Origin of the sequence: Sphingomonas baiyangensis, assembly GCF_005144715.1 — a bacterium.
Taxonomy (GTDB): domain Bacteria; phylum Pseudomonadota; class Alphaproteobacteria; order Sphingomonadales; family Sphingomonadaceae; genus Sphingomonas; species Sphingomonas baiyangensis.
The window spans coordinates 286433-341349 of sequence record NZ_SWKR01000002.1; the positions used below are offsets into that span (position 1 = coordinate 286433).

General features: G+C 68.4%; 57 protein-coding genes and 3 tRNA genes (2 of these 60 running past the window's edge). 30 read left to right on the forward strand and 30 right to left on the reverse strand.

Annotated features, from left to right (window positions below; translation table 11 throughout):
• The 4 genes in view from FBR43_RS04405 to FBR43_RS04420 are tightly spaced (each overlapping or abutting the next) and all read left to right on the forward strand, a layout consistent with a single transcriptional unit that may run on beyond the window.
• On the forward strand, window positions 1-140 hold the end of the coding sequence (locus FBR43_RS04405; RefSeq protein WP_136942025.1) for an AbrB/MazE/SpoVT family DNA-binding domain-containing protein. The gene continues 163 nt to the left of window position 1, outside the view; only the last 140 of its 303 coding nucleotides appear in the window; the start codon falls outside the window, past its left edge; the stop codon is at window positions 138-140.
• Complete coding sequence (locus FBR43_RS04410; protein ID WP_136942026.1) at window positions 137-547, forward strand: type II toxin-antitoxin system VapC family toxin; 411 nt, start codon at window positions 137-139, stop codon at window positions 545-547. The genes FBR43_RS04405 and FBR43_RS04410 overlap by 4 nt, the downstream gene beginning before the upstream one ends.
• A complete protein-coding gene (gene gatB / locus FBR43_RS04415) occupies window positions 544-2031 on the forward strand; it encodes an Asp-tRNA(Asn)/Glu-tRNA(Gln) amidotransferase subunit GatB (RefSeq protein ID WP_136942027.1) in 1488 nt (495 codons plus the stop codon). Before FBR43_RS04410 ends, gatB begins: the two co-directional genes overlap by 4 nt.
• Window positions 2031-2657 (forward strand): peptidylprolyl isomerase, encoded by a 627-nt coding sequence (locus FBR43_RS04420; protein WP_136942028.1) that lies wholly within the window; start codon window positions 2031-2033, stop codon window positions 2655-2657. The genes gatB and FBR43_RS04420 overlap by 1 nt, the downstream gene beginning before the upstream one ends.
• A gap of 21 nt (window positions 2658-2678) precedes the next feature.
• Here FBR43_RS04420 and FBR43_RS04425 read toward each other — a convergent pair whose 3' ends face one another.
• Window positions 2679-2894, reverse strand: coding sequence for a hypothetical protein (locus FBR43_RS04425; protein WP_136942029.1), 216 nt, complete (start codon window positions 2892-2894; stop codon window positions 2679-2681).
• A gap of 21 nt (window positions 2895-2915) precedes the next feature.
• The gene (locus FBR43_RS04430) at window positions 2916-3149 is read right to left on the reverse strand and encodes a hypothetical protein (RefSeq protein WP_136942030.1); all 234 of its coding nucleotides are present in this window, start codon (window positions 3147-3149) and stop codon (window positions 2916-2918) included.
• Between the two features lie 112 nt (window positions 3150-3261).
• Between FBR43_RS04430 and FBR43_RS04435 the strand changes: the two genes are divergently transcribed.
• From FBR43_RS04435 to FBR43_RS04465, 7 genes are all read left to right on the forward strand, one after another.
• Window positions 3262-3346 (forward strand) — tRNA-Leu (locus FBR43_RS04435).
• A gap of 71 nt (window positions 3347-3417) precedes the next feature.
• A complete protein-coding gene (tig, locus tag FBR43_RS04440; protein WP_136942031.1) occupies window positions 3418-5061 on the forward strand; it encodes a trigger factor in 1644 nt (547 codons plus the stop codon).
• A 99-nt stretch (window positions 5062-5160) separates the two neighbouring features.
• Window positions 5161-6120 (forward strand): glycosyltransferase family 2 protein, encoded by a 960-nt coding sequence (locus tag FBR43_RS04445; RefSeq protein WP_136942032.1) that lies wholly within the window; start codon window positions 5161-5163, stop codon window positions 6118-6120.
• A 63-nt stretch (window positions 6121-6183) separates the two neighbouring features.
• Window positions 6184-6813 (forward strand): ATP-dependent Clp protease proteolytic subunit, encoded by a 630-nt coding sequence (locus FBR43_RS04450; protein ID WP_136942033.1) that lies wholly within the window; start codon window positions 6184-6186, stop codon window positions 6811-6813.
• A 175-nt stretch (window positions 6814-6988) separates the two neighbouring features.
• Complete coding sequence (clpX, locus tag FBR43_RS04455) at window positions 6989-8257, forward strand: ATP-dependent Clp protease ATP-binding subunit ClpX (RefSeq protein WP_136942034.1); 1269 nt, start codon at window positions 6989-6991, stop codon at window positions 8255-8257.
• Between the two features lie 16 nt (window positions 8258-8273).
• Window positions 8274-8858: a GNAT family N-acetyltransferase gene (locus FBR43_RS04460; RefSeq protein ID WP_249276458.1), complete on the forward strand. Its 585-nt coding sequence runs from the start codon at window positions 8274-8276 to the stop codon at window positions 8856-8858.
• A gap of 12 nt (window positions 8859-8870) precedes the next feature.
• On the forward strand, window positions 8871-9458 hold the full coding sequence (locus FBR43_RS04465; protein ID WP_136942035.1) for an NADPH-dependent FMN reductase: 588 nt from the start codon (window positions 8871-8873) through the stop codon (window positions 9456-9458).
• Window positions 9459-9464: 6 nt separating this feature from the next.
• On the opposite strand, the gene FBR43_RS04470 is transcribed toward FBR43_RS04465, so the two are convergent.
• From FBR43_RS04470 to FBR43_RS04480, 3 genes are read right to left on the reverse strand one after another with little or no spacing between them, the layout of a single operon-like run.
• Entirely contained in the window at window positions 9465-9902 is a 438-nt protein-coding gene (locus FBR43_RS04470; RefSeq protein WP_136942036.1) for a cytidine deaminase, read from the reverse strand.
• Window positions 9899-10564, reverse strand: a complete 666-nt coding sequence (locus FBR43_RS04475; protein WP_249276459.1) for a GH25 family lysozyme — start codon at window positions 10562-10564, stop codon at window positions 9899-9901. Before FBR43_RS04475 ends, FBR43_RS04470 begins: the two co-directional genes overlap by 4 nt.
• A 17-nt stretch (window positions 10565-10581) precedes the next feature.
• On the reverse strand, window positions 10582-11064 hold the full coding sequence (locus FBR43_RS04480) for a UPF0262 family protein (RefSeq protein ID WP_136942038.1): 483 nt from the start codon (window positions 11062-11064) through the stop codon (window positions 10582-10584).
• 121 nt (window positions 11065-11185) lie between these two features.
• Here FBR43_RS04480 and FBR43_RS04485 point away from each other — a divergent pair, with 121 nt between their 5' ends.
• Window positions 11186-12697, forward strand: a complete 1512-nt coding sequence (locus FBR43_RS04485) for a replicative DNA helicase (RefSeq protein WP_136942039.1) — start codon at window positions 11186-11188, stop codon at window positions 12695-12697.
• Between the two features lie 43 nt (window positions 12698-12740).
• Here FBR43_RS04485 and FBR43_RS16055 read toward each other — a convergent pair whose 3' ends face one another.
• Window positions 12741-12911, reverse strand: a complete 171-nt coding sequence (locus tag FBR43_RS16055) for a hypothetical protein (RefSeq protein ID WP_169542490.1) — start codon at window positions 12909-12911, stop codon at window positions 12741-12743.
• Window positions 12912-12954: 43 nt separating this feature from the next.
• Between FBR43_RS16055 and cysD the strand changes: the two genes are divergently transcribed.
• The 4 genes from cysD to typA all read left to right on the forward strand — a co-directional run bounded on the left by cysD (window position 12955) and on the right by typA (window position 18414).
• Window positions 12955-13866, forward strand: coding sequence for a sulfate adenylyltransferase subunit CysD (gene cysD, locus FBR43_RS04490; protein WP_136942040.1), 912 nt, complete (start codon window positions 12955-12957; stop codon window positions 13864-13866).
• Window positions 13866-15785, forward strand: a complete 1920-nt coding sequence (gene cysN / locus FBR43_RS04495) for a sulfate adenylyltransferase subunit CysN (protein ID WP_136942041.1) — start codon at window positions 13866-13868, stop codon at window positions 15783-15785. Before cysD ends, cysN begins: the two co-directional genes overlap by 1 nt.
• Entirely contained in the window at window positions 15782-16510 is a 729-nt protein-coding gene (locus tag FBR43_RS04500; RefSeq protein ID WP_136942042.1) for a 3'(2'),5'-bisphosphate nucleotidase CysQ, read from the forward strand. The genes cysN and FBR43_RS04500 overlap by 4 nt, the downstream gene beginning before the upstream one ends.
• Before the next feature lie 86 nt (window positions 16511-16596).
• Window positions 16597-18414, forward strand: a complete 1818-nt coding sequence (typA, locus tag FBR43_RS04505) for a translational GTPase TypA (protein WP_136942043.1) — start codon at window positions 16597-16599, stop codon at window positions 18412-18414.
• Between the two features lie 5 nt (window positions 18415-18419).
• On the opposite strand, the gene FBR43_RS04510 is transcribed toward typA, so the two are convergent.
• Genes FBR43_RS04510 through FBR43_RS04530 form a run of 5 tightly spaced genes read right to left on the reverse strand, consistent with a single transcriptional unit; the run spans window position 18420 to window position 23951 of the window.
• Complete coding sequence (locus tag FBR43_RS04510) at window positions 18420-18806, reverse strand: hypothetical protein (RefSeq protein WP_136942044.1); 387 nt, start codon at window positions 18804-18806, stop codon at window positions 18420-18422.
• Window positions 18807-18825: 19 nt separating this feature from the next.
• Entirely contained in the window at window positions 18826-20670 is a 1845-nt protein-coding gene (locus tag FBR43_RS04515) for a DUF885 domain-containing protein (RefSeq protein ID WP_136942045.1), read from the reverse strand.
• A gap of 40 nt (window positions 20671-20710) precedes the next feature.
• Complete coding sequence (locus FBR43_RS04520; RefSeq protein ID WP_169542491.1) at window positions 20711-21622, reverse strand: M20/M25/M40 family metallo-hydrolase; 912 nt, start codon at window positions 21620-21622, stop codon at window positions 20711-20713.
• Window positions 21623-21630: 8 nt separating this feature from the next.
• Entirely contained in the window at window positions 21631-23175 is a 1545-nt protein-coding gene (locus FBR43_RS04525; protein WP_136942047.1) for an ABC transporter permease/substrate-binding protein, read from the reverse strand.
• On the reverse strand, window positions 23172-23951 hold the full coding sequence (locus FBR43_RS04530) for an ATP-binding cassette domain-containing protein (RefSeq protein WP_136942048.1): 780 nt from the start codon (window positions 23949-23951) through the stop codon (window positions 23172-23174). The genes FBR43_RS04525 and FBR43_RS04530 overlap by 4 nt, the downstream gene beginning before the upstream one ends.
• A 38-nt stretch (window positions 23952-23989) precedes the next feature.
• On the opposite strand from FBR43_RS04530, the gene FBR43_RS04535 reads away from it, so the two are divergent.
• A complete protein-coding gene (locus FBR43_RS04535; RefSeq protein WP_249276460.1) occupies window positions 23990-24790 on the forward strand; it encodes an SDR family oxidoreductase in 801 nt (266 codons plus the stop codon).
• 728 nt (window positions 24791-25518) lie between these two features.
• On the opposite strand, the gene FBR43_RS04540 is transcribed toward FBR43_RS04535, so the two are convergent.
• Together FBR43_RS04540 and FBR43_RS04545 are read right to left on the reverse strand one after the other, a co-directional pair.
• Window positions 25519-25872 (reverse strand): nuclear transport factor 2 family protein, encoded by a 354-nt coding sequence (locus tag FBR43_RS04540; RefSeq protein ID WP_136942049.1) that lies wholly within the window; start codon window positions 25870-25872, stop codon window positions 25519-25521.
• Window positions 25869-26165: a 4a-hydroxytetrahydrobiopterin dehydratase gene (locus tag FBR43_RS04545; RefSeq protein ID WP_136942050.1), complete on the reverse strand. Its 297-nt coding sequence runs from the start codon at window positions 26163-26165 to the stop codon at window positions 25869-25871. The genes FBR43_RS04540 and FBR43_RS04545 overlap by 4 nt, the downstream gene beginning before the upstream one ends.
• A gap of 24 nt (window positions 26166-26189) precedes the next feature.
• Between FBR43_RS04545 and FBR43_RS04550 the strand changes: the two genes are divergently transcribed.
• The 3 genes from FBR43_RS04550 to FBR43_RS04560 are packed head-to-tail and all read left to right on the forward strand — an operon-like array spanning window position 26190 to window position 27792.
• Window positions 26190-26600, forward strand: coding sequence for a metallopeptidase family protein (locus FBR43_RS04550; RefSeq protein WP_169542492.1), 411 nt, complete (start codon window positions 26190-26192; stop codon window positions 26598-26600).
• Complete coding sequence (gene ccmA, locus FBR43_RS04555) at window positions 26597-27160, forward strand: heme ABC exporter ATP-binding protein CcmA (protein WP_169542459.1); 564 nt, start codon at window positions 26597-26599, stop codon at window positions 27158-27160. The genes FBR43_RS04550 and ccmA overlap by 4 nt, the downstream gene beginning before the upstream one ends.
• Window positions 27157-27792: a heme exporter protein CcmB gene (locus FBR43_RS04560; RefSeq protein WP_136942053.1), complete on the forward strand. Its 636-nt coding sequence runs from the start codon at window positions 27157-27159 to the stop codon at window positions 27790-27792. Before ccmA ends, FBR43_RS04560 begins: the two co-directional genes overlap by 4 nt.
• Before the next feature lie 3 nt (window positions 27793-27795).
• On the opposite strand, the gene FBR43_RS04565 is transcribed toward FBR43_RS04560, so the two are convergent.
• From FBR43_RS04565 to FBR43_RS04585, 5 genes are all read right to left on the reverse strand, one after another.
• Window positions 27796-27868 (reverse strand) — tRNA-Thr (locus FBR43_RS04565).
• Between the two features lie 17 nt (window positions 27869-27885).
• Window positions 27886-28758, reverse strand: a complete 873-nt coding sequence (locus FBR43_RS04570; RefSeq protein ID WP_136944037.1) for a hypothetical protein — start codon at window positions 28756-28758, stop codon at window positions 27886-27888.
• Window positions 28755-30182, reverse strand: a complete 1428-nt coding sequence (locus FBR43_RS04575) for a serine hydrolase domain-containing protein (protein WP_249276461.1) — start codon at window positions 30180-30182, stop codon at window positions 28755-28757. Before FBR43_RS04575 ends, FBR43_RS04570 begins: the two co-directional genes overlap by 4 nt.
• On the reverse strand, window positions 30155-31459 hold the full coding sequence (locus FBR43_RS04580; protein WP_136942054.1) for a replication-associated recombination protein A: 1305 nt from the start codon (window positions 31457-31459) through the stop codon (window positions 30155-30157). The genes FBR43_RS04575 and FBR43_RS04580 overlap by 28 nt, the downstream gene beginning before the upstream one ends.
• 31 nt (window positions 31460-31490) lie before the next feature.
• Window positions 31491-32693 (reverse strand): glycosyltransferase family 39 protein, encoded by a 1203-nt coding sequence (locus tag FBR43_RS04585; RefSeq protein WP_136942055.1) that lies wholly within the window; start codon window positions 32691-32693, stop codon window positions 31491-31493.
• A 90-nt stretch (window positions 32694-32783) separates the two neighbouring features.
• Here FBR43_RS04585 and FBR43_RS04590 point away from each other — a divergent pair, with 90 nt between their 5' ends.
• The 5 genes from FBR43_RS04590 to FBR43_RS04610 all read left to right on the forward strand — a co-directional run bounded on the left by FBR43_RS04590 (window position 32784) and on the right by FBR43_RS04610 (window position 38894).
• Complete coding sequence (locus tag FBR43_RS04590; RefSeq protein ID WP_136942056.1) at window positions 32784-33992, forward strand: trans-sulfuration enzyme family protein; 1209 nt, start codon at window positions 32784-32786, stop codon at window positions 33990-33992.
• Window positions 33989-34387 carry a Co2+/Mg2+ efflux protein ApaG gene (gene apaG / locus FBR43_RS04595; RefSeq protein ID WP_136942057.1) on the forward strand — a complete coding sequence of 133 codons (399 nt, stop codon included), beginning with the start codon at window positions 33989-33991 and terminating at the stop codon, window positions 34385-34387. Before FBR43_RS04590 ends, apaG begins: the two co-directional genes overlap by 4 nt.
• A 10-nt stretch (window positions 34388-34397) precedes the next feature.
• Window positions 34398-35189, forward strand: a complete 792-nt coding sequence (locus tag FBR43_RS04600; RefSeq protein WP_136942058.1) for a LysR family transcriptional regulator — start codon at window positions 34398-34400, stop codon at window positions 35187-35189.
• Window positions 35190-35318: 129 nt separating this feature from the next.
• Window positions 35319-35666, forward strand: a complete 348-nt coding sequence (locus FBR43_RS04605) for a thiol-disulfide oxidoreductase DCC family protein (RefSeq protein ID WP_136942059.1) — start codon at window positions 35319-35321, stop codon at window positions 35664-35666.
• Between the two features lie 66 nt (window positions 35667-35732).
• Window positions 35733-38894, forward strand: coding sequence for a helicase-related protein (locus tag FBR43_RS04610; RefSeq protein ID WP_136942060.1), 3162 nt, complete (start codon window positions 35733-35735; stop codon window positions 38892-38894).
• A gap of 7 nt (window positions 38895-38901) precedes the next feature.
• Here FBR43_RS04610 and FBR43_RS04615 read toward each other — a convergent pair whose 3' ends face one another.
• Window positions 38902-40200 carry a DUF2254 family protein gene (locus FBR43_RS04615; protein WP_136942061.1) on the reverse strand — a complete coding sequence of 433 codons (1299 nt, stop codon included), beginning with the start codon at window positions 40198-40200 and terminating at the stop codon, window positions 38902-38904.
• 137 nt (window positions 40201-40337) lie between these two features.
• On the opposite strand from FBR43_RS04615, the gene FBR43_RS04620 reads away from it, so the two are divergent.
• The 3 genes from FBR43_RS04620 (at window position 40338) to FBR43_RS04630 (ending at window position 42298) form a co-directional block, all read left to right on the forward strand.
• Entirely contained in the window at window positions 40338-41216 is an 879-nt protein-coding gene (locus FBR43_RS04620; protein ID WP_249276462.1) for a bacteriorhodopsin, read from the forward strand.
• 72 nt (window positions 41217-41288) lie between these two features.
• The gene (locus tag FBR43_RS04625; protein WP_169542493.1) at window positions 41289-42032 is read left to right on the forward strand and encodes a Brp/Blh family beta-carotene 15,15'-dioxygenase; all 744 of its coding nucleotides are present in this window, start codon (window positions 41289-41291) and stop codon (window positions 42030-42032) included.
• Window positions 42033-42224: 192 nt separating this feature from the next.
• Window positions 42225-42298: transfer RNA gene (locus FBR43_RS04630), tRNA-Gly, on the forward strand.
• 192 nt (window positions 42299-42490) lie between these two features.
• Here FBR43_RS04630 and FBR43_RS04635 read toward each other — a convergent pair.
• Genes FBR43_RS04635 through gltX form a run of 3 tightly spaced genes read right to left on the reverse strand, consistent with a single transcriptional unit; the run spans window position 42491 to window position 45459 of the window.
• Complete coding sequence (locus FBR43_RS04635) at window positions 42491-42688, reverse strand: hypothetical protein (RefSeq protein WP_136942064.1); 198 nt, start codon at window positions 42686-42688, stop codon at window positions 42491-42493.
• Window positions 42689-42691: 3 nt separating this feature from the next.
• Window positions 42692-43975, reverse strand: coding sequence for a citrate synthase (locus FBR43_RS04640; protein ID WP_136942065.1), 1284 nt, complete (start codon window positions 43973-43975; stop codon window positions 42692-42694).
• A 26-nt stretch (window positions 43976-44001) separates the two neighbouring features.
• Window positions 44002-45459: a glutamate--tRNA ligase gene (gene gltX / locus FBR43_RS04645; RefSeq protein ID WP_394344008.1), complete on the reverse strand. Its 1458-nt coding sequence runs from the start codon at window positions 45457-45459 to the stop codon at window positions 44002-44004.
• Between the two features lie 58 nt (window positions 45460-45517).
• On the opposite strand from gltX, the gene FBR43_RS04650 reads away from it, so the two are divergent.
• Entirely contained in the window at window positions 45518-47653 is a 2136-nt protein-coding gene (locus tag FBR43_RS04650; RefSeq protein ID WP_136942067.1) for a ComEC/Rec2 family competence protein, read from the forward strand.
• Between the two features lie 263 nt (window positions 47654-47916).
• Here the strand turns inward: FBR43_RS04650 and lexA are convergent, their stop codons facing one another.
• The 6 genes from lexA to FBR43_RS04680 are packed head-to-tail and all read right to left on the reverse strand — an operon-like array spanning window position 47917 to window position 52650.
• A complete protein-coding gene (gene lexA / locus FBR43_RS04655) occupies window positions 47917-48588 on the reverse strand; it encodes a transcriptional repressor LexA (protein ID WP_136942068.1) in 672 nt (223 codons plus the stop codon).
• A gap of 55 nt (window positions 48589-48643) precedes the next feature.
• Window positions 48644-49801, reverse strand: coding sequence for a molybdopterin molybdotransferase MoeA (locus tag FBR43_RS04660; protein ID WP_136942069.1), 1158 nt, complete (start codon window positions 49799-49801; stop codon window positions 48644-48646).
• Complete coding sequence (moaC, locus tag FBR43_RS04665) at window positions 49798-50271, reverse strand: cyclic pyranopterin monophosphate synthase MoaC (protein WP_136942070.1); 474 nt, start codon at window positions 50269-50271, stop codon at window positions 49798-49800. The genes FBR43_RS04660 and moaC overlap by 4 nt, the downstream gene beginning before the upstream one ends.
• Entirely contained in the window at window positions 50271-51053 is a 783-nt protein-coding gene (gene trpC / locus FBR43_RS04670) for an indole-3-glycerol phosphate synthase TrpC (RefSeq protein WP_136942071.1), read from the reverse strand. The genes moaC and trpC overlap by 1 nt, the downstream gene beginning before the upstream one ends.
• Entirely contained in the window at window positions 51050-52045 is a 996-nt protein-coding gene (gene trpD / locus FBR43_RS04675) for an anthranilate phosphoribosyltransferase (RefSeq protein WP_136942072.1), read from the reverse strand. Before trpD ends, trpC begins: the two co-directional genes overlap by 4 nt.
• A complete protein-coding gene (locus FBR43_RS04680) occupies window positions 52042-52650 on the reverse strand; it encodes an anthranilate synthase component II (RefSeq protein ID WP_136942073.1) in 609 nt (202 codons plus the stop codon). Before FBR43_RS04680 ends, trpD begins: the two co-directional genes overlap by 4 nt.
• 125 nt (window positions 52651-52775) lie before the next feature.
• On the opposite strand from FBR43_RS04680, the gene FBR43_RS04685 reads away from it, so the two are divergent.
• A complete protein-coding gene (locus tag FBR43_RS04685; RefSeq protein WP_136942074.1) occupies window positions 52776-53177 on the forward strand; it encodes a hypothetical protein in 402 nt (133 codons plus the stop codon).
• 11 nt (window positions 53178-53188) lie between these two features.
• On the opposite strand, the gene FBR43_RS04690 is transcribed toward FBR43_RS04685, so the two are convergent.
• Window positions 53189-54676 (reverse strand): anthranilate synthase component I family protein, encoded by a 1488-nt coding sequence (locus tag FBR43_RS04690; protein ID WP_136942075.1) that lies wholly within the window; start codon window positions 54674-54676, stop codon window positions 53189-53191.
• On the reverse strand, window positions 54673-54917 hold the 3' end of the coding sequence (locus tag FBR43_RS04695) for a peptidylprolyl isomerase (protein ID WP_136942076.1). 1687 nt of this gene lie beyond the right edge of the window; the window shows 245 of its 1932 coding nt (coding positions 1688-1932); its start codon lies beyond the right edge, outside the window; the stop codon is at window positions 54673-54675. Before FBR43_RS04695 ends, FBR43_RS04690 begins: the two co-directional genes overlap by 4 nt.

Sequence of the window (54917 nt, forward strand, 5' to 3'; positions counted from 1 at the left end):
CGGCGTCGGCGGGCGAGGATCGCGTCGAGCGCGTGGCGCGGTTGATGGAGGCTCTTCGCGAAGCCCGTGGCCGATACACGACGGGGCGTTCGACCGACGAGATCATGCTCGACCTGCGCGGTGACGAACCGCTGCCGTGATCTTCCTCGACAGCAATGCCGCGATCGACCTGCTGGCAACCGACGATACGCGATGGAGCGTCTGGGCCAGTGCCGTCTTCGAAAGCAGCATCGATGTAGAGCCGCTCGTCTGCAACCTCATCGTCGTGGCGGAGGTTGCCGCGGGCACGAATGCCGGCTCGGATATCCTGACCGATCTCGCTCGGCTGGAAATCGAAGTCGTGGCGTTGACCGACGATGCTGCCCCGCGCGCGGCGACGGCGTTTCGCGAGTATCGCCGGCGCGGCGGTTCGCGCTCGACCTTGTTACCCGATTTCCTTATCGCCGCACATGCCGAGACGCTTGGCGCCAGACTGATGACGCGCGACCAGCGCCTCGCCTCCTATTTCCCCGACCTTACCCTCATCACCCCCGAGACGCATCCATGACCGACGCTGCTACCTATCGCATCCACGGCGCCACCGGCGACTGGGAGGTCGTGATCGGCCTCGAAGTCCATGCGCAGGTCACCTCGAAGGCCAAGCTGTTCTCGGGCGCGTCCACCGCGTTCGGAGCCGAGCCCAACACGCAGGTCAGCCTCGTCGATGCGGCGATGCCGGGGATGCTGCCCGTGCCCAACCGCGAATGCATCCGCCAGGCGGTGCGCACCGGCATGGCGATCGATGCGGCGATCAACAAATGGTCGCGCTTCGATCGCAAGAACTACTTCTACGCCGATCTTCCGCAGGGTTACCAGATCAGCCAGCTCTATCATCCACTGGTGGGCGAGGGGCGGCTCGAGATCGCGCTCGACGAGAAGGATCCCGATGCCGCGACCAAGACGATCGGCATCGAGCGCATCCATGTCGAGCAGGACGCCGGCAAGCTGATGCACGATCAGCATCCCACGCGCAGTTATGTCGATCTCAATCGCTCGGGCGTTGCGCTGATGGAAATCGTCAGCCGGCCAGACATGCGTTCGCCTGCCGAAGCAGGGGCTTATGTCCGCAAGCTCAGAACGATCCTGCGCTATGTCGGCTCGTGCGACGGCAATATGGAAGAAGGCTCGATGCGCGCCGACGTCAATGTCAGTGTGCGCAAGCCCGGCGATCCGCTCGGCACGCGCACCGAGACCAAGAACGTCAATTCGGTGCGCTTCGTGATGGCGGCGATCGAGTTCGAGGCGCGCCGCCAGGTCGATGTGCTTGAGCAGGGCGGCGCGATCGTGCAGGAGACGCGGCTGTTCGATCCCGACAAGGGCGTCACGCGATCGATGCGCTCGAAGGAGGACGCGCACGACTATCGCTATTTCCCCGATCCCGATCTGCTGCCGCTCGAGCTCAACGATGCGTTTCTCGACGAGTGCCGCGCCAGCCTGCCCGAGCTGCCCGATGCCAAGCGCCGGCGCTATGTAAGCGAGCTCGGCCTGTCGCCCTACAATGCCGCGGTGCTTACCGCCGAGGCCGAGACGGCGCGCTGGTTCGAGGCGCTGCTCGCCGCGACGGGTTCGCAGGTGACGGCAAAGGCGGCGGCCAACTGGCTAATTTCGGACCTGTTCGGCGCGCTCAATCGCATCGGCAAGGATATCGAGCACAGCCCGGTGAGCCCGGAACAGGCCGCCGAGCTGCTCGCGCTGGTTGCCGACGGCACCATATCGAACACGCTCGGCAAGCAGGTGTTCGAGATCATGCTCGAGACGGGGCAGGGCGCCGCCGCGATCGTCGAGGAGCGCGGGCTCAAGCAGACGAGCGATACCGGCGCGATCGAGGCCGAGATCGCCAAGGTGATGGCCGCCAATGCCGACAAGGTCGCCGAATATCGCGGCGGCAAGGACAAATTGTTCGGCTTCTTCGTCGGTCAGACGATGAAGGCGATGGGGGGCAAGGCCAATCCCGGCGTCGTCAACGATCTGCTCAAGAAGGCGCTCGGCTGATGCGCAGGGCCTTCCTGCGCGCCGCTGCTGCGCTCGCCGCAATTGTCGCGATGCCCGCGCTGGCGCAGGACGCGCCCCCGGCACCCGCAGCACCACCACTGCCGCGCGTGCTGATCGAGACGAGCGCGGGCAGCATGACGGTGGAGGCCGATACCGTGCGCGCCCCCGTCACCGCCGGCAATTTCCTCGCTTATGTCGACAAGAAGCTACTCGACGGCGTTGTCTTCTATCGCGTGGTCAAGGTGCAGCCCGAGTTCGGCTTCGTTCAGTTCGGCCCGCTCGATGACGTCAAGAAGATGCTCCCGCCGGTGAAGCACGAGCCCACGAGCCAGACGGGGCTGAGCCACACCGATGGCGTACTGTCGGTCGCGCGCTTCGAGCCGGGCAGCGCGCGTGGCGAGTTCACCATCATGGTAGGCGACAACAGCCGCGGCATGGATGCCGGTTTCGTGCCCGACGACAAGCTCGGCTATGCCGCTTTCGGCCGCGTGGTCGAGGGGCGCGACGTGCTGTTGCGCATCCTCGACACGCCGCCCGATCCCGCCAAGACCACGCAGGGCGCGTTCAAGGGCCAGATGCCTGCCGCGCCGGTGAAGATCATCCGCGCGCGCCGGCTGGCGAACTGACCCGCCGGCGCGGCGCGCGCGCTACTGCGCGTTGTCGTCCTGATTGCGCGTCACCCCGCCGGTGCCGCCCACGCCATCGGCTACGCCGGTCGGTTCGAGCGGCGTCTCGCCGTCGGCTTCGGTCACGTTTGTGATGTCGCGGTTGGTGCCGCTTACCGCCTGCTCGATGTCGCTGCGGCCGTCATGATTGTCGCCCGGCATGCTGTCGGGGTGCGGATCGCGTCCGGTATCGCTCATTTCCTCGATTCCTCGTCTCGTTCACATCACCGGCTGGCCCGGCGCCACGCCGGGATCGCCGCCGGGGTTGGGCGCGGGCACGTCGATGTCGGGGGCGGGTGGCGAGATTTCGGGCGGCGGCGCGTCGGGCTGGCCGGGGCCGTCGGGCTGCGCGGGCTGGCCGGGATGCGGCGGCGCCTCGTTGGGCGCCGGCGTCGGCTGGCCCGGCTCGGAGGGCTTGGGCTGTTCCTGCGGGATGGGCGGCTCGACGGGCATGGGCAAACTCCTGATCGTTGTGGGGTGAACGAACGGTACGCGGGCCGGTTGCGTGCCCTTGCCCAGCGGCGCATCGCTGCTATAGAGCCGCGCTGACCGGCGGTCCTTTCGGGCGGGCGTGGCGGAACTGGTAGACGCGCTGGATTTAGGTTCCAGTATCGCAAGATGTGGGGGTTCGAGTCCCTTCGCCCGCACCAGTCCCGCCCTTGCCCGAGGCGGGATTGCCGCCGCACCGATTCCTTTTTTCGAAGAAAGCGCGAGCCTTAGAATGCAGACAGTCGAGACGTTGAACGAGGGCCTGAAGCGCGCCTACACGCTCACCATCCCCGCTGCCGATATCGAGCGCCGGGTCGATGCCGAGGTCAAGCGCGTCGCCCCGCAGATCCGCATGCCCGGCTTCCGCCCCGGCAAGGTGCCCGCCAATCTCGTGCGCAAGATGCATGGCGAGGCGCTGGCGCAGGACGCGCTCAACACCTCGATCCAGGAAGGCATCCAGGCGCTGATCGCCGAGCAGAAGCTGCGTCCCGCGATGCAGCCCTCGGTCGCGCTCGATGATTATGCGCCGGGCAAGGACGCCGCCGTCAAGGTCGAGCTCGAAGTGCTGCCCGACGTGCCCGCCCCGTCGATCGACGGGCTTAAGCTCGAGCGGCTGATCGTCCCCGTCGCCGACGATCGCGTCGACGAGCAACTGCGCATGATCGCCGGCCAGCAGAAGAAGTTCGACGACGCGCCCGAAGGCCATACCGCCGCCACCGGCGACCTCGTCGTCATGGATTTCGTCGGCAAGGTCGATGGCGTCGCGTTCGATGGCGGCACCGGCGAGGACATGTCGGTCGAGATCGGCACCGGCCGCCTCATCCCCGGCTTCGAGGACCAGCTGGTCGGGGTGAAGGCGGGCGACGAGAAGCAGATCGAGGTGACCTTCCCCGAGGATTACGGCGTCGACACGCTGGCAGGCAAGCCGGCGACCTTCGACCTCACGATCAAGGCAGTGCGCGTCTCGGGCGATCAGGCGATCGACGATGATTTCGCCAAGTCGCTCGGCCTCGAAAGCCTCGAGCAGCTGCAGGGCATGATCCGCAGCCAGCTCGAGAACGAGACCGGCCAGATGACGCGCACGCACATGAAGCGCAAGCTGCTCGACCAGCTCGCCGAGGGCCACGACTTCCCCGTGCCGCCGTCGATGGTCGAGGCCGAGTTCAACCAGATCTGGGCGCAGCTCGAGCAGGAGGCCGCGCGCGAGGAAGATCCCGCCGCCGCGATGGCCGAGCTCGAGAACGAGCGCGACGACTATCGCAAGATCGCCGAGCGCCGCGTGCGCCTGGGGCTGCTGCTCTCCGAGATCGGCCAGGCCAACGGCATCGAGGTGACGCAGGCCGAGATGAGCCGCCTGGTGATGCAGGCCGCCCAGCAATATCGCGAGGCCGATCGCGAGCGCTTCATCCAGTATGTCCAGCAGGAGCCGATGGCCGCGGCCCAGCTGCGCGCGCCGCTCTACGAGGACAAGGTCGTCGATTTCCTGTTCGACAAGGCAGAGGTCGCCGAGCGCGAAGTGACGCGCGAGGAGCTCGAAGCCGCGATCGAGGCCGAGGATGGCAACGTGCCGCATGTCCATGGCCCCGATTGCGACCATGACCATGACCATGCGCCCAAAAAGGCAAAGGCGAAGAAGGTGACCGCCAAGGACGTCGAGCCTGCCGAGCCCAATGCCCCCGCCGAGGCCGAAGCGCCGAAGAAGAAGGCCGCCACCAAGAAGGCACTCGCCGCACCCGCCGAGGAAGCGCCCGCGGCCGAAGCCGAGCCGGTGAAGAAGAAGGCCGCGCCGAAGAAGAAGGCCGAAGCCGCCGACGACGCGGCCGAGCCTGCGCCGAAGAAGAAGGCACCGGCCAAGAAGAAGGCCGAGGCCGAGTAAGGGCTACTCGATCCCCGTTCGCCCTGAGCTTGTCGAAGGGCCGCTCTTTCCTGATAGGAAGGACGGGGCTTCGACTGGCTCAGCCCGAACGGGGGTAGCGTGAATCATCAGCCAAGCCGCGGCGGCGAACCACGCATCGCCGTTATCCTGCCCTGCTACAACGAGGAAGCCGCGATCGCGCAGACGGTTGCGGGCTTCCGTGCCGCGCTGCCCGATGCGGCGATCTACGTGTATGACAACAACAGCCGCGACGGCACCGTCGCGGTCGCCCGCGCCGCCGGCGCGATCGTCCGCAGCGAGCGCGTGCAGGGCAAGGGCGCGGTGGTGCGCCGCATGTTCGCCGATGTCGATGCCGACATCTATGTGATGGCCGATGGCGACGCGACCTACGATGCCGCCTCGGCGCCAGCGCTCGTCGCGCGCCTGATCGACGAACAGCTCGACATGGTCGTCGGCAGCCGCATCCACGAGGCAGCCGAAGCCTATCGGCGCGGCCACCAGTTCGGCAACAAGGCGCTCACGGGCATGCTCGCCCGGCTGTTCGGGCGCAGCTTTACCGATATCCTGTCGGGCTACCGCGTCTTCTCGCGCCGCTTCGTGAAAAGCTTCCCCGCGCTCTCGGCCGGGTTCGAGATCGAAACCGAGATCAGCGTCCACGCGCTCGAACTCAAGATGCCCGTCGCCGAGGTCGAAACGCCCTATTTCGCGCGCCCCGAAGGCTCGCAATCGAAGCTCAGCACCTATTCGGACGGCTGGCGCATCGCCACCACCATCGCCACGCTCTACCGTATCGAGCGGCCGATGCTGTTCTTCGGCATCATCGGCGCGCTGTTCGCCGCGGTGGCGGTGCTGCTCGCGGTGCCGCTCGGCGTCACCTATCTCGAAACGGGCGAAGTGCCGCGCTTCCCCACCGCGATCCTCGCGACGGGGCTGATGATCCTCGCCTTCCTCAACCTGTTCGCCGGCCTCATCCTCGACACCGTCGTGCGCGGCCGCCGCGAAGTCCGCCGCCTTGCCTATCTAGCCTATCCCGCGCCGGGGCATCCGACAGCGTCCTGACCCCCTTGCGCTGTCTCCATCGAGCGCCGATGTTGGCGGCTCACCTTCCAGAGCGGGATTTCCATGCACGACCCCTTGAGCGCCCTTGTTCCCATCGTCATCGAACAGTCGAGCCGTGGCGAGCGCAGCTTCGACATCTTCTCGCGCCTGCTGCGCGAGCGCATCGTCTTCGTGAACGGGCCGGTGGAAGACGGCATGGCCTCGGTCATCGTGGCGCAGCTGCTGTTCCTCGAATCGGAAAATCCGAAGAAGGACATCTGGATGTACATCAACTCGCCGGGCGGCGTCGTCACGGCGGGCATGGCGATCCATGACACCATGCAGTATATCCGCCCGCGCGTCGGCACCGTGTGCATCGGGCAGGCGGCGTCGATGGGCAGCTTCCTGCTGGCATCGGGCGAGCCGGGGCTGCGGGTCGCGCTCACCAACGCGCGCATCATGGTGCACCAGCCCTCGGGCGGCGCGCAGGGCATGGCGAGCGACATCGAGATCCAGGCGCGCGAAATCCTCCGTATCCGCAAGCGCATGAACGAGCTCTATTCGAAGTACACCGGCAAGCCGATCGAGGAGATCGAGCGCGCGATGGACCGCGACACCTTCCTCGAGGCCGAGGAGGCCAAGGCGTTCGGTATCGTCGATCAGGTGTATGACAAGCGCCCGGCGCTCGCCGAGGACAGCGAAAAGGCGAGCTGACGCCGTTGGGGGATGCTCACATTTTGTTGGCACATTTTGTTGATTGTCCCCCGGCAAGGGCAGTGTAGGATCGGTCGTCGCGCGCTCCGGCAGCGCGACGATCAGTGTGTACGGGCGCCTCGCCGGATCAGGGGCTGAAAGGTCGCTCCGCCTGTCTGGAGCGAATGGTGACTGAATGACGAAATTGAGCGGCGGCGATTCGAAGTCCACCCTCTACTGCTCGTTCTGCGGCAAGTCGCAGCACGAGGTACGCAAGCTCATCGCCGGCCCCACGGTGTTCATCTGCGACGAGTGCGTCGAGCTCTGCAACGACATCATCCGCGAGGAAGCCAAGTCGGCGCTCGTCTCGAAGAAGGATGGTGGCGTGCCCACGCCGCAGGAAATCTGCGACGTGCTCGACGACTACGTCATCGGCCAGAAGCGCGCCAAGCGCGTGCTCTCGGTCGCCGTGCACAATCACTACAAGCGGCTCAACCACGGCGCCAAGGGTGCCGATGTCGAGCTGTCGAAGTCGAACATCCTGCTCGTCGGCCCCACCGGCTGCGGCAAGACGCTGCTCGCGCAGACGCTCGCGCGCATTCTCGACGTGCCGTTCACCATGGCCGATGCGACGACGCTGACCGAAGCGGGCTATGTCGGCGAGGATGTTGAGAACATCATCCTCAAGCTGCTCCAGGCCTCGGACTATAATGTCGAGCGGGCGCAGCGCGGCATCGTCTATATCGACGAGATCGACAAGATCAGCCGCAAGGCCGAGAATCCCTCGATCACGCGCGACGTTTCGGGCGAGGGCGTGCAGCAGGCATTGCTGAAGCTGATGGAGGGCACCACCGCGTCGGTCCCGCCGCAGGGCGGGCGCAAGCATCCGCAGCAGGAGTTCCTCCAGGTCGATACGACCAACATCCTGTTCATTTGTGGCGGCGCGTTCTCGGGCCTCGAGAAGATCATCGGCGACCGTCTGCAGGGCAAGTCGATCGGCTTCGGCGCCTATGTCGCAGCCCCCGAGGAGCGCCGCACTGGCGAGACGCTGCGCCAGGTCGAGCCCGAGGATCTGCTCAAGTTCGGCCTCATCCCCGAGTTCGTCGGCCGTCTGCCGGTGATCGCCACGCTCGAGGATCTTGACGTGTCGGCGCTGGTGAAGATCCTCACCGAGCCCAAGAACGCGCTGGTCAAGCAGTATCAGAAGCTGTTCGACATGGAGGGCGTGAAGCTCGGCTTCAATGACGATGCGCTCGTGTCGGTGTCGAAGAAGGCGATCGACCGCAAGACCGGCGCGCGCGGCCTGCGCTCGATCCTCGAAGGCATCCTGCTCGATACGATGTTCGATCTGCCCAGCATGGACAGCGTCGACGAGGTCGTGGTCGACAAGGACGTGGTCGAAGGGCGCAAGGAGCCCGTGCGCGTCTATGCCAAGAAGGAAAAGGCCGGCGGCGGCGCGGCCTGAATGACGCGGGGCGGAAGTGGTTGACGCCATGATCCGCCCCGTTTCCGCTGCCGATCGCAACATGGCGATAGCCTCGCTCGCGGCAGCGTTCGCCGACGATCCGGCGATGTGCTTCCTGTTTCCCGATGCACGCCAGCGCCGCCGGCATCTGCCGCGGCTGTTCGCGATGCTCTATGATTCGGATGCCGATCGCGGGCTGCGCCTGATCTCCGATGATCGTCAGGCGGTCACGCTTTGGCGAGCGCCGGGCAGTGCCGACAATGATGCGCGCTTCGGGTGGCGTCAGCGGCTGGTCGCGCTGTGGCGCTTCGGTGAAGGGCTCGAGCGTGCACATCGGTTGGGCAAGGCGATCGAGGCGCACTTCCCGCCGCAGCCGTTCTGGTATCTGCACATTGCCGGCTGTGCGCCCGCAGCACAGGGCAGGGGGCTGGGCGTCGCCGCCGTTCGCGCCGGGTTGCAGCGCATCGAAGGCGCGCCTGCCTATCTGGAGACGGCCAACGAGGCCAATCTGGGCTTCTATCGCCATCTCGGCTTCGAAGTGCACAGTCGCTGGCAGGTGCCGGGCGACGGCCCCGTTTTCTGGTCGATGCAGCGCGGATAGGAGCAGGCGGCGATGGCGCGATATCTGGTGTTCTACGGCAGCTACCGGCGCGACCGGCAGGGCATCCGCCTCGCGCGCTATCTTGTCGAGCGCTTCGGCGAGCGCGGCGACCATGTCGAACTCGTCGATGCACAGGCGGTCGGGCTGCCGATGCTCGACCGGATGTTCAAGGAATATGCCGAAGATGACGCGCCGCGCGCAATGGCCGATCTGGCGGCGAAGATCGTCGCGGCAGATGGTTTCGTATTCGTAACAGGCGAGTATAACTGGGGCGTACAGCCGGGTCTCAAGAACCTGACCGATCACTTCCTCGAGGAGTGGTTCTGGCGACCGGCGGCGATCGCAAGCTATTCGGCAGGCCGTCTGGGCGGTGCGCGCGCCAATTCGCAGTGGCACGCCATCCTGTCGGAGATGGGCATGGCAGTCGTCTCGAGCACGCTCACCGTCGGCCAGATCGGTCAGGCGCTCGATGCCGATGCCCAGCCGACGGGCGAGGGCGGCGCCGCACTCGACAAGGCATTTCCTCGCTTTGCCAGTGACTTGTCGTGGTGGGCTGAGGCTGCGCGCGAACAGCGCCGCCGCCAGGCTCCGCCCTATTGAGCGGCGCTACAGCCCCAGATCGGCCGGCCCGAAGGCATGCGGCAACAAATCGCGAAGTGCGTGCACTTCGTAACCATCCCCCTCGGCCCCCGCGCAGTAGAGCGTGATGTCGCGCCCGCCCATCCCGGAGGCCTCGTTGAGCACCTGCCGGCACCGCCCGCACGGCCGCACGGGATCGCTGCCGCGCGCCGCGCCATCGACCTGCATCCCGCCGATCACCGCGATTTCGGACACGTCGCGCAGCCGTCCCTCGCTCGCCGCCTTGGCGATCGCCACCGTCTCGGCACACAGCGACAGGCCGTAGCTCGCATTCTCGAAATTGGCGCCGGTGACGACGCTGCCGTCGGTCAGCAGCACCGCTGCCCCCACCGAGAAGCGCGAATAGGGTGCATGGGCATGACGCGCAGCCTCGCGCGCGGCAGCGATGAGTTCGGGCGGGGTCATGGTGCAGCGACGCTCCAGCGGACGGGGGTGTCGAAACCGTCGACGCGCGCCATATCGTTCGCCTGCCACATGCGCCAGCCACGCGCGACATAGCCGGGCGTGAAGAAGCGCCGCTCGGCCCACACGGTGCGATCGATCGCCTCGCTCAGCCGATATTCCTCCTCGAACGCGGGTGCGATGCGGAGCAGCACACGCTTGCCGCTATGCCGCTCGACGCGCTCGATCAGCGCCGACACGTCCTCGACCAGCGCGGTGCGATCGGGCCGCGCGGCGCATGCCGGATCGAAGGCGAAGGTGATCGTCACGGGCAGCGCGTCGAGCGTGCGGGGCACCGTGGCGTTGAAATGATCGGCCTGCTCGATCGCTGGCGCGCACAGCGAATAGGCATGCATCGCGCCGCGACGGATGCCGAACTGCGCCAGAGCCTGCCAATGCGCGGCAAAGGCCGGATCGCGACCGGCCTCGCCGCTGGTCGCCAGTGCATAGACGAAATCGATGTTGTCGGCCTTCGCGGTCCCCCAGTCGACCGGCCCCGACTGCGCGTCGACATCGACGCCCTGCACCGGATACGCCTCGATCGCGGGGCGCCATTCGCCGGCATACCACCAGCCGCCGCCCGCCACGGCGGCGGCCAGACCGGCTCCCGCCAGCACGCGCAACATTGCCCCCATTCCCCCGATCAACCTTTGATATGCAGCACGCAGATAAGCGTGAAAAGCCTTCGCGCGGTGTCGAAATCGATCTCGATCTTGCCGTCGAGCCGCTCCTTGAGCAACTCGGCGGCGTCATTGTGCAGCGCGCGCCGGGCCATGTCGACCGTCTCGATCTGTTGCGGCGTCGCACTGCGGATCGCCTGGTAATAGCTGTCGCAGATCGCGAAATAGTCGCGGATCGGCCGGCGGAAGCGCCCCAGCGCCAGCACCAGCGTTTCCAGATGGCGCCCGTCCTCGCGCGCGATGGCAAGCGCGAGCCGCCCTTCCTCGACGCTCAGCGCAAGCCGATAGGGGCCGGCATAGCCGTCGTCATGCGCGCGAAGCGGGCGGAAATGATTGCCTTCGAGAAGATCGAAGATAGCGATGCGCCGTTCCTGCTCGATATCGGCGTTGCGCCACAGGATGGTGCGTTCGTCGAGCGTGACGTCGATGATGCGCGGATCGGCCATTGCAGGGCAGCGTTGCCGCGTTTTGCCCGCCGGATCAACGTTCGAGCGGTCCGCCGCGTTGTGCCCGTTATCCACAGCCAAGCGGCTTGCGCCTGCCGGTCGCTTCCCCGACAAGGCCGGCATGGCAACGCATCCGATGATTCCCCCCGCGCCCGGCGAAGGGCTGCGGCTCCCGCAGAATGTCGAAGCCGAGGCCGCGTTGCTCGGCGCGATGATGATCGACAACCGGCTGGCCGACGATCTGCTCGACCAGTTGAAGCCCGAATTGTTCTTCGAGCCCGTGCATGGCCGCATCTTCGCCGCCATCGCCAAGCTGCGCGGTGACGATCTGCTCGCCAACCCGCTGACGCTGCGCCCGATGTTCGACAACGACGCCGGCATGAAGGAACTGGGCGGGCCGGGCTATCTGGCGCAACTCACCGGATCTGGCGCGGGGCTGATCGGCGCGCGCCAGTTCGCCAAGCAGATTCACGATCTCGCGCTGCTGCGCACGCTGGTCGAAGTCGGCCGGGGCCTGGTCGACAAGGCGATGGACACGTCCGAGGCGATCAATCCCTCGGCGCAGATCGAGGCGGCGGAGGAAGCGCTGTTCGCGGTCGCCTCGGGCGGCCCGACGAACAAGACGGTCAAGACCTTCGCCAATGCCGCCACCGCCGCCGTCGACATGGCGGCGAAGGCGCTCAATTCGGGCGGCGGGCTTTCGGGCACGACGACGGGCTTCGAGAGCATCAACCAGCGCATCGGTGGCCTGCACCATTCGGACCTCGTGATCCTCGCCGGCCGTCCCGGCATGGGCAAGACCTCGCTCGCCACCAACATCGCGTTCAATTCGGCGCGGCGTTGGATGGATGACATGGCGATCGGCCTGACGCCCAAGGAAAGCGTCGGCGGCAAGGTCGCGTTCTTCAGCCTCGAAATGTCGGCCGACCAGCTCGCCACGCGCATCCTTGCCGAACAGTCGCGCATCAGTTCCGAAGCGCTGCGCATGGGCAAGATATCGAAGGCCGAGTTCCGCCAGCTTGCCGAGGCGGCTACCGACCTGCAGAACTTGCCCTTGTTCATCGACGATACTGCGGGCCTCTCGATCAGCGCGCTGCACACGCGCGTGCGTCGCCTCAAGCGGACGCTGGGCGACGATCTCAAGTTCGTCGTGATCGACTATCTCCAGTTGCTTCAGGGATCAGGCAGCCGCGCGAGTGACAATCGCGTGCAGGAAATCTCCGAGATCAGCCGTGGTCTCAAGACGCTTGCCAAGGACCTCGACGTGGCGGTGATGGCGCTGTCGCAGCTCAGCCGCGCGGTCGAGCAGCGTGAGGACAAGCGGCCGCAGCTGTCGGACCTGCGCGAATCGGGCTCGATCGAGCAGGACGCCGACATGGTGTGGTTCGTCTATCGCGAGGACTATTACGTCGCCGCCAAGGAGCCCAAGCGGCCGGTCGAGGGCGACGATTCGAAGGTTTTCGAAGACCACCAGAAGTGGCACATGGACATGGAGCGCGTGTTCGGCCTGGCCGAGCTCATCATCGCCAAGCAGCGCCATGGTGCCACAGGCAAGGTGACGCTGAAGTTCGAGCCCGAGATCACGCGCTTCAGCGACTATGCCGGCGCGCAATATGCCGGGCCGCTCGACTGAGTTGCTCGGCCGAGGCGGGCAGATCGTACGCCGGCAACATGCCCTATATTTTCTTGGCCACGGTTAAGGTGCCGCGGTCGAATAACGCCGATCTGGGCATCGGCTCCTCGGGAAACGCCAGCGTTTCTGCGGGCTGCGCGGGATTTGCACGGCGGCGCTGATTGGTCTGAAGGGCCAGTGGCGCGCTGATTCCCTGCGATGGCGGCAGCGCCATGATCGCCTATGTGCGGCGGGAATGATTTGCAGGACCGCAGCCGATGCCCGTTGCCGACAGCTTGACCCATCTCGATCGCCTAGAGGCCGAAAGCATCCACATTCTTCGCGAAGTGGTGGCCGAGTGCGAACGGCCGGTCATGCTCTATTCGGTGGGCAAGGATTCGGCGGTGATGCTGCATCTGGCGCGCAAGGCCTTCTACCCCGCGCCGCCGCCCTTTCCTCTGCTGCATGTCGATACGACATGGAAATTCCAGGCGATGTACGAATTGCGCGATCGCATGGCGCGCGAAAGCGGCATGGAGTTGCTCGTCCATCGCAATCCCGAAGCCGAGGCGCGCGGCATCAATCCCTTCGATCATGGCGCGCTGCATACCGACTTGTGGAAGACCGAGGGGCTGAAGCAGGCGCTCGACAGCTATGGCTTCGACGCGGCGTTCGGCGGCGCGCGGCGAGACGAGGAAAAGAGCCGCGCGAAGGAGCGCGTGTTCAGCTTCCGCTCGGCCAATCATCGTTGGGACCCAAAGAACCAGCGCCCCGAACTGTGGAACCTCTACAATGCCCGCAAGGCCAAGGGCGAGAGCATCCGTGTGTTCCCGATCTCGAACTGGACCGAGCTCGACATCTGGCAATATATCCAGCGCCACGACATTCCAATCGTCCCGCTCTACTTCGCCGCCCCCCGACCGACGGTGGAACGCGACGGCATGCTGCTGATGGTCGATGACGAGCGCTTCAGGCTCGAACCGGGCGAGACGCCCGTCGATCGCTCGATCCGTTTCCGCACGCTTGGCTGCTATCCGCTGACGGGCGCCGTCGAGAGCGAGGCGACGACATTGTCACAGGTCATCCAGGAAATGCTGCTGACGACCACGTCCGAGCGCCAGGGCCGCGCGATCGATCGCGATGCGGGGTCGGCGAGCATGGAGAAGAAGAAGCAGGAGGGGTATTTCTGATGGCCGACGACTTGCGCGCCCCCGACCCCACCTATCGCACCGATGCGCTGATCGCCGAGGATATCGACGCCTATCTTGACCTGCACCAGCGCAAGTCGCTGCTGCGCTTCATCACCTGCGGATCGGTCGACGACGGCAAGTCGACGCTGATCGGCCGGCTGCTCTACGATTCGAAGATGATCTTCGAGGATCAGCTTGCGGCACTCGAAGCCGATTCGAAGCGCGTCGGCACGCAGGGGCAGGAAATTGATTTCGCGCTACTGGTCGACGGGCTCGCTGCCGAGCGCGAACAGGGCATCACGATCGATGTCGCCTATCGCTTCTTCGCGACCGAGAAGCGCAAGTTCATCGTCGCCGACACGCCGGGTCATGAGCAATATACGCGCAACATGGTGACCGGCGCTTCGACCGCCGATCTTGCCGTGATCCTGATCGATGCGCGCAAGGGCGTGCTGACCCAGACGCGCCGCCACAGCTACCTCGCGCATCTCATCGGGATCCGGCACATCGTGCTCGCGGTGAACAAGATGGACCTGATCGGCTATGATCGCGCCGCCTATGACGCAATTGTTGCCGACTATGCCGCGTTCGCCAGGACGATCGGCATCGAGCGTTTCGTGGCGATGCCGATCTCGGGGTTCCGCGGCGACAACATCGCCACCCGCAGCGCACACACGCCGTGGTATGACGGGCCGACGCTGATCGAGCATCTCGAGCGCGTCGAGGTCGATAGCGATGCCGCACAGGCAGCGCCCTTCCGCATGGCGGTCCAGTGGGTCAATCGCCCCGATCTCGATTTTCGCGGCTTTGCGGGACAGATCGCAAGCGGAGTCATCGCGCCGGGCGATACGGTGCGCGTGCTGCCCTCGGGCCGCACGACCAGCGTGGCACGGATCGTAACGCTCGACGGCGATCTCGACCGCGCGGTCGCCGGCCAGTCGGTGACGATAACGCTCGCCGACGAGGTCGATTGCTCGCGCGGCGACGTCATCGCGGCGGCCGATACGCCGCCGCAGCTGTCGGACCAGTTCGAGGCGACGATCGTCTGGATGGGCGAGGAGGCGCTGCTGCCGGGGCGGGGCTATTGGCTGAAGCTCGGCACGCAGACCGTGACGGCGACGGTGCAGGAGCCCAAATACCAGGTCAACGTCAATACGATGGAGCAGCTTGCCGCCAAGACGCTCGATCTCAACGCGATCGGCGTCGCCACGCTCGCGACCGATCGCGCGCTGGTGTTCGAGCCCTATGCCGACAGCCGCCAGCTGGGCGGCTTCATCCTCATCGACAAGCTCACAAATGCGACCGTTGCATGCGGCATGCTGCATTTCGCGCTTCGCCGCGCGCAGAACGTGCACTGGCAGCCCGTCGAAGTGAGCCGCGAGGCGCGCGCCGCGCTCAAGAACCAGAAGCCGGCGGTGCTGTGGCTCACCGGGCTGTCGGGTGCGGGCAAATCGACGATCGCCAATCTGGTCGAGAAGAAGCTCGCGCGGATGAACCGTCACAGCTTTCTGCTCGATGGCGACAATGTACGCCACGGTCTCAACCGCGACCTGGGGTTCACTGATGCCGATCGGGTGGAGAATATTCGTCGCGTGGGCGAGGTCGCCCGGTTGATGACCGATGCAGGGCTGATCGTCATCACCGCGTTCATCAGCCCGTTCCGCGCCGAGCGCGAGATGGTGCGGCGGATGATGGAGCCGGGTGAATTCATCGAAATCCACATCGACACGCCGCTTGCCGAAGCCGAAGCGCGTGACGTGAAGGGGCTGTACGCCAAGGCGCGCAGCGGCAAGCTCGCGAATTTCACCGGCATCGACTCGCCGTATGAGCCTCCCGAGGACCCCGAGATCCGCATCGATACGACTGCGATGAGTGTCGAGGAGGCGGCCGAGGCCATTGTGCGACGGTTGATCCCATGACCGATGGCGAGCTTGCGGCCGAACTCGCGCAGGCCGCCGGGCGTATCCTGCTAGCGGTACGCGCCTCGGGTATCGTTGGCGGCAAGGCGCTGGGGATTGCGGGCGATCAGACCGCCAATGCGTTTCTGGTCAACGCGTTGCGTGCCGCACGACCCGAGGATGGTCTGCTTTCCGAGGAAATGCAGTGTGACGGCGTGCGGCTTGCGCATTCGCGCGTGTGGATCATCGATCCCGTCGACGGCACGCGCGAATATGGCGAGGCGCGCAGCGACTGGGCGGTGCATGTCGCGCTCGCGATCGACGGCGTCGCGACGCTCGGCGCGGTGGCGCTACCCGATCTCGGGCTGGTGCTGCGCTCCGATACTCCGAAACCGTTGGCGAAACCCGCGCGGCCCCCTCGCATCGTGGTCAGTCGTTCGCGTCCCCCCGCCGAGGCCCTTGCCGTCGCATCCGCGCTCGGGGCCGAAATCGTGTCGATGGGTTCGGCCGGTGCCAAAGCGATGGCGGTAGTGCGCGGCGAGGCTGACATCTACCTGCACTCGGGCGGGCAATATGAGTGGGATTCGGCGGCGCCGGTGGCAGTCGCGCTGGCGCATGGCCTGCATGCCAGCCGGCTCGACGGATCGCCGCTGCGCTACAACCGCGAAGATACCTATGTGGCCGATCTGCTGATCTGCCAGCCCGCGCTGGCCGCAAACGTGCTGGCGGTACTAGGCACGCAGTGACCCGCCCCCTTTCGCGCGCGCAGCAAATCGGCTAAGCGCGCGCCCGGACACCCTGCGCGGCACGCGCGGCTATTTCGGGAAACATCATGAATCTGCGCAACGTGGCGATCATCGCCCACGTCGACCACGGCAAGACCACGCTCGTCGACCAGCTCTTCCGCCAGTCGGGCACCTTCCGCGACAACCAGCGCGTCGAAGAGCGTGCGATGGATTCGAACGATCTCGAGAAGGAGCGCGGGATCACGATTCTCGCCAAGCCCACTTCGATCGAGTGGGAAGGCACGCGCATCAACATCGTCGATACGCCGGGCCACGCCGATTTCGGCGGCGAGGTGGAGCGCATCCTTTCGATGGTCGACGGCGTCGTCCTGCTGGTCGATTCGTCCGAAGGCGCGATGCCGCAGACCAAGTTCGTGACCGGCAAGGCGCTGGCGCTCGGCCTCAAGCCCATCGTCGTCGTCAACAAGGTCGATCGTCCCGACCAGCGCATCCAGGAAGTGCTGGACGAGGTGTTCGACCTGTTCGTGTCGCTCGACGCGAATGACGAACAGCTCGACTTCCCGGTGCTCTACGCCTCGGGCCGCAACGGCTATGCGAGCGAGGATCCCGATCGGCGCGAGGGCACGCTGACGCCCTTGTTCCAGAAGATCGTCGACCATGTTCCGCCGCCCTCGCTCGACACCGAGGCGCCGTTCACCTTCCTCGTCACGCTCCTCGATCGCGACAATTTCCTTGGTCGCGTGCTGACGGGCCGCGTCACCAGCGGCAAGGTGAAGGTCAACCAGGCGATCCATGCGCTCGACATGGACGGCAACGTCATCGAGACGGGCCGCGCGTCGAAGATCATGACCTTCCGCGGGCTCGACCGCGTGCCGACCGACGAGGCGCAGGCGGGCGACATCATCTCGCTCGCGGGTCTCGCGGTCGCGACGGTGTCGAACACCATCGCCGATACCTCGGTTTCGACGCCGATCCAGGCGCAGCCCATCGATCCGCCGACGCTGTCGATGCGCTTTGCGGTGAACGACTCGCCGATGGCGGGTCGCGAGGGCACCAAGGTGACGAGCCGCATGATCCGCGACCGCCTGATGCGTGAGGCCGAATCGAACGTCGCGATCAAGGTGACCGAAAGTGCCGACAAGGACAGCTTCGAGGTCGCCGGCCGCGGCGAGCTTCAGTTGGGTGTGCTGATCGAGACGATGCGCCGCGAGGGCTTCGAGCTCGGCATCAGCCGTCCGCGTGTGCTTTTCGGCGAAGACGAGAATGGCGGCCGTACCGAACCGTACGAAACCGTCATCATCGACGTCGACGAGGAATATTCGGGCTCGGTCGTCGAGAAGATGAACATCCGCAAGGCCGAGATGACCGACATGCGTCCCTCGGGCGGCGGCAAGACGCGCATCACCTTCTCGGCGCCGTCGCGCGGGATGATCGGCTATCATGGCGAGTTCCTGTCGGACACGCGCGGCACCGGCATCATGAATCGGCTGTTCGAGAAATACGGGCCGTACAAGGGCCCGATCGAGGGCCGCAAAAACGGCGTCCTCATCTCGAACGGTGCGGGCGAGGCCAATGCCTATGCGCTTGGCCCGCTGGAGGAGCGCGGCGTGCTCATGGTGGGCGTCGGCGAGGCGCTGTACGAGGGCATGATTATCGGCGAGAACGCCAAGCCCGAAGACCTCGAAGTCAATCCGATGAAGTCGAAGCAGCTCACCAACTTCCGCGCATCGGGCAAGGACGATGCCGTCCGCCTGACGCCGCCGTGGAAGCTGACGCTCGAGCAGGCGATCGCCTATATCGACGACGACGAGATGGTCGAAGTGACGCCCAAGACGATCCGCCTGCGCAAGCGCTTCCTCGATCCGCACGAGCGCAAGCGCGCGAGCCGCGCCAAGGCGGCCTGACGCGATCAGCCTTCGCCCGGTGCCTCCACGGCATCGGGCGCACGGCTTTCGATCATCGCGACCAGCGCGGGAACATCGCGAATGCTGGCTAGCGTGCGCGCGTCGATCAGCGTGGAGACGTGCGCTTCGCGCTCGATCAGGACCAGCGGCAGCGGCTCCGCGACGTCCGGATGATCGCGTTCGAATTTCTGGCGATGATAGAAGCGCGGGGGCGCGGCGAGGCGGCGGAGGAACGCGCGCCAGTCGCGCCGCATCGCCACCGCGCCATAGGTAACGGCGCACAGCGAGCATGGGTATGTCGCCGGCGACACCAGCTTGTGCGCAGCGTCGAGCAGCGCCGCGGCCAATCCATCGTCGGCATTGTAGACGAACATCAGCCGCGCCGCGCTCATCGGGTCTATTGTACCGCCGTTACGCCCGGCCGCTCGCGATGTAGCGCTCGACCTGCTCCTCGAGCACGCCGAGCGGCATCGCGCCGTTCGACAATATCGCTTCGTGGAAATCGCGGATGTCGAAGCGGCTGCCCATTTCCTTCTCGGCACGCGCGCGCAGTTCGGCGATCTTGAGCTGGCCGATCATGTAGCTCGTCGCCTGGCCAGGATTGTTGATGTAGCGATCGACCTCGCGAACCAGATCGATTTCCGAAATCTGCGAGTTGTCGCGGAAATATTGCTGCGCCTGCTCGCGCGTCCAGCGCTTCGAGTGGATGCCGGTGTCGACCACCAGCCGGATCGCCCGCCACATCTGGAGCGAGAGCATGCCGAACTGCGAATAGGGATCGGCATAGCCGCCCATCTCCTGCGCCAGCCGCTCGGTATAGAGACCCCAGCCTTCCGAATAGGCGCTGTAGCCGCCGAATCGCCGGAACTTGGGCAAGCCCTCCAATTCCTGCTGGCGGGCGATCTGGAAATGATGGCCCGGCGCGCCTTCGTGCACCGAAATGCCTTCCATCTGCACCTTCTGCACCTGCGCCATGTCGGCCAGATTGACGTAATAGATGCCCGGGCGCGATCCGTCGGGCGCGGGGCGGTTGTAGAAGGCGGTCGATGCCGTCGCTTGTCGCCATTCCTTGACCGCCCGGACCTCGAGCTCGGCCTTGGGAAGCGTGCGGAAGAAGCGCGGCGCGGCGGTCATCATGTTGGCGATCACGCCGCGCGCATCGGTGAGATACTGCTCGCGGCCTGCCTGTGAGTTCTCGTACTTGAACTGCGGGCTGGTGCGGATGTGCGTGAAGAATGCCTTGAGATCGCCCTGAAAGCCTACGCGCTGGCGGATCGCTTCCATCTCGGCGCGGATGCGCGCGACCTGATCGAGGCCGATCTGGTGGATCTGGTCGGCGGTCAGCTCGGTCGTGGTGTTCTGCGCAAGACGCGCTGCGTAGAATTCGGCCCCGTTGGGCAGGCTCCACGCGCCGTTATTGCCCTTGGCCTGCGGCTCGATCTCGTCGAGCACGGCGAACAGCGTATCGAAGCCGCGCTTGAACGGTCCTGTGAGCGCAGCCTGCCCGGCAGCGAGCAGCCGGTCCTTCTCGGCCTGCGCCACGTTGAGCGCGTTCACCTTCTTGCGGAAATCGGCCATCACGGTCGAATCCTCGCCGGCGGTGAACGGCGCCCCGACCAGCACTTTCTTCGCGTCGTTGCGCGCAGGCGCGAACACCATCTGTGGCGGCACGATGCCCTTGGCTGCCTGCGCGCGCATACGAGCCGAGACCTCGCGCATCACGCGTTCGGTCTCGGCGATGCGCGAGACATAGGCTTCGGCATCGGCGACCGAGCCGACGCGGTGATTGTTGAGCAGGAAAGTGGGGATCGACCCCGCAGGGCTGCCATTGGTCGAGACGGGAAAGCCGTGATCGCGCCATGGATGCATGCGGCGCATATTCTCGACCTGCACTTCGTACAGCCGATAGCTGAGACGGCCGCTGTCGGAGAGCTGGGCGGGATCGAAGCGCTCGCGCATGCCCGCAAGCGTCGCTTCGGCGATCGCGAGGCGCTGGTCGGCGGTACGGCCGGTATAGTCGTCGAGCTTGCCGTAATCCTGCTTGCTGCCGAGGCTGGTGAGCGTTTCGGGGCTGAGCGCCGCGGCGCGATCGAACGCGGCGTCAAGATAGGCGACGAGTGCGGCGTCCTGCGCCTGCGCGGTAGCGGGCGTAGTGGCGGCGGGCTGCGCGGCGATCGTTTGCGGCCCGGTCGCATCGGGCTGAGTGCAGCCTGCGAGTGCGGTGCTTAGAAGAAGCGAAAGCGGGATGACACGCATGAACAGGCCCTTGAAGTTGAACGGGAAGGATGGGGCAAGGCTATCGACCGGGCGCCGGGCCGGCAAGGCCGGGCGCCGTGTCGAGCGCTGCGTCGAAAGCGCGGACCGCCGCCAGAATGGTGGCCGCTGAACCGCGGAAGAACTCGACTGGCACCTTGCCCGCCGTGTCGCCCGGCTGGTGATAGTCAGTATGATCCTCGACGCCGAAATAGACGAAGGGGATCGACTTGGCGTGGAAGGCGGCATGGTCCGAGAGTTCGACCCAGTCGTCGTCGCCTTCCTGCGGGCCTTCGTGCCCGAAGCGCAGCTTGATCGGCGCCTCGTTGGCGAGCGTATCGAGCACGGGTTGCAACTGCGGGTAGGTCTTCCCGCCGACGGCGAAAAGCTCGCCCTTGTCGCTGCGGCTTACCATGTCGAGGTTGATGTTGAGCGCAATGCGCGCGAGCGGCACCGGGGGATCGGCCACGAAGGCACGTGCGCCATAGAAACCCGGCTCCTCGGCATCCCAGAAGGCGAGGATTACCTTGTGGCGCGCCGGCTTGTCGGCGAGCGACTGCGCGATGGCGAGCAGTGCGGCGACGCCCGAGGCATTGTCGTCGGCGCCGGGATGCAGCCTGCCGCCCTGCATGCCGACATGATCGTAATGCGCGCCGACGACGATAACACGATGATCGTCGCGATCGGTGCCGTCGATCTGCGCCAGCACGTTGGTGCCGCGCAGCGCCCGCCCGCGATGGCGCGTGCGGAAGGGACGTTCGTAGCGGGCGTAGAGCGGCGCCGCGCCGATCGCCTCGAGCCGGGCGATGATATGCGCGCGGGCACGCGCCGAGCCGCGCGTGGCGGGGGCGCGGCCTTCCATGCGGGGGGCCGCGAGCGTCGCCAGATCGGTGAGCAGCGGATCGCTTGCCTGCGACGAGGCGAGCAGTGCGAGCGGCAGGGTGAGCGCGAGCATGCGCTGCCCTAGCGCGCGGGTGCGGCTTCGGAAAGGCCGATCCGCGCGGCCAGCCATCGTGCGGCGGCGGCGGGGCTCTGCTTGCCGGCATCGCGATCGACGCGGTAGTTCGCCTCACGCATCGCCTCGACCGGGATGCGGCCGATGAGCGGCGCGAGCGCGGCGGAAAAGCGCGCATCGTCGGCGCGGGCGGGGGCGAGAAGCAGCAGCGCGTCATAGCCGGGGATCGCGCCCTTGGGATCGGCGAGGACGCGCAGGCGATCGGCGGCGATGCGGCCGTCGGACGAGAAGGCGGGGATCACGTCGGCGCGGCCGCTGGCGAGCGCGCGGTACATGAAGGTGGGGTGATAGGGCGTCTGGCTGGCGAAGCGCAGGCCATAGGCGTCGCGGACGGCGCGCCATTCGGGGCGTTCGAGAAACTCGACATCGGTGCCGAAGGCAAGATTGGGGGCGACGCGCGAAAGGTCGCTAAGTGTACGCACTTCGAGCTTTTCGGCATCGGCCTCGCGCATGGCGAAGGCGTAGGCGTTCTCGAAGCCGAGCGTCCCCAATGTGCGGACACCACGGGTTTCGCGTGCCCAGTCGCGTACGCCGGCGACGATGGCGGCGCGGGGCGGCACGTCGGTGCGCTGCATCTGGTTGGTCCAGAGCGTTCCCGAATAATCGACATAGACGTCGATATCGCCGTTCGCGAGCGCATCGAACGCCACCGCCGAGCCCAGCCCCTCGCGATAGCGGACGCGGTATCCCGCGGTTTCGAGCCGGTTTCCGATTAGGCGGGCGAGAATATACTGCTCGGAAAACCCCTTGGCGCCGACAGTGACAACATCGGCGCCAGGCGACAGCTTCGGCGCCACCGAGACGAGCAGCGCGGCGCCGAGCAGCGCCAGGCTCGCCCATGCCCGCCACGGCCGTCGCGCACGCAAGCCGTGCTCGGCGGATGCGAGCAGCATATCGACTGCCATCGCCAGCGCTGCCGATGCGATGCAGCCCGCGAGCACGAGGTTCCAGTTCTGCGTCTGGAGGCCGGCGAAGATGAGATCGCCAAGGCTCGCCGCGCCGACGGTGGTCGAGAGCGTAGCGGCGCCGATCGTCCATACCGCCGCGGTGCGGATGCCCGCCATCAACACGGGTGCCACCAGCGGCGCCTCGACGAGGCGGAGCTTCTGCCATGGCGTCATGCCGACACCATCGGCGGCCTCGATGACGGCGGGATCGAGGCCGACGAGGCCGGTCACGCCGTTGCGCAGGATCGGCAGCAGCGCATAGAGCGTGAGCGCCAGCAGCGCGGGCAGGAAGCCGAGCGCGGGGATCGCACCGCCGAGCAGCGCCGACAGCGACAGTAGCAGCGGATAGAAGAGCGCGAGCAGCGCCAGCGCCGGGATCGTCTGGACGAGGCTGGCGATGCCGAGCGTCACGCGTGCGACGGCGGGGCGGCGCGCCGAGACGACGGCGAGCGGCAATGCGATGGCGAGGCCGAGCGCCAGCGCGGCGAATGCCAGCAGGACATGCGCGGCGAGCAGTTCGGGGACGCGTGCGAAAGCTTCGGTCATGCGCGTTCGAGCCGGGCGAGGCGGTGCGCCTGCTCGCGTGGCACGGCTGCCAGCGCCTCGGCCTCGGCCCCGGCTTCGCCGCGCATCAGTGCGGCTGGCGTGGCATCGGCGACGATGCGGCCCTGCGCCATCACCAGCACGCGATCGGCGAGCAGCATCGCTTCGGCCATGTCGTGCGTGACCATGACGGTGGTGAGCGCCAGCCGATCGTGCAGGCCGCGGATCGCCTCCCCCAGACTGGCGCGCGTGACGGGATCGAGCGCGCCGAACGGCTCGTCCATCAGCATCAGCCGCGGACGCGTGGCGAGTGCGCGCGCGACGCCGACGCGCTGGCGCTGGCCGCCCGAGAGCGCATCGGGAAGGCGATTGGCGACCTCGCCGGGGAGTTCGACCAGCGCCAGCAGTTCGTCGACGCGGGCGCGGCGCTCGGCGGGGGCGGCGCCGGCAAGGCGCAGGCCGATCGCGATATTCTCGCCCACCGTCATGTGCGCGAATAGCCCGGTGTTCTGGAACACATAGCCGATGCGGCGGCGCAGGTGCGGCGCGGGCTCGGCGGCGACATCGGCACCGGCGATCGTGATGCGGCCGGCATCGGGATCGATCAGGCGGTTGACGGTCTTGAGCAAGGTCGACTTGCCCGAGCCCGAGGTGCCGACGAGCGCGACGAAGCTGCCGCCGGCGATGGCGAGCGACACGTCGTCGACCGCGACGACACCGCCGGGATAGCGCTTGGTGACGCCATCGAAGGCGAGGGCGGGGCCGCTTTGTTCTGGCATTGATGCCGACCATGCGGAATGATCGCGCCAAGGTCAAAATGATGGGAGCAGGATGCGTGGTCGATTATCGCAAGCGCATATTCGTGACGGGCGGCGGATCGGGCATCGGCCGCGCGACGGCGGCGCTGTTCGCGGCGCGCGGATGGCAGGTGGGGCTCGCCGATATCGACGCGGCGGCGATGGCGCGCGTCGCCGCCGAACTGCCCGCCGGGCAAGCGAGCACGCATGTGCTCGACGTGCGCGACCGCGATGGCTGGGACGTGGCGCTCGCCGATTTCGCGGGCGAGGGCGGCATCGACGTGGTGTTCAACAATGCCGGCATCGCGGTGGGGGGCGTGTTCGCCGACGCCGATCCGGCCGAGCTTGCGCGTTGCGTGGCGATCAATTTCCAGGGCGTGGTATGGGGCGCGCATGCCGGATACCGCTACCTGAAGCGCGCGCCGGGTGGCGGCCTGCTCAACACTGCGTCGGCCGCCGGCATCTATGGCACGCCGGGTGCTGCGATCTATTCGGCGACGAAATTCGCGGTGCGCGGGCTGACCGAGGCGCTGGAAGGCGAATGGCGCGCCGAGGGCATCAAGGTGCGCAGCCTGATGCCGAGCTTCATCGATACGCCGCTGCTCGATGCGGGCGTGCCGGGCACCAACCAGAATGTGCGCGAGCGGGTGCGCGATGCCGGGCTGGAGTTCACGCCCGTCGAGCAGGTGGCCGAGGCGGCGTGGCGCGCGGTGCATGGCGATGCGGTGCACACGGTAGTGGGCAAGACCGCCGAACGGCTCAAATTCGCTGCGCGCTGGATGCCGGGTGCGCTCCGTAAGCAGATGGGGCGATCGCTTTGAGGGGGGTGATGCGCGGTGGCTGGGTGTCGTTCTGCTTTGAAGCCGCACGAAAGGGCCGTGCTTCGACAGGCTCAGCACGAACGGTGAAAGGGAGGTTTCGGATAGGTCGGAAACCAAGTTGAAGGGATGGGCGACGGTTAATGGGCGGGAAGTCGCCAGTCCGCTTTCGGGCGTCGATCACCGAAGCAGCCGCTCAGCAGCGAACGCGCGGAAGCACCCTCTCAACACCGCTGTCATTTGGGATAATGATTGCCGTGGGCTTTGCATCACTATCAAACTTGTAAAAGAATCCCGTGTCCGCATTACCCACAAATAAGCTCTTGCCATTAGTATATATTCGTAAATTATTGACGGTGTTTACGACCGCGTTACGTTTAAACTTGGGAAACCCTTTATCTTGGTGGTTTGAACTTGATATGGGACAGCCACATCATTGCTATTGACCACAACCTTTCCGGCCTGAGACCCATAGCAGCCGATAAACGCCTTTGGGTTGGCTAGATCAGGACCAGGCTCGACCGGAATCCAAAGGCGTGACACCAAAAAGATCGCCGCGACGGTCAGGGCCACCGCTGTTATGATGAATGGTCTCATCGTCTTTGTCGGTCCACGTCAACGGCATCCTTTCGACCGCCATTAGGATCGTGGTAGCAAGTCGGAATGTCCGCAATGGGTTCGGTTGCGGACTGACAGCATCTTTGGATTGACCACCCCGGCATCGCGTTGCGCTACGCGATCGGCAGGCCGTGCATCGTGAGGAAGCTCAGCCGGTCCCAATAGCCGCGCTGGAAGGCGATGCGGCTTTCGCGCACGGTGAAGAAGCCGCAGCCGCGCAGACCCAGCGGATCGCGCCATTCGAGCGCGCAAACGTCACCGGCTTCGTGGATCGCTTCGACGACGCATACCATGTCTGCCTCGGCCAGCTCGCGCACGAACATCGCGCGGATCGCGGCGCGGCCTTCGACGGGGGCCTGCACCACCTGATGATTGACGGCGTCTTCATGGTAGAGCGCCGCCAGTCCATCGACATCGCCGGCGTTGAAGCGATCGACCCAGGCCTCGACCACCTGCCGCGGCGTCACGGCGTGTCGACGAGCGCGTCGATCGCCTGCGCCATGTCGATATCGCGCTCGGAAAGCCCGCCGGCGTCGTGCGTCGTCAACAGGATTTCCACGCGGTTGTACACATTCGACCATTCGGGATGGTGATCGGCCTTTTCGGCGAGCAGCGCGACGCGCGCCATGAAGCCGAACGCCTCGGAGAAGTCGGCGAAGGCGAAGCTGCGCGTGATGGCATCGCGCGCCTCGTCGTGATCCCATTCGGGCAGGCCTTCGAGCGCATCGACGCGCTCGGCTTCGCTCAGTTGCTCGATCATGCGGTGTCTCCTATGCCCGCCCACATGGCCGATGCACCCGCCTTTTGCCAAGTCGCTCCCGATGCCGCCGCGATCGAGGCGATGGCGCGCGCGGCGCTGGCGCGCATCCCTGCGCCCTTCGCCGAGCATCTGGCCGATGTGGTGCTGCTGATCGAGGACTATGCCGATGACGAGACGCTGGCGGCGCTCGGCATCGACGAGCCGATCGAGCTGACGGGGCTGTATCACGGGCGCCCGCTCGGCGAGAAATCGAGCTTCGACAGCGCCGCGATGCCCGATCGCATCCACCTCTACCGCCTGCCGATATTGTGGGAATGGATCGACACCGGCGTGCGGCTCGACGATCTGGTCCATCATGTTGTGGTGCACGAGGTGGGGCATCATTTCGGCCTTTCGGACGACGACATGCACGCGCTCGAGGCCGCGGCCGGGTGAGCCTGACGTTCGACGGCGTGACCTGCGCGCGCGGCGGGCGGGTGCTGTTCACCGAGCTTTCGTTCATGGTGCCGGCGGGCGGCGCGCTGATGGTGCTGGGGCCGAACGGCGTCGGCAAATCGAGCCTGGTGCGCGTGGCGGCGGGGCTGCTAGCGCCCGTGGCCGGGCAGGTCGAGCGGCCCGAGCGGCTGGCGCTGGCGGGCGAGGCGGCGGCGCTCGACGCCGAACTGCCGCTGGCCAAGGCGCTGGGCTTCTGGGCGGCGATCGACGGGCGCGGCGATGCGGTGGCGGCCGCGCTCGGTGCGATGGCGCTTGCCGATCTGGTGCAGGTGCCGGTGCGACTGCTCTCGACCGGGCAGCGCAAGCGTGCGGCGCTGGCGCGGGTGATCGCGAGCGGTGCCGCGTTGTGGCTGCTCGACGAGCCTGCGAACGGGCTCGATGCGGCGGCGACGCGGCTGCTCGAGGCGGCGATCGCCGCGCATCGCGCGGGCGGCGGTGCGGTGCTGGTCGCCACGCATGTGCCCGTGGCGGTGCCCGATGCGCAGGAACTGCGGCTGTGAGCGGCTTTGCGGGCATCGCGTGGCGCGAGCTGCGGCGCGCCTGGGCAAGCGGCGGCGTGCTGCTGCCGGTCGCGTTCTTCCTGCTGGTGACGATCCTGTTCCCCTTCGCCGTCGGCCCCGATCCGGCGCTGCTGGGGCGGATCGCGGGTGGCGTGCTGTGGTCGGCGGCGCTGCTCGCGGCGCTGCTGCCTGTCGAGCGGCTGGTCGGCCCCGATCTGGAGGCCGGCGTGCTCGATCAGCTGGCGGTGCGCGGGCTTCCCGATGCGATGGTGGCGCTCGCCAAGATCGCGGGGCACTGGCTGGGGTTCGGCCCGCCGCTGATCGCCGCGAGCGTGATCGCCGCGGGGTTGCTGGGCATGCCGGGCGAGGCGCTGGCGCGCACGATGCTGGCGCTGGCGATCGGCACGCCGGGGCTGGCGGCGCTGGCGGTGGCGACGGGTGCGCTGACCGCAGGCTTACGCGGCGCGGGGGCGATCGCGGGGCTGGTGATGTTGCCGCTGGCGCTGCCGCTGTTGATCTTCGGCGTGGGCGAGGGGCCGGGGGCGTTGAAGCTGCTGGGTGCGGTATCGCTGCTGCTGCTGGCGGGCGCGCCCTTCGTCGCGGGGGCGGCGATGCGCGTGGGGCGCGAATGACGGTGCCGGCTGCAGGAATCGAACCCGCGACCCCCTGATTACAAATCAGGTGCTCTACCAACTGAGCTAAGCCGGCGCGCCGCTGCTAATGCGTCAGCGCACGCCGAAGGTCCAGCCCTCGGTGCGTGCGATCGGCGGGGTGAGTGCGGGGGGCGCCCAGAGCATGGGGTCGGCGGCGGCGGTGCGCAGCCAGGCGGCGGTGAGCAGCGCGTCGCTGGCATGATCGGCGATCGCGCCTGCGCCTCCGAGCGGTTCGCTGCCGAGCGCCGCCAGCGCCGCGTCGAGTTCGGCGTGGGTGCGCAGCTTGGTGCGGCCCTTGGCGCGGCCCGCGGCGATTGCGGCGAGGCTGGTGTAAATCTCGACGATTGCCGATCCGGCGGATGGCAGCGGATCGAACGGCCAGACGGGCAGCGCGCTTGCCAGCCGGTGCAGCACTCGCATCCCCGTGAAGCTCGACTTGCCCACCTGCGCGGCGCCGACGAGGTTGAGGTTGCTATAGGGATTGAGCCCCTGCGCGCGCTGCGCGTGTTCGGTGACGCGCAGCCGGCCGCGGCCGGTGAAATGCTCGCCCTTGCGGCCGCCGTGACGGCGCAGGTGGCGCGCGACCTGCGCGTGATCGACGAAGCTGGTGGCGGCTAGGTGGGGGGCATCGGCGCAGATCGCGTCAACCAGCGCCCAGAGCGACCGTGCATCGGCCGGGCTCTCGTCCCAGCCGGGGAAGAAGGCGCCTTCATCGACGAAAGGGAGCGAGGGGCCGAGATCGAGGCCGACGAGCGTGTCGGACGGCAGGTCTTGCCGCAGCCAGGCAAGTATGTCGGCGCGCGACCAGATATGGCCGGGGCGGACGAGGCGCGGTGCGCCGGTGCCGGGTGTGGCGAGCGCGACGGCGATGCCCGGCTGCCGCGCACCGACCGCGCCCGACCAGTCGATCGCGACGAAATGCGCGAAGCGGCCGGCGTGGCTCAGCGCAGCGCCCCGGCGACGGCGGCGGCGAAGGCGGCGATATCGAAGCGCGCGCTGCCCGCGTCCTCGCCGCGCCGGACGATGACGAGCCGGCGCGCCGGGATGACCATGATATACTGGCCGCGATTGCCCTGTGCGGCATAGCTGCCGGCGGGCAGGCCCTGATCGGGACCGAACAGCCACAAGGTCGCGCCATAGCCGGCGCCGCTTGTGGGCTGCGGGCCCGAGGGTGTGGTCATGTAACGGACCCAGCCCTCGGGCAGGATGCGCTCACCCTGCCACACGCCGTCGTTGAGCCACAAAGTGCCGAGGCGCGCGAAGTCGCGTGGGGTGGACCAGACCTGGCTCGAGAGCATGTAGTTGCCCTGCCAGTCCTGCTCGGGGATCGTCGAGCGCATGGCGATGCGATCAAGCAGCACATCGCGCGCGAAATCGTCGCGGCCGAGCTTCGCGCGCAGCGCGCGGATCGCGAGCAGCGTGTCGTTGTTGGCGTAGCGGAAGCGGGTGCCCGGCGGCACCTCCAATGGCCATGCCACGGCTTCCTCGGTGACGGCGGTGCCGCCGAAATAGAGCGCATCGGTGCGGTTGCCGGCGGTATCGCTGTGCAGTCCGCTCGCCATGCGCAGCAGCTGATCGAGCGTGATCGCGCGGCGAGGATCGCCTTCGCGCTGCCATTCGGGGACGGGGGCGGGGGCGGCGGGATCGATCTGTCGCTTGTGCGCGGCGGCGCCGATGATCGTGCCGGCGATGCTCTTGGCGACCGACCAGGTGCGCTGCGGTGTGTTGGCACCAAAGCCTTCGGCGTATCGCTCGCCGGCGATGCGGCCATCGGCGCCGAGCACGAGCACGGCCGTGGTGTTGCTGCCTTGCCCGAAGCTGCCGTCGAACGCGCGGGCGAGCACCGGGGCGAGGGGTCCGCGCGGCGCGGTGATCGTGGCGTTGTCAGCCAATGGCCAGCCGCCGGTGGACCTTGGCGGCATGGTGGGCGCGGCAGGCGCAGCGGGTTTCGCGCCGATGGGGAGTAGCCGGCAGCCGGCGAGCCCCTCGGCGCGGGCGATGCGCGGCGGCATCGCGGTATCATAGGGGACCGAGACCCCGGCGGGCGACACATCGGCGTTCAGCGTCGGCAGCAGCGCGTCATAATCCGGGTAGGTGCCTTTAAGCTCGTTCGCCTCGATGCTGGCGATACTGCGCTCGACGCCCGCGACCGCGGCGCTGTTGCGCGCGCCGCACAGCATCAGCGCCTTGTATCCCGCCGCGATCGCGCGCGTGTACGGCGAGGGCGCGTCCTGCGCGGGGGCGGGGGCGGCGAGCGCGAGGAGCGACGCGGCGAGCAGCAGGCGGGGGGTGATGACCATGCGCGCAGCCAAGCAGAGCGCGACGCCGATGCCAAGCGCGATCAGCGCTGTCGGCGTTCGTCCCACCATGCCAGCCGCTCGGCGATGCGCTTCTCATGGCCGCGTTCGGTGGGGGTGTAGAAGCGTTCGGGCGTCATTTCGGCGGGCCAGTAATTGGCGCCGCTGAAGCCGTCCTCGGCGTCATGGTCATAGGCGTAGCCCTTACCATAGCCGATCTCCTTCATCAGCCTGGTCGGCGCGTTGAGGATGTTGGGCGGCGGCATCAGCGATCCGGTGTCGCGCGCCGATTTCCATGCCGCCTTCTGCGCCTTGTACGCGGCGTTCGATTTGGGCGCGGTGGCGCAATAGAGGCAGGCCTGGACGATGGCCAGTTCGCCCTCGGGGCTGCCCAGGAAATCATAGGCGTCCTTGGCTGCGAGGCACTGGACCAGCGCCTGCGGATCGGCGAGGCCGATATCCTCGCTGGCGAAGCGCACCAGCCGGCGTAGCACGTAGAGCGGTTCCTCGCCGGCCGTGAGCATCCGCGCGAGATAATAGAGCGCGGCCTGCGGATCGGAGCCGCGCAGGCTTTTGTGGAGGGCGGAGATGAGGTTGTAATGCCCCTCGCGGTCCTTGTCGTACACCGCTACGCGGCGTTGGAGGAAGGCCGAGAGGCCGGCGGGATCGAGCGTGCCGTCGATGCCGACCGAGAAAAGGGTCTCGGCCTGGTTGAGCAGGAAGCGCCCGTCGCCATCGGCGCTCGCCACCAGCGCGGCGCGCGCGGCGGCGTCGAGCGGAAGCGGGCGATCGAGCAGCGCTTCGGCACGCGCCAGCAGCGTGTCGAGCGCGGCGGCATCGAGGCGTTGCAGGATGAGCACCTGCGCGCGGCTGAGCAACGCGGCGTTGAGTTCGAACGAGGGGTTCTCGGTGGTGGCGCCGACCAACGTGATCGTGCCGTCCTCGACATAGGGCAGGAAGCCGTCCTGCTGCGCGCGATTGAAGCGGTGAATCTCGTCGACGAACAGCAAGGTGCGGCGACCCGCGCGGCCATGCTCGCGGGCCTCTGCGAAGGCCTTCTTCAAGTCGGCGACGCCCGAGAACACCGCCGAAAGCTGAATGTAGCGCAGCCCCACGGCGTCGGCGAGCAGCCGCGCGATGGTGGTCTTGCCGGTGCCCGGCGGCCCCCACAGGATGATCGACGAAAGCTTGCCCGCCGCGACCATCCGCCCGATCGCACCTTCGGGGCCGGTCAGGTGATCCTGCCCGACCACCTCTGCCAGCGCCGGCGGCCGCAGGCGGTCAGCGAGCGGCGCGTCGGCGGGCGGGGCAGGGGGCGGGGGAGCGACGTCCCCGAACAGATCGGCCATTTCCGCAACATAGCGATGGTGCACGGGATTTTCAGCGCCAGCTGTCGAACCACATCCAGTGGTTGAACGCCTGATTGTTCACCAGCGCCGCGCCCGAGACGATCGGATGGAAATAGGCGAAGGCGATCACCGCCGCGCCGAGTGCGACGGCGGCGGGGCGGGGGCTGCGCGGCAGGGCAAGTGCGGCGGCGAGCGCGAGCGCGATGAAGATGCCCGAGAGGTGATAATAATAATAGAAACCCAGTGACTTGGGGATGATCGCGAAGATCGCGAGCGAGAGAATCCATAGTGCTGCGAGTGCCAGATGCGCGCGCGATCCGCGCCAGCCCGCCCACAGGCACGCCGCGACGGCGACGAGGCCGCCCCACATCACCACCGGATTGCCGATGAGCAGGATGCCGCGCATGATGCCCTGATCGGGTTCGTAGAAATACCAGATGGGGCGCAGCATCAGTGGCCAGCTCCACCAGTCGGACTGGTAGGGATGGTCGGACAGGATCTTGGTCTGCTGCGCGTACATCTCGAACTGGAAGGCGACGAGATCGGCGGGGGCGAGCGGATCGCACCAGTAGAAGAAGGCGGGCGTAAAGCTGGCGAAATAGACGGCGAGCGCGGCGGTGCCGAACGCGAGCGGCGCGGTGAGCTGTGCGCGGCCGGGCTGCGTCGCGAGCAGCAGCAGGCACGCCGCTGCGACATAGGGGATGGCGGCCCATTTGGTCGCGACCGCGAGGCCGAACAGCGCGCCCGCCAGCGCGAGGCGCGGCAGCCGGCGGGGCGGCGGCGTCGTGAGCGCCCAGATGAGCGCGGCGATGCCGAGCGTGAGGAACGCGCCCAGAAAGCCGTCGAGCATCCCGATGCGCGCCTGCACGAACAATGTCTGGTTGAGCATCAGCAGCCCAGCGCCGAGCGCGGCCACCCAGATGCGCGCGAACAGCATCCAGAGGATTGCGAAGCCGCCGAGCACGGTGAGCGTGCCCGCCAGCGTCGACATTGCGCGCCAGCCGATCGGATTGTCGCCGAACAGCGCGATGCCCGCGCCGATCAGCATCTTGCCCATCAGCGGATGCTCGGTGTTCACCGGCTCGGACAGCGTGAGCAGCGTGCGCGCGGCGGGGACGTAATGCACCTCGTCGAACACCAGCCCGGCGGGGCGGTGGATGCCGAGCGTGAACAGCAGTTGCGCCGCGAGCGCGATGAGGATCGCGGCGTGGAGAGGCTTGAGAGCGAAGCGCATCGCGACTGGCGCTAGCAGATCGCGTGCGGACGATCGAACGCCAAAAGCGCCCGCCTTGCGCTATGACACGTCTGGCGGCAAAGCGGGGCCATGAAGCGCAATACCGGCCAGGACCGCAGCATCACGTCACGCTGGCGCCCCGCGACGCAGGCTGTGCGCGGCGGCACCGCGCGATCCGAATATGGCGAGACGAGCGAGGCGCTGTTCCTCACCTCGGGCTATGCCTATGACTGTGCGGGCGACGCCGCGGCACGCTTTGCCGGCGAGCAGGCGGGCATGACCTATTCGCGGTTGCAGAACCCGACGGTCGAGATGCTCGAGCAGCGGATCGCGCTGATGGAAGGCGCCGAGGCGTGCCGCGCGACGGCAAGCGGCATGGCGGCGATGACGGCGGCGTTGTTGTGCCAGCTCGAGGCAGGCGACCATGTGGTGGCGGGCCGCGCGCTATTCGGCTCGTGCCGCTGGCTCACCGATACGCTGCTGCCGAAGTTCGGGATTGCGACCACCATCGTCGATGCGCGCGACGCGCAGGCGTTCGCCGATGCGACGACCGACAAGACCAAGCTCTATTTCTTCGAGACGCCCGCCAACCCGACGATGGACATCGTCGACTTGCAGGCGGTGTGCGACATCGCTCGCGCGCGCGGCGTGACGACGGTGGTCGACAACGCCTTCGCCACCCCCGCGCTCCAGCGGCCGATGGAGTTTGGCGCCGATGTCGTCGCCTATTCGGCGACCAAGATGATGGACGGGCAGGGGCGCGTGCTGGCGGGCGCGGTGTGCGGCAGCGAGGACTTCATCCTCAACACGCTGCTGCCCTTCACGCGCAACACGGGGCCGACGCTGAGCGCGTTCAACGCCTGGGTGGTGCTGAAGGGCCTCGAGACGCTCGACCTGCGCATCCGCCGCCAGAGCGAGAATGCGCTGGCGGTCGGCCGCTTCCTCGAAGGTCGCGTGCCGCGCATCAATCATCCGGGGCTGCCGAGCCATCCGCAGCATGCGCTGGCGATGGCGCAGATGGCGATGACGGGGCCGATCTTCTCGTTCGAGGTCGATGGCGGGCGCGCGCAGGCGCACGCGCTGCTCGACGCGCTCGAGCTTGTCGACATCTCGAACAATATCGGCGATTCGCGATCGCTGATGACGCACCCCGCCTCGACCACCCATGCCAGCGTGAGCGAGGACAAGCGGCTCGAGATGGGCATTCGCGAGGGCACGCTGCGGCTCAATGTGGGGCTCGAGGACCCTGCCGATGTGATCGACGATCTCGACCAGGCGCTGCGGCGGGCGGGGCTGTGAAGGCGCTGTTCACCGAGGAGGCACGCACGCGCGGCATCGTGGTGCGCACGTCGGTGAGCTATCTGCCCGAACAGTCGGACCCCGAACGCGGCCGCTGGTTCTGGGCCTATCACATCCGCATCGAGAACGAGGGCGACGGCGCGGTGCAGCTGCTGACGCGCCACTGGATCATCACCGACGGGCGCGGGCTGCGCCATGCGGTGGAAGGCGAGGGCGTTGTCGGCGAGCAGCCGATGATCGCGCCGGGCGCCAGCTTCGACTATGTATCGGGCTGCCCGCTCTCGACCCCGACAGGATCGATGCAGGGCGCCTATCAGATGCTCGGCGAGGACGGCGAGACCTTCGACGTGGCGATCCCGAAGTTCGCGCTGGTCGCGCCGGCAGTGGCGCAGTGAGCGGGCGGCAATGAAGCGCACGCACCTGCCGCTCAACGGACTGCGCGTGCTCGACGCGGCAGCGCGCCATCTGTCGTTCACGCGCGCGGCCGACGAGCTGGCGGTGACGCCGGCGGCGGTCGGCCAGCAGATTCGCGCGCTCGAGGACATGCTGGGGGTAGTGCTGTTCCGCCGCACCACCAAGGGGCTCGAGCTGACGCCCGAGGGCGCGGGGGGGCTCACCGCGCTGCGCGGCGGGTTCCTCCAATTCGAGGAAGCCGTGCGCGCGATGCAGGCGCAGCAATCGTCGAAGGCGCTGACGATCGCGGCACCACGCGACGTGACGCAGAAATGGCTGTTGCCGCGCCTCGCCGCGATCGCCGCAGCGGATCGCGAGCTGCGCTTCCAGCTGCTCGCGGCCGAAGAGGGGCTCGATTTTGCGCAGGCCAATCTCGACCTCGCGATCCGCTGGGGCGAGGGGCCGGGCGAGCATGAAGGCGAGGCGCTCGAATCGGACGGGATGGTGACGATCGAGCGCGTAGGCGGCGGCGCCGATGCGGTGATCGGCTGGCCCGGCGATACCGGCGATGCGCAGGCCGCGGCGATGCGCGTCGCCGATGCGGGGCTCGCGATCGACGCGGCCGCCGCGGGTCTTGGCCGCGCGACGGTGCCCGAACTGCTCGCGCGCGCCGATCTTGCCGCCGGGCGCGTGGCGCCGGTGGGCGAGGCGATTGCCGCGCGTCACGGCTATTGGATGGTCGCGCCGCTGCCGCAATGGCGCCAGAAGAAGGTGCGCGCGCTCGTCGACGCGCTGGCGAGCTGACCCGTCGGCAGCAATCGTTGCTCAGGCCGATCGGTTCGTCGTCCACGCGCAGTCCGGGCACCGTATAGCGGCTGTAACCCGCGCCATCCTCAGGATGCAGGAAGCCTTCGGCACTCCTATATCGATGCCATGCCGCAGGTTACGGTCTGGTTCGATGGCGGTTGTCCGCTCTGCCGGCGCGAGATTGCGCTGATGCGCCGGCTCGATCGGGCGGGGCGGCTGCGTTTCGTCGACGCATCGGTGGCGGGCAGCGTCTGCCCTACCGATCGTTCGGCGCTGCTCGCGCGCTTCCATGCCGAGGAAGACGGGCGGCTGTACGAAGGCGCGGCGGCGTTCGCGGCGATGTGGCGCGCCATTCCGCTGCTGCGGCCGCTGGGCCTGCTTGCGCGCAACCGCATCGTGCTCGCGACGCTCGAAAGGGCGTACCGGCATTTCTTGCGGGTACGGCCCTATCTTCAGAAGCTTGCCGGAGCCTAGTACCAACTGGCGTGGAACACGCGCCGTGACCGCACGTTCGCAGCCCTCTCTTTTCCGGGACATGCCGTGCCAGCTTCCAACATCGCCGCAGCGCATCCCGGCAAGGCCGAGCGCGCTGCCGACATCGCCGCGCGGCTAGCGCATACCAATGTGCTCGCCATCCTGCGCGACGAAATCGACGCTGCCGAAGTCGCGGCGCTCGTGGCGGCGATGGTGCCCGAGGCCATCGTGCTTCTGTGCCCGGGCAGCGATGCGCTGCCGGGCGACGCTGCGCCCGCATCACCCGCGAATATCGGGCAGCGCGTCGCGGCGCTGCATCGCCTGTCGTGCCTTCGCGCCGAAGGCGACGCGCGACGCATCGCCCTAATCAGCACGGGCGAGGCGGCGGCGCGCGCCTATCCGCCGCCCGACGCCTATCGCGCGGTGCCGCCCTCGATCGCGGTCGATATGGCGATCGATCTGGCCGCGCTGCACGCCGAACTGATCGAAGCCGGCTATGTCGACGACGAGCGCGTCGACGAACCGGGCGAGGTGGGGCTGCGCGGCCAGGTGCTTGACGTGTTTCCCGCCGACCGGGCGCATCCACTGCGCGTCGAGGAAGCCGACGGCCGGATCGTCGCGATCCGACGCTACGACGCCGGCGACCAGCGCGGCGTCGATACGATCGAGGCGTGCGAACTTGGCCGCGTCACCGAGCCGGCGGTGGGCGACGCGCCGGTCACGCTGCTCGATCACCTCGACGACGCGATCGTCGTCGTCGATCGCGCCGGCGACGAGCGCCGCCGCCGCTTCCTCAAGCTGGTGGCCGACGCGACGAAGCGCGGGTCGCGGCGCGTCGGCCGCCACATCGTCGACGATGCCGCGTGGAAGGCCGCGCTCGAAACGCGCGAAACGGCGGACATCGCGCCGGCCGGCGATCCGCCGCCCCGCTTCGTCGAGAGCGCCGCGCCGCTTCGCGCCTGTGCGAAGCTGGTGCGCGCCGAGATCGCGCAGGGCAACCGCGTGGCACTGCTCGGCGGCGAGCGCGATATCCGCTTCCTCATGCCGCGCCTGGCGAACGCGGTGAAGCTCGAGGGCGAAGCATTGGCCAACTGGGCAGCGCTCGAGCAATCGCGCGCGCCCTTGTGCTCGCTGCCAGTGCGCGCCGATCGTGGGTTCCGGCGCGACGGACTGCTCGTCATCGCCGCCGCCGACCTCATCGGCAGTCGCGCCGAGCGCGGCGATGCCGCCAGCGCCTCGATTCCCGCCTTCGACGCCGCGGTGGAGCTGCGCGTCGGCGATGTCGTGATCCACGAGGATCACGGGCTGGCGGTGGTCGATGGCGTGCGCCCGCTGCCGGGTGGCGACGGCGAGGATGCGGCGAGCGACGCGATTGCGCTAACCTATGCCGGCGATGCCATCCGCCTCGTTCCGGTGTCGGAGGCCGACCGCATCTGGCGCTATGGTGCCGAAGCCGATGCGGTACGGCTCGACAAGCTCGACGGATCGACCTGGCAGAAGCGCCGCCGCGACATCGACGCCGCGATTGCGGAGACGGCGCGCGGGCTCACCGCGATCGCCGCTGAGCGCGCCGAGCGCAGCGCCCCCGTGCTCGATCCGAAGCCTGCCGACTATGAGAGCTTCGCCGCGGGCTTCCCCTATTCCGAAACGCCCGATCAGCAGGCGGCGATCGAGGCCGTGCGTGCCGATCTGGCGAGCGGGCGACCGATGGACCGGCTGATCGTGGGCGATGTCGGCTTCGGCAAGACCGAGGTCGCGCTGCGTGCCGCCGCCATCGCTGCGCTGTCGGGCCGTCAGGTGGCGATCGTCGCGCCGACGACGGTGCTTGCGCGCCAGCATCTGGAGAGCGTGACGCAGCGCTTCGAGGACAGTGGCATCACCGTGGCCGGCCTATCGCGGCTGTCGAGCGCGGCGGAGAAGCGCGCGGTGAAGGCAGGGCTCAAGGACGGATCAGTGCGCATCGTCGTCGGCACCGGGGCGATCGCGGCGAAGGATGTGCGCTTCAAGCAGCTCGCACTCGTCATCGTCGACGAGGAGCAGCGCTTCGGTGCGGCCGACAAGAAGCGGCTCGAGGCGCTGTCGGCGGGCCATGTGCTGAGCATGACCGCAACGCCGATACCGCGCACCTTGCAGGCGGCGATGGTGGGGTTGCGGCAGCTCTCGGTGATCGCGACGCCGCCCGCGCGCCGCCAGCCGATCCGCACCGCGATCGGCGCGTTCGACAAACAGGTACTGCGCGCCGCACTGCTGCGCGAGAAAAGCCGCGGTGGGCAGAGCTTCGTGGTGGTGCCGCGGATCGCCGACATGGCGCCGCTCGCCGCGGTCCTTGCCGAGAGCGTGCCCGAGCTCGAGGTGCTGACGGCGCATGGGAAGCTGCCCGCTGCCGAGATCGACGAGGCGATGGTGCGCTTCGGCGCGGGCGAGGGCGATGTGCTGCTGGCGACCAACATCATCGAGACGGGGCTCGACGTGCCGCGCGCGAACACGATGGCGATCCTCCATGCCGATCGCTTCGGCATCGCCCAGCTGCACCAGCTTCGCGGCCGGGTTGGGCGCGGCGGACGGCGCGGGCAGGTGCTGCTGTTCACCAAGGGCGAAGGCGAGATCGCGCCGCGCACACTCAAGCGGCTGCGCACGCTCGAGACGTTCGATCGGCTGGGCGCGGGGTTCGCGATCAGCGCGAGCGACCTCGACCTGCGCGGCGCGGGCGATCTGCTCGGCGATACGCAGGCCGGCCATATGCGGCTGATCGGTGTCGAGCTGTATCAGCAACTGCTCGAAGGCGCGTTGCGGACGGCGCGCGGCGAGCGCGTGGAACGCTGGTCGCCCGAGCTCAACCTCGGCGCGCAAGGGAACTTTCCCGAAAGCTGGGTGCCCGATGCCGATACGCGCATCACGCTCTATGCCCGGCTGGCGCGCATCGGTTCGTTCGATGCGCTCGACGATTTCGAGCGCGAGATCGAGGATCGCTTCGGCACGCCGCCGCCGGCGGCAACGCGGCTGCTGGCGAGCGCGCGCATCCGGTTGCAGGCGCGCGCGCTCGATATCGAGCGGATCGACGCGGGGCCGGCGGCGATCGCCTTCGCACCGCGCGGCGATGCGGCGGTACTGGCCGAGGCGCTGGAGCTGGGCGAGCGCAACGGGCGCGTGCTGCTCGACGAACGCATCGACGAACCCGATGCGCGCTTCGACCGCGTGCGCCACCTGCTCGACGCGGCGACCGAATAGCCTGACCCTACACCCGATCGGCCTTTGGAAAGCCCCGCGCGAACGCAGCCGTGATGGCCTCGCGATCGCCGCCATGGTCGGCAACGTTGCCGGCATGTTCGGCAAGCTCGCACGCGCAATCGCGCAGGAAGGCGATGCATTCATCCGACTGGCCGCGTTCGACGAGCTTGTCGGCCACTCTGGCATAGAGGCCGATCATGCGGATTGCGATCGAGGGATATTGGCAGGCACTCTGCCGGAACGCCGTGAGCGGCCCGGCGAACACGGCGCGGAAATCCTGCCCCGGAAGCTCGAAGCGCGCGTCCTCGCGCCAGACCGGTGCCTTGTCGGCATCGACCCAGGCGGCCGCGTGGGACAGCATCGCCGCCGCGAGCCGATCGGCCGCCGCGCGCCCGGTGTAAAGATCGTTGACCGCCGGAGACAGCGCGCGCGCCGCGATCTCGACGAGCAGCCGGACGCGGAACCCGACGCCCTCGACATCGCCGCGATGCGGCCCGACGGGCACGGCATCGAGCATCCGCCGCTCGTCGGCAACGGGGTGTTCGAGCGCGATCAGCGGATCGCCCGCCAGCACATAGCGCCCCGGCGCCGCCAGGACGCGCACATGGCTATTCGAATCGCCGACGAGGCGCCGCAGCGCGACGAGATCGTTCCCCTCGACATAGCCGTCGTCACGCGCGCGCACGATCTGGCGACATTCGCCGGCATGGGGCGCGCCGGCGGCTACGATCACCTCGTCGCGCGCAGCATCGCGCCCGAGATAGGCGATCGACCGGTCGACGAAGACCGTCCGGCCGAGATCGTGCAGCGCGATCGTCAGCAGCGCCACGACGCCGATCTGTTGCAGCAGCACGGCGCCGACTGTTGCGAGCGGGACGTCGGCAAGCTCGGCCTCGCCGTCGACCGCCGCCATCGCGCCGAGCGCGAAGACGAGCGCGAACACCAGCACGGTCAGCGCGGCGCGGACCAGCCGCTTCTCGAGCCACCGGTCGATCAGCCGCACGCCCAGATTGCTGCTCGCGACGGTGAGCACTAGCAGCGTGATCGAGAAATAGAGTGTGGTGAACGCCGTACCGATGCCGATCGCCACCGCGACGAGATCTTTCGCGGTATCGGCCGTCTCTACCGGATTGAGATCGTTGGCGAGCAGCCATGCGGCGAGCCCGCTGCGATCGAGGTGCAGCATCGCGAGCAGCAGCGGCATCGCCGCGAGCGCGCCGAGCACGGGTAATCCCCAATAGCTCGCGACCATGCGGTGCAGCAGCCACGCAAGGCGCCCGCGCGACGACAGATGGCGCGACCTCATGCCGCGCCTGCCCGCGCCAAAACATTGTTCCGGCGCCGGAACTTCAAGCGGGCACCGGCTTTCTGCACAGCATCCACGGCCGCCTGCGACCGCGACCTTCGCACGCTGCACAATCCGGTCGCGAAAGGTGCATGTCTATGGTTCCAGCTTCCCCGATGCTTGCCGATCCCGACCTTGTCGGCAACATCGAGAATCTCGTCGCGCTGACGAGCGGGCAGTACACGCTCGGCTCGCTCATCCTGATGGTCAGCTACGGCGCGCATTTCGCGTTCATCGTCTATTTCCTCATGACGAGCCTGACGCTGGCACCGCGCTATCGCATCGTGCCCATCCTGTCGGCGATCGTGATGGCGAGTGCGGGCCTCAGCCTGCTGCGCGAGTTCAGCCTGTGGGAAGCGAGCTATGCATTCGACGGCGCGCTGTTCCAGCCGCTCGCCGAGGGCAATGTCTTCACCAACGCCTTCCGCTACGGCAACTGGACGATCACCGTACCCATCTTGCTGACCCAATTGCCGATCGCCTTTGCGCTGGCCCGCCCCGAGCTGCACAAGCGTGCCGCCCGCATGATCGTTCCCGCGGTGCTGATGATCTGGACGGGGCTGTACGGCCAGTTCGGCGAGACGGCCGATCTTTCGCGGCTGAACCTGTGGGGCGTGATCTCGACTCTCTTCTTCGTCTGGATGCTCGTCGAGGTGCGCGGGGTGATCGGCGCCGCGATCCGCAATTCGCCGGTGAGCCTGGCGGCATGGCCGAAGAACATCTGGTGGTACTTCCTCGCCACCTGGGGCATCTATCCTATCGCTTATGCGCTGCCGCAACTGGGGCTGACGGGCGATATCGTGGTGGGGCGGCAGCTCCTGTTCTCGATCGCCGACATCTCGACCAAGCTCGTCTACGGCATCCTGCTGTCGCGCTACGTCCTGCGGCGCAGCGCGCTCGAAGGCTATGCCCCGGCGGCCGAGGCGCTCGAGACCAGTCCGCTCGGCGCGAGCGCGGCCTCGGCATGCGGCGACTGACGCTTGGCCGCACGGCAGGCCTCGGTCGACTTCAGACCGGCGTCACCCGGCCGATGGTGGACGGGCCCTGCATTGCTTGCGCTGGGCGGCGTGGCGCAGGCGGGCGGCGAGGCATCGGCAGTGGCGCTCGGGCTGCTGATGTTCGCCGCGGGGATGCCGCATGGCGCCGCCGACGACGACGGCACCACGATCCGTCGCTTCGGGCTGCCGCACGCGGCGGCCTATGTCGTCGCGGCGGGCGCGGTGGCCGCCTTCATGCTCGCCGCGCCGCTTACGGGACTTACGTTGTTCTTCCTGCTCTCGGCATGGCATTTCGCGCATTCGGGGCAGGGGCCGGCACCGCGCCGCTGGGGCATCGCGATGATCGCCGTCGCCGGAAGCGCGCTGTGGCGCCCCGACGAGACCGCGGCGGTGTTGCAGACAATCCTCGGCGAACCGGTGCCGCCCTGGTGGCTGGCGACGCTCGCCGCGGCGGGCGCGCTGGGGGTGGTGCTGGCGCTGCCTGCGTTGCGCACACGACCCGCCGATGCGACTCTGTGGAGCGCGTTGGCGGCGGTTCTGCTGTTCCACCCAGTTCTGGCTGCGGGCATGGTGTTCCTCGTCGCGCATGCCGTGCCCGTGCAGCAGCGGCAGATTGAACGATACGGCGTCGCTGCGGTCTGCGCCGCCGTGTCGCCCACGACGCTCGCGGCGGTGTTGGGCGCGCTCGCGCTCGCGACGCTGGTCGCCACCGGCATGCTGGCGCTTCCCGTCGCCACCGCGCTCGCCTTCGGCATGGCGACCCCGCACATGCTCGGCGATCGGCTCGCGGGATGAATGCCGTTCGCCGCGGATGCGGCGGCGCGACGCGCCGCACGGCTCGGCCGGCACCGGCGTGTCCCCCGCGCCGCGGGAGGGGCAGTGAATAGCGTTGACGACCGCCGTCGGTGAAGGCAGAGGAACGTCGTTCGGGAAGGCTGCGAAGCGCTGTTGTCAACGGCAGCGCGGACGTCGGCTGAGCACCGAAACGCGGGTGTAGCTCAATGGTAGAGCAGAAGCTTCCCAAGCTTACGACGAGGGTTCGATTCCCTTCACCCGCTCCATCTTTGCAGCGAATGACACTGCGGCTCACGCCCTTTTGCGGGTGCGACTTCGCGCGTGACCGGGGGGCGCTGCGGGCCTAATGCAAGAGCGATCGTAAACGATTTGCGACAGGCCTGGCATCGGCTGTCGCTTGGCGCTGGGCGTCTCAATCAGCGCCGCTCGCCAACGATGCGCGGCGAATAACTCGCCGTTCAGCGGCGGCGGCGGGCGATCAGGATCAGGACGAGGCCGAGTACCGCGAGCACGGCGCCGTTGGTGACCCAGGGGCGCTGGTCGATCATGAAGCTGGAGGCCGGCCAGCGCACCATGCCGAGGCCCTGGCCGATCCACAGCAGGCCCATGAGCGCCAGCGCAATCCCGATCGCGATCAGGATGCGCCGGCGCCCCATGGCTCAGCGCTCGCCCACGGGGACGTAGTCGCGCTGGGTGGGGCCGGTGTAGAGCTGGCGGGGGCGGCCGATCTTCTGCTCGGGGTCCGAGATCATCTCGTTCCACTGCGCCACCCAGCCGACGGTGCGCGCGAGCGCGAACAGCGCGGTGAACATCGTGGTGGGGAAGCCGATGGCCGAGAGGATGACGCCCGAATAGAAATCGACGTTGGGGAACAGCTTCTTCTCGGCGAAATACTCGTCCTTGAGCGCGATTTCCTCGAGCTGGAGCGCGGTCTCGAACACCGGATCGCTGACGCCGAGCGAATCGAAGACCTCGCGCACGGTCTTCTGCATCACCGTCGCGCGCGGATCGTAGTTCTTATAGACGCGGTGGCCGAAGCCCATCAGGCGGAACGGGTCGTTCTTGTCCTTGGCGCGTGCGATATATTCGGGAATGCGATCGGGCGTGCCGATTTCGCGCAGCATGTTGAGCGCGGCCTCATTGGCGCCGCCATGCGCGGGGCCCCACAGGCACGCGATGCCCGCCGCGATGCACGCGAACGGATTGGCGCCCGACGATCCGGCGAGCCGCACCGTCGAGGTCGAGGCGTTCTGCTCGTGATCGGCGTGGAGGATGAAGATGCGGTCGAGCGCGCGCTCGACGACGGGGTTCACCTCATAGGGCTCGGCCGGCACGCCAAAGGTCATGCGCAGGAAATTGCCCGTGTAGCTCAGCGAGTTGTCGGGATAGAGGAAGGGCTGGCCGACCGAATATTTATACGCCATCGCCGCGATCGTCGGCATCTTGGCGATCAGGCGGTGGCTGGCGATCATGCGCTGGTGCGGATCGGCGATATCGGTCGAATCATGGTAGAAGGCCGAAAGCGCGCCGACGACGCCGCACATGATCGCCATGGGGTGCGCGTCGCGTCGGAAGCCGCGATAGAATTGCGCGAGCTGCTCGTGCAGCATGGTGTGGCGGCTGATCGTGTAGGTGAACTTGTCGAGCTCGGCGGCCGAGGGCAGCTCGTGGTTGAGCAGCAGATAGGCGACTTCCATGAAGCTCGACTGTTCGGCGAGCTGGCCGATTGGGTAGCCGCGGTGCAGCAGCACGCCTTCGTCGCCATCGATATAGGTGAGCGTCGATTCGCAGCTCGCGGTCGAGGTGAAGCCCGGATCGTAGGTGAACATGCCCGTCTGGGCATAGAGCTTGCGGATATCGGTGACGGCCGGCCCGACGCTGCCGTGGCGTACCGGATATTGCTTGTCGCCGATGGTCATCGTCTGGGTGTCGGCATCGGACATCGCGGCTTCCTTTATCGTTCTTGTGTTCAGTGTTCGGCCGGAACGGCCAGCTGATCGGCGATCCGACCCAGGCTCTCGTCGCGCCCGAGCAGTGCGAGCACGTCGAAGATACCGGGCGAGGTCTTGCGGCCGGTGAGCGCCACACGCAGCGGCTGGGCCACCGCGCCCAATTTGGCGCCTTCGGCTTCGGCGACCTCGCGGACCTCCGCTTCGAGGCTTTCCGTATCCCATCGCGGCAGGGCGTCAAGCTTGGCATGCACCGCGCCGAGGAGCGCGCGGGCATTGCCCTCGAGCAGCGGCGCGGCGGCGGGGTCGACGGCGAGCGGCCGGGCGGCGAACAGGAAATCGGTCGCGGCGGCGAGCTCGTTGAGGTTGGCGGCACGCGGTTTCAATTCGGGCATCGCGCGGACGAGCAGCGCGCGCTGCTCGTCGGTGAGCGGGCGATCGAGGCGCGCGGCGACGAGATCGGCGAGACGTGCATCGTCGGCGGCGCGCAGATAATGGCCGTTGATGTTTTCGAGCTTCTTGGCATCGAAGCGCGACGGCGAGCGGCCCACGCCGGCGAGATCGAACCAGGCGACCGCTTGCTCTCGATCGATGATCTCGTCGTCGCCATGCCCCCAGCCAAGCCGCAGCAGATAATTGACGACGGCTTCGGGCAGCAGCCCCATCTCGTCGCGATAGGCATCGACGCCGAGCGCGCCGTGCCGCTTCGAAAGCTTGGCGCCGTCGCTGCCGTGGATGAGCGGGATGTGCGCATAGACGGGATCGGGCCAGCCGCCCTCGACCGCGTCCATCGCGCGGATCAGCGCAAGCTGGCGGAAGGCGTTGTTGAGATGATCGTCGCCGCGGATGACGTGGGTGACGCCCATGTCGTGATCGTCGACCACTACCGCTAGCATGTAGGTGGGCGTGCCGTCCGAGCGGAGCAGCACGAAATCGTCGAGCTCGGCATTGGCGACGGTGACGTCGCCCTGCACCTGATCGGGGATGGTCACCGCGCCTTCGGTAGGCGCCTTGAGCCGCACGACGAAGGGCGTGCCTTCGGGCGCATCGGCGGGATCGCGGTCGCGCCAGCGGCCGTCATAGCGGATGGGCTTGCCCGCGGCGCGCTGGCTTTCGCGCAGCGCGGTCAACTCCTCGGGGCTGGCATAGCAGCGATAGGCATGGCCGGCGGCGAGCAGCTGGTGCGCGACGGCTGCATGGCGATCGGCGCGCGCGAACTGGTAGACTTCGTCGCCATCCCAATCGAAGCCGAGCCAGCGCATCCCGTCGAGGATCGCGGCAATGGCGGGCTCGGTCGAGCGCGCGCGATCGGTATCCTCGATGCGCAGCAGGAAGCGGCCGCCATGGTGGCGCGCGAACAGCCAGTTGAACAGCGCGGTGCGGGCACCGCCAATGTGCAAATAGCCCGTCGGCGAAGGCGCGAAACGGGTGACGACAGGCGAGGCACCGGGGGCGCCGTGATTGGTGGTTGCGCCCAAGCGCGCTTGCTCCCAAGCTGGAAATCCGATGGCCTCTGACGCCGCCGCCGCCCCTAGCATGGCCTCCCGCGCGCTTCAAATCGGCGCTTGGGGCGGTATCGCGCGCGACCGGCTCGAAACCTGGCTCGAAGCCGAGCGCGACCAGTTGCCGCTGTGGCTGCCGGTAATGCTGGGGCTGGGGATCACGGCATGGATGCTGCTGCCCGATGCCGCGCGCTGGGCGGGATTCATCCTCGCCGCGCTGGCGCTTGGGCTAGCCGGGCTCGCGGCGGGGCAGGGGGGGCGGGCATCGCGCGTGATGCTGGTCGCGATGCTGGCGATGGCGGCGGGATGCGCCTTGATCTGGTGGCGGGCCGAGCGCGTCGCGCAGCCGGTGCTGGCGCGGCCGGCGGTAGTGGCGTTCGAGGGCGTGGTGCGCGGCGTCGAGCCGATGCCCGCGCGCGACCTAGTGCGGTTGCGCGTGGCGGTGCGCGATGCGGCAGGAGCGGGGCTGCCGCCGCTGGTGCGCCTCAATGTCGACGACGCGCTGATGCCCGCGGGCGTGGCGAGCGGAGCGGTGGTTGCGGTACGCGCGCGCCTGATGCCACCGGCGCCGCCGGCAGTGCCCGGCGCCTATGATTTCGCCCGCGTCGCGTGGTTCGACGGACTGGGCGCGACGGGCCGCGCCTTTGCGATCGAGGTGGTGCGGGCCGCGCCCACCGCCGGCGACGGCATGCGCGCGAGGCTGACGCGGCATATCCAGGCGCAGGTGCCGGGCAGCGCGGGCGGCGTCGCCGCGGCGCTGGTGACGGGCGACCGCGGCGCGATCAGCGAGGAGGATGACGAGGCGATGCGCCGATCGGGGCTGGCGCATCTGCTGTCGGTAAGCGGGCTGCACGTCACCGCCGTTGTCGGCGCGACGATGCTCGTCGTGCTCAAGCTGCTGGCGCTGAGCCCCATGCTGGCGCTGCGGCTGCGGCTGCCGCTGGTGGCGGCGGGCGCGGCGGCGGTGACGGCGGTGTTCTACACCTGGTTGAGCGGCGCGCAGGTGCCGACGATCCGCTCGTGCATCGCCGCCTTGCTGGTGCTCGGCGCGCTGGCGCTGGGGCGCGAGGCGATCACGCTGCGGCTGGTCGCCGCGGGCGCCACGGCGGTCCTCCTGCTCTGGCCCGAGGCGCTGGCATCGCCGAGCTTCCAGCTGAGCTTCGCCGCCGTGACCTCGATCGTGGCGCTGCACGAGCATTCGCGCGTGAAGCGATGGTTCATGAAGCGCGACGAGGGCTGGGGGCGGCGGCTTGCGCGCGGCGGCGCGTCGCTGCTCTTGACCGGCCTCGTCGTCGAGTTCGCGCTGATGCCGATCGGCCTGTACCATTTCCACAAGGCGGGGCTGTACGGCGCGGCGGCGAACATCGTCGCGATACCGCTGACGACCTTCGTGGTGATGCCGCTCGAGGTGCTCGCGCTGTCGCTCGACGTCGCGGGGCTGGGCGCGCCGGCATGGTGGCTCGCCGAGCGCACGCTGTGGCTGCTGCTGTGGATCGCGCAGACCACGGCCGACGCGCCGGGTGCCGTCAAGGCGCTGCCCTCGATGCCGGCTTCGGCCTATGCGCTGATGATCGGCGGCGGGCTGTGGCTGGCGTTGTGGCGAACGCGCCTCCGTTGGGCGGGGGCGGTGCCCGCCATGGCGGGAGCGATCTGGGCGGCGATGACCCCCGCGCCCGACCTGATCGTGACGGGCGACGGGCGGCATCTGGCGATCCGCACCGCCGATGGCGGCATGGCGGTGCTGCGTGAGCGCGCGGGCGACTATGTGCGATCGATGCTAGGCGAAACCGGCGGCATCGACGGCGAGCTCGGGACGATCGACGACATGGCCGAGGCCCGCTGCACGCGCGACGCCTGCATGGCGAAGCTCGCGCGCGACGGCCGCCGCTGGACGATCGCGGCGACGCGCAGCGGCTATATGCTGCCGATCGAGGAGATGGTGGCGCTGTGCCGCGCCAGCGACGTTATCGTCAGCGAGCGCCGCCTGCCGCGCACCTGCACGCCGCGCTGGCTCAAGCTCGACCGGCCGATGCTGCGCGAGACGGGCGGTGTCGCGCTGGCGCTCGGCTCGGGGACGGTGCGCACGGTGCGCAGCGGTGGCGCACATCCATGGCGCGACCCGCCGACGGTGCAGCCGCCGCGGCGGGCGTGGCCGCGCCGGCGCGAGTGAGGCGGTACTGGTGTCGGGGCCGCGGGGGGTGTCTGGGGCGAAAAAGGCCGATGCGCGCGAAACGCTGCGCGCGGCGCTGGCAGTGCAGAGCGAACTCGCCGGGCCATGGACGTGCCACCAAGCGCCGGCGTTGCGCAGACCCCTCCACCATGCTTCGCATGGTCCCCCTCCCCGTGCCGAGGAGGTATTTCCGCCGACCAGCAGCCTGCCGCTGCTGGTTCTTCGCCGTGCCGGACTGCGAAGGCGATCTGTACCGCCTGCCTTCAGTAGCGGCGCAGCAGGCCGGCGAGCTTGCCCTGCACGCGGACCTGATCGGGCGCGTAGCGCTGCGGATCGTAGCTGCGGTTGGCGGGGTCGAGGCGGATCATCGCGCCCTCGCGGCGGTAATATTTCAGCGTCGCGTCATGCTCGTCGATGAGCGCAACGACGATGTCGCCTTCGCGCGCGTCTTCCTGGCGGCGGATGAGAGCATAGTCGCCGTCGAGGATGCCGGCCTCGACCATCGAATCGCCCGATACCTCGAGCGCGTAATGCTCGCCCGAGCCGAGCAGGGCTGCGGGCACGGGCAGCATCTGCGCGCCCTCAAGCGCCTCGATCGGCACGCCGGCGGCGATGCGGCCGTGCAGCGGGATCTCGATCACGTCGTTGGCGGGCTGCGGTGGCGGCGTGGTGGCGGGTGTTACGATCGCGGCGGCGGGGCGCGGCTTCTTGGCGACGGGTCGCTCGGGCATGCGCAGCACTTCGAGCGCGCGCGCGCGATTGGGCAGGCGGCGGATGAACTGGCGTTCCTCGAGCGCCGAGATCAGGCGGTGCACGCCCGACTTCGACTTGAGATCGAGCGCTTCCTTCATCTCCTCGAACGAGGGCGAGACGCCGGTATCGGCGAGCCGATCGGCAATGAAGCAGATGAGTTCGTGCTGCTTGCGCGTAAGCATCGGTCGGCCTCCGAGGGAACAGACGCGGAACGTGTAGGCAACGGTCCGGAACGTGTCAAGCGAGGTCGAGGATTTCCACCGATTCGCCCGCCGGCGCGGTGGGCGCGAAGGGCGCGCGCAGGATCAGGCAATCGCTCGCGGCGAGCGTCGCCAGCATCGAACTGTCCTGCGTGGGGGCGGGGAACACGCGATCGTCGCGGATGACGCCGCGCAGATGATCGGCGCGGCGATCATTGGCGGGAAGCGGTGCGCCAAGCGGCAGACGGCGCGGGCTGAGCGCGAGGCTGCCGCCGCTCATTGCCGCGAGCAGCGGGCGTACGAAGCGGTGCGTGGTGACGAACGCTGCGACGGGGTTGCCTGGCAGCCCGACGATCATCGCATCGCCGATCCGCCCCGCGAGCATCGGCTTGCCGGGGCGCATCGCGATCTTCCAGAAATCGATGCGGCCGCCCGCCGCCTCGATCGCGGGGCGGACGAGATCGTGATCGCCGACCGAGGCGCCGCCCGTGGTGACGATGAGGTCGGCAGGCGTGTCGCCGAGCGCCGCGGCGATCGCGTGCAGATCGTCGGGCAGCACGGCGCGCGCGACGATCTCGACGGGCAGGTCGCGCAGCGCGGCGGCGAGCATCGGCGTGTTCGAATCGGGCAGCGCGTCGGGGCCGGCGCCGATCTCGTCGCCTGTGCCGAACAGCGCGACGCGGACAGGACGGCGCACGGGCAAAGTCGCGAGGCCGGCGAGTGCCGCCAGCCCGATACGCGCCGCGCCGATGCGCTCGCCGGTACGCACGATCGTATCGCCGGCATGGAAATCGAGGCCCGCGCGCCGGATATGCCGGCCAGCGCGCCCCGGACCTTCGCCGGCAAGCCGCAGCACGGTGCCGTCGATCGCGGCTTCTTCCTGCACGAGCACGGTATCGGCGCCCGCCGGCACCGCGGCCCCGGTGAAAATGCGCACCGCCTGGCCCGGTTCGACGCGGCCGGGGAAGGGGCGGCCGGCGGCGCTCTCACCGATCACCGTCAGCGATGCGTCGAGGTCGGCGAAGCGCAGCGCATAGCCGTCCATCGCTGACAGATCGTGCGCGGGCTGCGTGCGGAGCGCCATGACGTCATCGGCGAGCCAGCGTCCGGCAGCCCTAGCGAGCGGCGCCTCCTCTCGCGCGATCGGCGGAGCGAGCGCGATGAGCCGTGCGAGCGCCTCGTCGATTGCGATCATGGCGCGCGCCAGTCGCCCGCCTTGCCGCCGCGCTTCTCGGCCAGATGCAGCCCCTCGATGCGCATCGCCGGGTCGATCGCCTTGGCCATGTCGTAGAGCGTGAGCAGCGCCACCGATGCCGCGGTGAGCGCTTCCATCTCGACGCCGGTGCGCCCCTCGGTCGCGGCGGTCGCGGTCACGGCGATGCCGTCATACTCGAAGGCGAGGTCGATCGTCACGCGATCGAGCGGGAGCGGATGGCACAGCGGAATGAGATCGGCAGTGCGCTTGGCCGCCATGATGCCCGCGATGCGCGCGGTGGCAAGGACATCGCCCTTCTTGCTGGTGCCGTCGCGGATCGCATCAAGGGCTTCGGTGCGCAAGACGATGCGGCCGCGCGCGACGGCCTCGCGCCGTGTCACCGCCTTGCCGCCGACATCGACCATGTGCGCGGCGCCCGCCATATCAAGATGCGTGAGCCTGTCGCCCATCAGCCGACCATCGCGCGCGTCGCGGCTTCGAGGTCGGGCTGGCGCATGAGCGCCTCGCCGATGAGGAAACAGGCGATACCGTGGGCAGCAAGCATGTCGAGATCGGCGCGGCTGTTCAAGCCACTTTCGGCAACGAAGGTACAGCCGGGCGGTGCTTCGCTCACCAGATCGCAGGTGCGCTGAAAGTCGACGCTGAAGTCCTTGAGATTGCGGTTGTTCACACCGATCAGCCGCGACCGCAGCCGGGCGGCGCGCGCCATCTCGGCGGCGTCGTGGACCTCAACCAGCACGTCCATGCCACGCTCGATCGCCGCCGCCTCGATCTCGGCCATCGCGCCATCGTCGAGCGCGGCGACGATGACGAGCACGGCATCGGCACCGATCGCCCGAGCCTCGGCCACCTGCCACGGATCGATCATGAAATCCTTGCGCAGGACGGGCAGGTCGCAGGCGGCACGCGCGGCGACGAGATAATCCTCATGGCCCTCGAAATAGTCGCGATCGGTAAGCACCGAGAGACAGGCGGCGCCACCGGCGGCGTAGGCGCGGGCGTGGGCGGCGGGATCGAAATCTTCGCGAATCAAACCCTTGGAAGGGCTTGCTCGCTTTATTTCGGCAATGAGTGCGTGGCCGTGCGTTGCGCGCGCATCGAGCGCGGCGCGAAAGCCGCGCGGTGGCGTCTGCCGGGCGGCGCGCCCATCGAGATCGGCGATGCCGGCAAGCGCGCGGCGCGCGGCGACTTCCTCGCGTTTGGTGGCGAGAATGGTGTCGAGCATCGTCATACGCGGTCGATCCAGCGTTGCAGCAGCGTCGCGGCGGCCTTGCCGTCGATCGCCTCGGAGGCGCGCGCGGCGCCTTCCTCGAGCGTGTCGGCGCGGCCGGCGACCATCAAGGCGGCGGCGGCGTTGAGCAGCACGGCGTCGCGATAGGCACCCGGCGCACCGTCCAGCAGCGCCGCCAGCGCGGCGGCGTTCTCGCGCGCCTCGCCGCCGCGGATGCTGGCGAGCGGATGACGCGGCAGGCCGGCATCCTCGGGCGTGATGCGCTCGGGCAGCCGCGCGCTGCCGACATTGGCGACGACACTCGCCCCCTCGGTCGACAGTTCGTCGAGCGCGTCCTCGCCCGAGACGATGGCGGCGGCCTCGGCGCCGAGCATCTCGAGCGCCTGCGCATAGACCGGCACGTAATCGGGGCGAGCGATGCCGATCAGTTGCCGCGAAACCCTGGCAGGGTTCGCGAGCGGACCCATCAGGTTGAAGATCGTCCGCCGGCCGATCCGCCGGCGTACCGGCGCCAGCCGCTTGAGCGCGGGATGGTGGTTGGCGGCGAACAGGAAGGCAATGCCAAGTTCGGCGAGTGTCGCCTCGGCACTGGCAGTGGCGGCGTCGAGATCGAGGCCCAGCGCCTCGAGCGTGTCGGCGGCACCCGCCTTCGACGAGGCGGCGCGGTTGCCATGCTTGGCCACGGGCACGCCGCATGCCGCCACCACCAGCGCCACCGCGGTCGACACGTTGACGGTGTGGTGCCCGTCGCCGCCGGTCCCGCACACGTCGATCGCGCCCGAAGGCGCGGCGACGGCGATCATCCGCGCCCGCAGCGCGCGCGCCGCCTCGGCGATCTCGATCGCGGTCTCGCCGCGTTCGGACAGGCGCGTGAGGAAATCGACGATGGCCGCTTCGTCGGCGCGGCCGTCGAGGATGTCATCGAACGCTTGGCCCGCGCTTTCGTGGCTGAGCGGCGTGGCGGGATCGGGAAGCAGCGCGAGCGCGGTCATGCCGCCAGCCCGCCGGCCAGATGCGCGGGCATTACCGGCTCGATGCCGGCGGCGCGCAGGAAGTTAGCGAGCATCGCATGGCCATGCTCGGTGGCGATGCTCTCGGGATGGAACTGGACGCCGTGGATCGGCAGCGTAGCGTGGCGGAAGCCCATGACGCTCGCATCGGCGGCAGTCGCGTTGACCACCAGTGCCTTGGGCACGTCGGTGACGATCAGCGAGTGATAGCGCGTGGCGGTGAAGGGCGAGGGGAGGCCGGCGAACACGCCGCTGCCGTCATGCTCGACGGGGCAGGTCTTGCCGTGCATCAGCCCGCCACGCACCACGCGCCCGCCGAAATGCTGGCCGATCGCCTGATGGCCAAGGCATACGCCGAGCAGCGGGCGCGCGTGCGCCGCGCATGCGGCGACGAGATCGAGGCTGATGCCCGCCTCGTTGGGCGTGCAGGGGCCGGGCGAGATGAGGAATGCATCGGCGCCGCTATCGAGCGCAGCATCGACCGACAGCGCATCGTTGCGCTCGACGCGGACTTCGACGCCCAGCTCCATCAGATAATGGACGAGGTTCCAGGTGAAGCTGTCATAATTGTCGATGACGAGGATCATGGCGGTGCCTTAGGACGCAAGCACGCGGGCGACAATAAGCGCGGATCGGATGATGCGCGCGGCTCGTTCATCGTTGCGCAAGCGTGGCGCGGCGATGATGCCGCCCACGCGAAGGGAATTGCCAGATGCCGCATCCGCTGCCGTTATCGCTGCTCGCCTGCATGGCGCTCGCGATGCCGTCGCTCGCCGTCGCGCAGGACGATCCGCCCAAGCGGCTGCGCAACGTGCAGGTGATGGGCAACGAGCCCTGCCCCGAGGCGGCGCCCGATGAGATCCTGGTGTGCGGGCGGATCGATCCCGAAGAGCAGTTCCGCATCCCCAAGCAGTTCCGCGAGCCGCCGCCGAGCCCGGCGAACACCGCCTGGGCCGTGCGCGCCGAGCGGATGATGGACGACAATCGGATCGGGCTGCCCGATAGCTGCTCGCCCGTGGGCACCGGCGGACAGACGGGGTGTGCCGCGATGTTCAACAACAACTGGCGCGCGATGGCACGCGAGCAGCGCCGGCTCGACGCGCAGGTGCCGTAACCCGGCGCGACTTACTGCCCGAATTGTGGCTCGGCAGCGCGGGCGATGGCTTCTCGCGCGGCGGCAAACAGCGCGCCGGCCTTGGCTTCGCATTCGCGCTGCTCATAGGCGGGATCGCTGTCGGCCACGATGCCGGCACCCGCCTGCACGTGCATCACGCCGTCCTGCACCACCGCGGTGCGCAGCACGATGCACGAATCCATCGATCCGTCGGGCGAGAAATAGCCGACGCCGCCGGCATAGGCGCCGCGCCCCTCCGGCTCGAGCTCGGCGATGATCTGGCACGCGCGCACCTTGGGCGCGCCCGATACGGTGCCAGCGGGAAAGCCCGCGAACAAGGCGTCGATCGCGTCGCGACCCTCGGCAAGCCGGCCGGTGACGTTCGAGACGATGTGCATGACGTGACTGTAGAGCTCCACTGCGTAGCTGTCGGTCACCTGCACGCTGCCCGGCGCGCTGACGCGGCCGGCATCGTTGCGGCCGAGATCGAGCAGCATCAGATGCTCGGCGCGTTCCTTGGGATCGGCGAGCAGCCCCGCGCGATTGGCCTCGTCTGCGGCGGCATCGGCGCCGCGCGGGCGCGTGCCGGCGATGGGGCGCACTGTCACTTCGCCGTCGCGAACGCGCACGAGGATCTCGGGGCTCGATCCGGTGAGCGCGAAGCCCGGCAGGTCGAGGTGATAGAGGAAGGGCGAGGGGTTGATGCGGCGCAGCGCGCGGTAGAGCTCGAAGGGCGGCAGCGCGAAGGGCGCGGAGAAGCGCTGCGCGAGCACGACTTGGAAGATGTCGCCCGCGGCGATGTATGCCTTGGCGGCATCGACCATCGCGGCATAGTCGCCGCGCGCGAGCGCGGGTTGCGGCACTATCTCGGTCGGGTCGCCGCGAGTGGGTGCGGGCAGCGGCGCCGTGGCGAGACGGTGCGATACCGCCTCGATCCGCTCGCATGCCGTCTCGACGTCGCCGCCGGGCCATATGGGTGCGACGACGAACAGCGCATCGGCGAGCCGATCGAACACGAGAAGTACGGTGGGGCGCACGAAAATCATGTCGGGCATCGCCACGGCGCGCGGGCGGGGCGGCGGCAGACGCTCGACGAGGCCGATCGTCTCGTAGCCGAAATAGCCGACGAGGCAGGCAAGCGCGCGCGGCAGTTCGGGCGGCACGTCGCAGCGGCATGACACCACCAACGCGCGTAATGCATCGAGCGAGGGCGCGTCGGCGGGCGCGAACGCGTCGCGATCGGCGAGCCAGCGGGCGTTGATCTCGGCGGTATCGCCCGAAGCACGGAACACCAGATCGGGCGCGAGGCCGATCAGGCTATGGCGCCCGCGCACCGCGCCGCCCTCGACCGATTCGAGCAGGAAGTCGCCGCGGCCGGGTTCGATCAGCCGGAGCGCCGCCGATACCGGCGTCTCGGTATCGGCGAGCTGGCGACGCCAGACCAACGCGGGGCGGCCGGCGGCGAGCGCCGCGCGCGCCGCCGCCACGCCTTCGATCACGGCGCCTCGCCGGTGAGCGAGCCGCGTACACGCGCGACGGCATCGGCATCGCGCGTGACGCCCACCACGGCCTGCGCGGCGTTGGTGAACTGCTCGGCATATTCGCTGCCGACGACGCCGCCCAGGCCCGCGCGTGTCGCGTTGATGGCGTTGTCGTCCTTCGACGCGTCGCCGCGATCGATGCCGGTGACGGCGACGACGAACCAGCCACTGCGATCGGGCGCCTCGAGCAGCTTGGCGG

Bases quoted from the DNA above. Each gene is read 5' to 3' on its own strand.
- FBR43_RS04545 (WP_136942050.1), bottom strand. From the start codon at position 26,165: ATGATCGAGCAACTGAGCGAAGCCGAGCGCGTCGATGCGCTCGAAGGC.
- FBR43_RS04580 (WP_136942054.1), bottom strand. From the start codon at position 31,459: ATGGCCGATCTGTTCGGGGACGTCGCTCCCCCGCCCCCTGCCCCGCCC.
- FBR43_RS04525 (WP_136942047.1), bottom strand. From the start codon at position 23,175: ATGACCGAAGCTTTCGCACGCGTCCCCGAACTGCTCGCCGCGCATGTC.
- FBR43_RS04420 (WP_136942028.1), top strand. From the start codon at position 2,031: ATGCGCAGGGCCTTCCTGCGCGCCGCTGCTGCGCTCGCCGCAATTGTC.
- FBR43_RS04480 (WP_136942038.1), bottom strand. From the start codon at position 11,064: ATGGCCGATCCGCGCATCATCGACGTCACGCTCGACGAACGCACCATC.
- cysN (WP_136942041.1), top strand. From the start codon at position 13,866: ATGGCCGACGACTTGCGCGCCCCCGACCCCACCTATCGCACCGATGCG.
- typA (WP_136942043.1), top strand. From the start codon at position 16,597: ATGAATCTGCGCAACGTGGCGATCATCGCCCACGTCGACCACGGCAAG.
- FBR43_RS04510 (WP_136942044.1), bottom strand. From the start codon at position 18,806: ATGAGCGCGGCGCGGCTGATGTTCGTCTACAATGCCGACGATGGATTG.
- trpC (WP_136942071.1), bottom strand. From the start codon at position 51,053: ATGACGATGCTCGACACCATTCTCGCCACCAAACGCGAGGAAGTCGCC.
- FBR43_RS04585 (WP_136942055.1), bottom strand. From the start codon at position 32,693: ATGCGCTTCGCTCTCAAGCCTCTCCACGCCGCGATCCTCATCGCGCTC.
- FBR43_RS04475 (WP_249276459.1), bottom strand. From the start codon at position 10,564: ATGTTGCGCGTGCTGGCGGGAGCCGGTCTGGCCGCCGCCGTGGCGGGC.
- FBR43_RS04660 (WP_136942069.1), bottom strand. From the start codon at position 49,801: ATGATCGCAATCGACGAGGCGCTCGCACGGCTCATCGCGCTCGCTCCG.
- FBR43_RS04450 (WP_136942033.1), top strand. From the start codon at position 6,184: ATGCACGACCCCTTGAGCGCCCTTGTTCCCATCGTCATCGAACAGTCG.
- FBR43_RS04605 (WP_136942059.1), top strand. From the start codon at position 35,319: ATGCCGCAGGTTACGGTCTGGTTCGATGGCGGTTGTCCGCTCTGCCGG.
- FBR43_RS04575 (WP_249276461.1), bottom strand. From the start codon at position 30,182: ATGGTGGGACGAACGCCGACAGCGCTGATCGCGCTTGGCATCGGCGTC.
- cysD (WP_136942040.1), top strand. From the start codon at position 12,955: ATGCCCGTTGCCGACAGCTTGACCCATCTCGATCGCCTAGAGGCCGAA.
- trpD (WP_136942072.1), bottom strand. From the start codon at position 52,045: ATGACCGCGCTCGCGCTGCTTCCCGATCCCGCCACGCCGCTCAGCCAC.
- tig (WP_136942031.1), top strand. From the start codon at position 3,418: ATGCAGACAGTCGAGACGTTGAACGAGGGCCTGAAGCGCGCCTACACG.
- FBR43_RS04500 (WP_136942042.1), top strand. From the start codon at position 15,782: ATGACCGATGGCGAGCTTGCGGCCGAACTCGCGCAGGCCGCCGGGCGT.
- FBR43_RS04535 (WP_249276460.1), top strand. From the start codon at position 23,990: ATGATGGGAGCAGGATGCGTGGTCGATTATCGCAAGCGCATATTCGTG.
- FBR43_RS04635 (WP_136942064.1), bottom strand. From the start codon at position 42,688: ATGGGGCGCCGGCGCATCCTGATCGCGATCGGGATTGCGCTGGCGCTC.
- FBR43_RS04615 (WP_136942061.1), bottom strand. From the start codon at position 40,200: ATGAGGTCGCGCCATCTGTCGTCGCGCGGGCGCCTTGCGTGGCTGCTG.
- FBR43_RS04430 (WP_136942030.1), bottom strand. From the start codon at position 3,149: ATGCCCGTCGAGCCGCCCATCCCGCAGGAACAGCCCAAGCCCTCCGAG.
- lexA (WP_136942068.1), bottom strand. From the start codon at position 48,588: ATGCTTACGCGCAAGCAGCACGAACTCATCTGCTTCATTGCCGATCGG.
- FBR43_RS04640 (WP_136942065.1), bottom strand. From the start codon at position 43,975: ATGTCCGATGCCGACACCCAGACGATGACCATCGGCGACAAGCAATAT.
- FBR43_RS04520 (WP_169542491.1), bottom strand. From the start codon at position 21,622: ATGCTCGCGCTCACCCTGCCGCTCGCACTGCTCGCCTCGTCGCAGGCA.
- FBR43_RS04550 (WP_169542492.1), top strand. From the start codon at position 26,190: ATGGCCGATGCACCCGCCTTTTGCCAAGTCGCTCCCGATGCCGCCGCG.
- gatB (WP_136942027.1), top strand. From the start codon at position 544: ATGACCGACGCTGCTACCTATCGCATCCACGGCGCCACCGGCGACTGG.
- FBR43_RS04425 (WP_136942029.1), bottom strand. From the start codon at position 2,894: ATGAGCGATACCGGACGCGATCCGCACCCCGACAGCATGCCGGGCGAC.
- clpX (WP_136942034.1), top strand. From the start codon at position 6,989: ATGACGAAATTGAGCGGCGGCGATTCGAAGTCCACCCTCTACTGCTCG.
- FBR43_RS04650 (WP_136942067.1), top strand. From the start codon at position 45,518: ATGGCCTCCCGCGCGCTTCAAATCGGCGCTTGGGGCGGTATCGCGCGC.
- FBR43_RS04465 (WP_136942035.1), top strand. From the start codon at position 8,871: ATGGCGCGATATCTGGTGTTCTACGGCAGCTACCGGCGCGACCGGCAG.
- moaC (WP_136942070.1), bottom strand. From the start codon at position 50,271: ATGGGCGACAGGCTCACGCATCTTGATATGGCGGGCGCCGCGCACATG.
- FBR43_RS04600 (WP_136942058.1), top strand. From the start codon at position 34,398: ATGAAGCGCACGCACCTGCCGCTCAACGGACTGCGCGTGCTCGACGCG.
- FBR43_RS04530 (WP_136942048.1), bottom strand. From the start codon at position 23,951: ATGCCAGAACAAAGCGGCCCCGCCCTCGCCTTCGATGGCGTCACCAAG.
- FBR43_RS04620 (WP_249276462.1), top strand. From the start codon at position 40,338: ATGGTTCCAGCTTCCCCGATGCTTGCCGATCCCGACCTTGTCGGCAAC.
- FBR43_RS04515 (WP_136942045.1), bottom strand. From the start codon at position 20,670: ATGCGTGTCATCCCGCTTTCGCTTCTTCTAAGCACCGCACTCGCAGGC.
- FBR43_RS04590 (WP_136942056.1), top strand. From the start codon at position 32,784: ATGAAGCGCAATACCGGCCAGGACCGCAGCATCACGTCACGCTGGCGC.
- FBR43_RS04485 (WP_136942039.1), top strand. From the start codon at position 11,186: ATGGCAACGCATCCGATGATTCCCCCCGCGCCCGGCGAAGGGCTGCGG.
- FBR43_RS04685 (WP_136942074.1), top strand. From the start codon at position 52,776: ATGCCGCATCCGCTGCCGTTATCGCTGCTCGCCTGCATGGCGCTCGCG.
- FBR43_RS04470 (WP_136942036.1), bottom strand. From the start codon at position 9,902: ATGACCCCGCCCGAACTCATCGCTGCCGCGCGCGAGGCTGCGCGTCAT.
- FBR43_RS04680 (WP_136942073.1), bottom strand. From the start codon at position 52,650: ATGATCCTCGTCATCGACAATTATGACAGCTTCACCTGGAACCTCGTC.
- FBR43_RS16055 (WP_169542490.1), bottom strand. From the start codon at position 12,911: ATGGCGCTGCCGCCATCGCAGGGAATCAGCGCGCCACTGGCCCTTCAG.